The 57,489-nt window shown below is 57.1% G+C and carries 49 protein-coding genes, 3 tRNA genes and 2 pseudogenes (1 of these 54 only partly in view); 33 read left to right on the top strand and 21 right to left on the bottom strand.

All coding sequences use genetic code 11. From position 1 onward, the window contains the following. From KDX30_RS19125 to KDX30_RS19105, 5 genes are all read left to right on the top strand, one after another. Nucleotides 1-675: the 3' portion of an ABC transporter ATP-binding protein gene (locus tag KDX30_RS19125; RefSeq protein WP_027898460.1), read on the top strand. It extends 426 nt beyond the left edge of the window; the window shows 675 of its 1,101 coding nt (coding positions 427-1,101); its start codon lies off the left edge, out of view; the stop codon is at nt 673-675. Then, nucleotides 668-1,537: a carbohydrate ABC transporter permease gene (locus KDX30_RS19120; protein WP_027898461.1), complete on the top strand. Its 870-nt coding sequence runs from the start codon at nt 668-670 to the stop codon at nt 1,535-1,537. Before KDX30_RS19125 ends, KDX30_RS19120 begins: the two co-directional genes overlap by 8 nt. A gap of 10 nt (nt 1,538-1,547) precedes the next feature. Beyond that, nucleotides 1,548-2,348, top strand: a complete 801-nt coding sequence (locus KDX30_RS19115; protein ID WP_027898462.1) for a carbohydrate ABC transporter permease — start codon at nt 1,548-1,550, stop codon at nt 2,346-2,348. Nucleotides 2,349-2,360: 12 nt separating this feature from the next. Next, entirely contained in the window at nt 2,361-2,633 is a 273-nt protein-coding gene (locus KDX30_RS19110) for a DUF2160 domain-containing protein (RefSeq protein ID WP_027898463.1), read from the top strand. A gap of 84 nt (nt 2,634-2,717) precedes the next feature. After that, nucleotides 2,718-4,490: an ABC transporter substrate-binding protein gene (locus tag KDX30_RS19105; RefSeq protein ID WP_027898464.1), complete on the top strand. Its 1,773-nt coding sequence runs from the start codon at nt 2,718-2,720 to the stop codon at nt 4,488-4,490. 61 nt (nt 4,491-4,551) lie between these two features. Here KDX30_RS19105 and folD read toward each other — a convergent pair whose 3' ends face one another. Next, a complete protein-coding gene (folD, locus tag KDX30_RS19100; protein ID WP_027898465.1) occupies nt 4,552-5,406 on the bottom strand; it encodes a bifunctional methylenetetrahydrofolate dehydrogenase/methenyltetrahydrofolate cyclohydrolase FolD in 855 nt (284 codons plus the stop codon). A gap of 326 nt (nt 5,407-5,732) precedes the next feature. On the opposite strand from folD, the gene KDX30_RS19095 reads away from it, so the two are divergent. From KDX30_RS19095 to KDX30_RS19035, 13 genes and pseudogenes are all read left to right on the top strand, one after another. After that, nucleotides 5,733-5,809: transfer RNA gene (locus tag KDX30_RS19095), tRNA-Arg, on the top strand. Between the two features lie 52 nt (nt 5,810-5,861). After that, nucleotides 5,862-5,937 (top strand) — tRNA-His (locus KDX30_RS19090). A gap of 55 nt (nt 5,938-5,992) precedes the next feature. Continuing rightward, nucleotides 5,993-6,077: transfer RNA gene (locus KDX30_RS19085), tRNA-Leu, on the top strand. Between the two features lie 375 nt (nt 6,078-6,452). Beyond that, nucleotides 6,453-7,763, top strand: coding sequence for a trigger factor (gene tig, locus KDX30_RS19080; protein WP_231677207.1), 1,311 nt, complete (start codon nt 6,453-6,455; stop codon nt 7,761-7,763). 91 nt (nt 7,764-7,854) lie between these two features. After that, nucleotides 7,855-8,490, top strand: coding sequence for an ATP-dependent Clp endopeptidase proteolytic subunit ClpP (gene clpP / locus KDX30_RS19075; RefSeq protein WP_027897813.1), 636 nt, complete (start codon nt 7,855-7,857; stop codon nt 8,488-8,490). A 110-nt stretch (nt 8,491-8,600) separates the two neighbouring features. Then, nucleotides 8,601-9,884, top strand: coding sequence for an ATP-dependent Clp protease ATP-binding subunit ClpX (clpX, locus tag KDX30_RS19070; RefSeq protein WP_027897814.1), 1,284 nt, complete (start codon nt 8,601-8,603; stop codon nt 9,882-9,884). A gap of 162 nt (nt 9,885-10,046) precedes the next feature. Beyond that, nucleotides 10,047-12,443, top strand: a complete 2,397-nt coding sequence (gene lon / locus KDX30_RS19065; protein WP_231677206.1) for an endopeptidase La — start codon at nt 10,047-10,049, stop codon at nt 12,441-12,443. A gap of 142 nt (nt 12,444-12,585) precedes the next feature. After that, nucleotides 12,586-12,858, top strand: coding sequence for an HU family DNA-binding protein (locus KDX30_RS19060; protein WP_002552737.1), 273 nt, complete (start codon nt 12,586-12,588; stop codon nt 12,856-12,858). Between the two features lie 222 nt (nt 12,859-13,080). After that, nucleotides 13,081-14,952 (top strand): SurA N-terminal domain-containing protein, encoded by a 1,872-nt coding sequence (locus tag KDX30_RS19055; RefSeq protein ID WP_027897816.1) that lies wholly within the window; start codon nt 13,081-13,083, stop codon nt 14,950-14,952. A gap of 350 nt (nt 14,953-15,302) precedes the next feature. Beyond that, nucleotides 15,303-16,322: a Gfo/Idh/MocA family protein gene (locus KDX30_RS19050; RefSeq protein ID WP_231677205.1), complete on the top strand. Its 1,020-nt coding sequence runs from the start codon at nt 15,303-15,305 to the stop codon at nt 16,320-16,322. A 389-nt stretch (nt 16,323-16,711) separates the two neighbouring features. Further along, on the top strand, nt 16,712-17,116 hold the full coding sequence (locus tag KDX30_RS19045) for a TraR/DksA family transcriptional regulator (RefSeq protein ID WP_027897818.1): 405 nt from the start codon (nt 16,712-16,714) through the stop codon (nt 17,114-17,116). Nucleotides 17,117-17,984: 868 nt separating this feature from the next. Then, nucleotides 17,985-19,004: pseudogene (locus tag KDX30_RS29860) on the top strand (methyl-accepting chemotaxis protein); the annotation flags it as partial. 247 nt (nt 19,005-19,251) lie between these two features. After that, the gene (locus KDX30_RS19035) at nt 19,252-20,724 is read left to right on the top strand and encodes a T6SS phospholipase effector Tle1-like catalytic domain-containing protein (protein WP_231677203.1); all 1,473 of its coding nucleotides are present in this window, start codon (nt 19,252-19,254) and stop codon (nt 20,722-20,724) included. Between the two features lie 68 nt (nt 20,725-20,792). Here the strand turns inward: KDX30_RS19035 and KDX30_RS19030 are convergent, their stop codons facing one another. Continuing rightward, the gene (locus KDX30_RS19030) at nt 20,793-21,032 is read right to left on the bottom strand and encodes a DUF2789 family protein (RefSeq protein ID WP_231677202.1); all 240 of its coding nucleotides are present in this window, start codon (nt 21,030-21,032) and stop codon (nt 20,793-20,795) included. A gap of 102 nt (nt 21,033-21,134) precedes the next feature. Then, nucleotides 21,135-21,365: a hypothetical protein gene (locus tag KDX30_RS19025; RefSeq protein ID WP_027899362.1), complete on the bottom strand. Its 231-nt coding sequence runs from the start codon at nt 21,363-21,365 to the stop codon at nt 21,135-21,137. 279 nt (nt 21,366-21,644) lie between these two features. On the opposite strand from KDX30_RS19025, the gene KDX30_RS29520 reads away from it, so the two are divergent. Continuing rightward, complete coding sequence (locus KDX30_RS29520) at nt 21,645-21,767, top strand: hypothetical protein (protein ID WP_255879230.1); 123 nt, start codon at nt 21,645-21,647, stop codon at nt 21,765-21,767. Nucleotides 21,768-21,851: 84 nt separating this feature from the next. After that, nucleotides 21,852-22,319, top strand: coding sequence for a hypothetical protein (locus tag KDX30_RS19020; RefSeq protein WP_027899363.1), 468 nt, complete (start codon nt 21,852-21,854; stop codon nt 22,317-22,319). A gap of 17 nt (nt 22,320-22,336) precedes the next feature. Here the strand turns inward: KDX30_RS19020 and KDX30_RS19015 are convergent, their stop codons facing one another. From KDX30_RS19015 to KDX30_RS18985, 7 genes are all read right to left on the bottom strand, one after another. Then, the gene (locus KDX30_RS19015) at nt 22,337-22,714 is read right to left on the bottom strand and encodes a Na+/H+ antiporter subunit G (RefSeq protein ID WP_027899364.1); all 378 of its coding nucleotides are present in this window, start codon (nt 22,712-22,714) and stop codon (nt 22,337-22,339) included. Further along, the gene (locus KDX30_RS19010) at nt 22,711-22,989 is read right to left on the bottom strand and encodes a K+/H+ antiporter subunit F (RefSeq protein ID WP_027899365.1); all 279 of its coding nucleotides are present in this window, start codon (nt 22,987-22,989) and stop codon (nt 22,711-22,713) included. Before KDX30_RS19010 ends, KDX30_RS19015 begins: the two co-directional genes overlap by 4 nt. Next, nucleotides 22,986-23,474: a Na+/H+ antiporter subunit E gene (locus KDX30_RS19005; protein ID WP_027899366.1), complete on the bottom strand. Its 489-nt coding sequence runs from the start codon at nt 23,472-23,474 to the stop codon at nt 22,986-22,988. Before KDX30_RS19005 ends, KDX30_RS19010 begins: the two co-directional genes overlap by 4 nt. Next, the gene (locus KDX30_RS19000; RefSeq protein WP_027899367.1) at nt 23,471-25,156 is read right to left on the bottom strand and encodes a monovalent cation/H+ antiporter subunit D; all 1,686 of its coding nucleotides are present in this window, start codon (nt 25,154-25,156) and stop codon (nt 23,471-23,473) included. Before KDX30_RS19000 ends, KDX30_RS19005 begins: the two co-directional genes overlap by 4 nt. After that, nucleotides 25,153-25,497 carry a Na+/H+ antiporter subunit C gene (locus tag KDX30_RS18995; protein WP_027899368.1) on the bottom strand — a complete coding sequence of 115 codons (345 nt, stop codon included), beginning with the start codon at nt 25,495-25,497 and terminating at the stop codon, nt 25,153-25,155. Before KDX30_RS18995 ends, KDX30_RS19000 begins: the two co-directional genes overlap by 4 nt. Continuing rightward, on the bottom strand, nt 25,497-28,442 hold the full coding sequence (locus tag KDX30_RS18990) for a monovalent cation/H+ antiporter subunit A (RefSeq protein WP_027899369.1): 2,946 nt from the start codon (nt 28,440-28,442) through the stop codon (nt 25,497-25,499). The genes KDX30_RS18995 and KDX30_RS18990 overlap by 1 nt, the downstream gene beginning before the upstream one ends. 139 nt (nt 28,443-28,581) lie before the next feature. Beyond that, nucleotides 28,582-29,517: a DMT family transporter gene (locus KDX30_RS18985; protein ID WP_027899370.1), complete on the bottom strand. Its 936-nt coding sequence runs from the start codon at nt 29,515-29,517 to the stop codon at nt 28,582-28,584. Between the two features lie 94 nt (nt 29,518-29,611). Here KDX30_RS18985 and KDX30_RS18980 point away from each other — a divergent pair, with 94 nt between their 5' ends. Further along, on the top strand, nt 29,612-30,175 hold the full coding sequence (locus tag KDX30_RS18980; protein ID WP_231677201.1) for a helix-turn-helix domain-containing protein: 564 nt from the start codon (nt 29,612-29,614) through the stop codon (nt 30,173-30,175). A 174-nt stretch (nt 30,176-30,349) separates the two neighbouring features. Continuing rightward, nucleotides 30,350-31,747 (top strand): annotated as a pseudogene (locus KDX30_RS18975) (FAD/NAD(P)-binding protein); the annotation flags it as partial. Nucleotides 31,748-31,877: 130 nt separating this feature from the next. On the opposite strand, the gene soxR reads toward KDX30_RS18975, so the two are convergent. Then, a complete protein-coding gene (gene soxR, locus KDX30_RS18970; RefSeq protein WP_231677200.1) occupies nt 31,878-32,342 on the bottom strand; it encodes a redox-sensitive transcriptional activator SoxR in 465 nt (154 codons plus the stop codon). A gap of 246 nt (nt 32,343-32,588) precedes the next feature. On the opposite strand from soxR, the gene KDX30_RS18965 reads away from it, so the two are divergent. Then, nucleotides 32,589-32,924, top strand: coding sequence for an antibiotic biosynthesis monooxygenase (locus KDX30_RS18965; protein WP_231677199.1), 336 nt, complete (start codon nt 32,589-32,591; stop codon nt 32,922-32,924). Between the two features lie 15 nt (nt 32,925-32,939). On the opposite strand, the gene KDX30_RS18960 is transcribed toward KDX30_RS18965, so the two are convergent. Both KDX30_RS18960 and ssuD read right to left on the bottom strand, forming a co-directional pair. After that, nucleotides 32,940-34,040, bottom strand: coding sequence for a sigma-54 interaction domain-containing protein (locus tag KDX30_RS18960; RefSeq protein WP_231677198.1), 1,101 nt, complete (start codon nt 34,038-34,040; stop codon nt 32,940-32,942). A 167-nt stretch (nt 34,041-34,207) separates the two neighbouring features. Continuing rightward, complete coding sequence (gene ssuD, locus KDX30_RS18955; protein WP_231667530.1) at nt 34,208-35,344, bottom strand: FMNH2-dependent alkanesulfonate monooxygenase; 1,137 nt, start codon at nt 35,342-35,344, stop codon at nt 34,208-34,210. A gap of 248 nt (nt 35,345-35,592) precedes the next feature. On the opposite strand from ssuD, the gene KDX30_RS18950 reads away from it, so the two are divergent. The 4 genes from KDX30_RS18950 (at nt 35,593) to ligD (ending at nt 40,067) form a co-directional block, all read left to right on the top strand. Further along, complete coding sequence (locus KDX30_RS18950) at nt 35,593-35,916, top strand: type II toxin-antitoxin system HigB family toxin (protein WP_231677197.1); 324 nt, start codon at nt 35,593-35,595, stop codon at nt 35,914-35,916. Then, a complete protein-coding gene (locus KDX30_RS18945; protein ID WP_122705020.1) occupies nt 35,913-36,395 on the top strand; it encodes a helix-turn-helix domain-containing protein in 483 nt (160 codons plus the stop codon). The genes KDX30_RS18950 and KDX30_RS18945 overlap by 4 nt, the downstream gene beginning before the upstream one ends. A 133-nt stretch (nt 36,396-36,528) precedes the next feature. Continuing rightward, nucleotides 36,529-37,431, top strand: coding sequence for a non-homologous end joining protein Ku (ku, locus tag KDX30_RS18940; protein WP_027899379.1), 903 nt, complete (start codon nt 36,529-36,531; stop codon nt 37,429-37,431). A 32-nt stretch (nt 37,432-37,463) separates the two neighbouring features. Continuing rightward, complete coding sequence (gene ligD / locus KDX30_RS18935) at nt 37,464-40,067, top strand: DNA ligase D (protein ID WP_231677196.1); 2,604 nt, start codon at nt 37,464-37,466, stop codon at nt 40,065-40,067. Nucleotides 40,068-40,292: 225 nt separating this feature from the next. Here the strand turns inward: ligD and KDX30_RS18930 are convergent, their stop codons facing one another. Both KDX30_RS18930 and KDX30_RS18925 read right to left on the bottom strand, forming a co-directional pair. Next, nucleotides 40,293-40,589: a hypothetical protein gene (locus KDX30_RS18930; protein WP_231677195.1), complete on the bottom strand. Its 297-nt coding sequence runs from the start codon at nt 40,587-40,589 to the stop codon at nt 40,293-40,295. Nucleotides 40,590-40,697: 108 nt separating this feature from the next. Continuing rightward, complete coding sequence (locus KDX30_RS18925; protein WP_231677194.1) at nt 40,698-40,937, bottom strand: hypothetical protein; 240 nt, start codon at nt 40,935-40,937, stop codon at nt 40,698-40,700. Here KDX30_RS18925 and KDX30_RS18920 point away from each other — a divergent pair. Further along, entirely contained in the window at nt 40,936-41,754 is an 819-nt protein-coding gene (locus KDX30_RS18920; RefSeq protein WP_231677193.1) for an aldo/keto reductase, read from the top strand. The genes KDX30_RS18925 and KDX30_RS18920 overlap by 2 nt on opposite strands. Before the next feature lie 127 nt (nt 41,755-41,881). Here the strand turns inward: KDX30_RS18920 and KDX30_RS18915 are convergent, their stop codons facing one another. The 4 genes from KDX30_RS18915 to KDX30_RS18900 form a co-directional block, all read right to left on the bottom strand. Continuing rightward, entirely contained in the window at nt 41,882-43,195 is a 1,314-nt protein-coding gene (locus KDX30_RS18915; RefSeq protein WP_027900727.1) for an MFS transporter, read from the bottom strand. A 224-nt stretch (nt 43,196-43,419) separates the two neighbouring features. Continuing rightward, on the bottom strand, nt 43,420-44,079 hold the full coding sequence (locus tag KDX30_RS18910; RefSeq protein WP_231677192.1) for an N-carbamoylsarcosine amidohydrolase: 660 nt from the start codon (nt 44,077-44,079) through the stop codon (nt 43,420-43,422). 40 nt (nt 44,080-44,119) lie between these two features. After that, nucleotides 44,120-44,938, bottom strand: coding sequence for an alpha/beta fold hydrolase (locus KDX30_RS18905; RefSeq protein ID WP_027900729.1), 819 nt, complete (start codon nt 44,936-44,938; stop codon nt 44,120-44,122). Beyond that, the gene (locus KDX30_RS18900) at nt 44,935-46,083 is read right to left on the bottom strand and encodes an FAD-dependent monooxygenase (protein ID WP_231667536.1); all 1,149 of its coding nucleotides are present in this window, start codon (nt 46,081-46,083) and stop codon (nt 44,935-44,937) included. Before KDX30_RS18900 ends, KDX30_RS18905 begins: the two co-directional genes overlap by 4 nt. A gap of 357 nt (nt 46,084-46,440) precedes the next feature. On the opposite strand from KDX30_RS18900, the gene KDX30_RS18895 reads away from it, so the two are divergent. The 4 genes from KDX30_RS18895 to KDX30_RS18880 all read left to right on the top strand — a co-directional run bounded on the left by KDX30_RS18895 (nt 46,441) and on the right by KDX30_RS18880 (nt 52,478). Then, nucleotides 46,441-47,493, top strand: coding sequence for a 2,5-dihydroxypyridine 5,6-dioxygenase (locus KDX30_RS18895; protein ID WP_122397946.1), 1,053 nt, complete (start codon nt 46,441-46,443; stop codon nt 47,491-47,493). Between the two features lie 191 nt (nt 47,494-47,684). Beyond that, nucleotides 47,685-48,140 carry a MarR family winged helix-turn-helix transcriptional regulator gene (locus KDX30_RS18890; protein ID WP_231667537.1) on the top strand — a complete coding sequence of 152 codons (456 nt, stop codon included), beginning with the start codon at nt 47,685-47,687 and terminating at the stop codon, nt 48,138-48,140. A gap of 274 nt (nt 48,141-48,414) precedes the next feature. After that, the gene (locus KDX30_RS18885) at nt 48,415-48,918 is read left to right on the top strand and encodes a (2Fe-2S)-binding protein (RefSeq protein ID WP_231677191.1); all 504 of its coding nucleotides are present in this window, start codon (nt 48,415-48,417) and stop codon (nt 48,916-48,918) included. Next, entirely contained in the window at nt 48,915-52,478 is a 3,564-nt protein-coding gene (locus KDX30_RS18880) for a molybdopterin cofactor-binding domain-containing protein (protein WP_231677190.1), read from the top strand. Before KDX30_RS18885 ends, KDX30_RS18880 begins: the two co-directional genes overlap by 4 nt. Before the next feature lie 334 nt (nt 52,479-52,812). Here the strand turns inward: KDX30_RS18880 and KDX30_RS18875 are convergent, their stop codons facing one another. Next, nucleotides 52,813-53,448 carry a TetR family transcriptional regulator gene (locus KDX30_RS18875; protein WP_231677189.1) on the bottom strand — a complete coding sequence of 212 codons (636 nt, stop codon included), beginning with the start codon at nt 53,446-53,448 and terminating at the stop codon, nt 52,813-52,815. Nucleotides 53,449-53,466: 18 nt separating this feature from the next. Continuing rightward, a complete protein-coding gene (gene pssA / locus KDX30_RS18870) occupies nt 53,467-54,810 on the bottom strand; it encodes a CDP-diacylglycerol--serine O-phosphatidyltransferase (protein WP_231677188.1) in 1,344 nt (447 codons plus the stop codon). 257 nt (nt 54,811-55,067) lie between these two features. On the opposite strand from pssA, the gene KDX30_RS18865 reads away from it, so the two are divergent. Then, nucleotides 55,068-57,320: a TonB-dependent receptor gene (locus KDX30_RS18865; RefSeq protein WP_231677187.1), complete on the top strand. Its 2,253-nt coding sequence runs from the start codon at nt 55,068-55,070 to the stop codon at nt 57,318-57,320. The last annotated feature ends 169 nt before the right edge of the window (nt 57,321-57,489 follow it).

Genomic DNA, 57,489 nt, shown 5'->3' with positions numbered 1-57,489 from the left:
GACGAAAAGCAGAAAGTCTCCATGGGTCGTGGTCTGGTGCGTGATGACGTGTCGGCGATTCTGTTCGACGAACCACTTACGGTGATCGACCCGCATTTGAAGTGGAAGCTGCGGCGCAAGCTCAAGCAGATCCACGAGCAATTCAACATCACCATGGTTTACGTCACCCATGATCAGCTCGAAGCTTCGACCTTCGCTGACAAGATCGCAGTCATGTATGGCGGTGCGATTGTCCAGTTCGGTACGCCACGAGAACTGTTCGAAAAACCACGCCACACATTCGTTGGTTATTTCATCGGTAGCCCGGGGATGAATCTCATTGAAGTCACCCCGCAAGCCGGCGGTGTGGGCTTTGGTGATGCTCATCTGCCGCTGTCCGAATCCATGCAGCAGCTCATCGCCGAGAAAAAATGGACCAGCCTGAAAGTCGGCATCCGGCCCGAGTTTGTGCATGTCTGGGACGGACCGGTGGACGATGCGTTATGCGCTGAGGTCAGTCATGTTGAAGACCTTGGCACTTACAAGATTTTGACCCTGCGCCTCGCCGGGCAAGCCTTGAAAGTGCGGCTGCAGGAAGACAAACCGGTACCCGTGGGCCAGGCCTGGATCAGCTTCCCAAGCCAGTGGCTGATGGTCTATGCGGACGATTACTTGCTGGAGTCAGGCCATGAATAATAAGGTTCAGAACAACAAGGCATGGTGGTTGGTATTGCCGGTTTTCCTGTTGGTGGCGTTCAGCGCCATTATCCCGATGATGACCGTAGTCAATTATTCGGTGCAGGACATCTTCGATCAGTCCAGCCGTTACTTTGTCGGCACCGACTGGTTCAGGCAGGTCCTGCAGGACCCGCGTCTGCATGACTCCCTACTGCGTCAGTTCATCTATTCCGCGTGTGTGCTGCTGATCGAGATTCCGTTGGGGATAGCTATTGCGCTGTGCATGCCGAGTAAGGGGCGCTGGTCCACGGTCTGCCTGATCGTCATGACCATTCCGCTGCTGATTCCATTTAACGTCGTCGGCACCATCTGGCAGATTTTTGGGCGTGGCGATATTGGTTTGCTGGGCTATACGCTCAACAACGTTCTGGGCATCAATTACAACTATGCGGCCAACGCATCGGACGCCTGGGTGACGGTGTTGATCATTGATGTCTGGCACTGGACATCGCTGGTTGCGCTGCTTTGCTATTCCGGCTTGCGGGCGATCCCGGATGTTTACTACCAGGCAGCACGCATTGATCGGGCCTCCAGTTGGGCGGTGTTCCGACATATCCAGTTGCCGAAGATGAAAAGTGTGTTGCTGATCGCCGTGATGCTGCGCTTCATGGACAGCTTCATGATCTATACCGAGCCCTTCGTGCTGACCGGCGGCGGGCCGGGCAACTCCACCACCTTCCTCAGTCAGACCCTGACGACCATGGCGCTGGGCCAATTCGACCTGGGCCCTGCAGCGGCATTCTCGCTGGTGTATTTCCTGATCATCCTGCTGGTGTCGTGGGTGTTCTACACCGCCATGACCCATAGCGAAAAGAACTGAGGAGGCGGACATGAATCTGCGCAAAATCATACCGCTGTGGATTTACCTGCTGTTTCTGCTGGTGCCGATCTACTGGCTGGTGAACATGTCGTTCAAGACCAACACTGAAATCCTCGGCGGCCTGACCCTGTGGCCGCAGGATTTCACCCTGGCCAACTACAAAGTGATTTTCACCGACGAAAGCTGGTACAGCGGCTACATTAATTCTCTGTACTACGTTTGCCTCAATACCGTGATCTCGCTAAGTGTCGCCTTGCCCGCCGCTTATGCGTTTTCCCGCTATCGTTTTCTGGGCGACAAGCACCTGTTCTTCTGGCTGCTGACCAATCGCATGGCACCGCCTGCGGTTTTCCTGCTGCCATTCTTCCAGTTGTATTCGTCCATCGGCCTGTTCGATACCCACATTGCCGTCGCGCTGGCTCATTGCCTGTTCAACGTGCCATTGGCGGTGTGGATTCTGGAGGGCTTCATGTCCGGTGTGCCCAAGGAGATCGACGAAACCGCCTACATCGACGGGTATAGCTTTCCCAAGTTTTTCGCCAAGATATTTGTGCCGCTGATTGGCTCGGGTATCGGTGTGACGGCGTTCTTCTGCTTCATGTTCTCCTGGGTTGAGCTGCTGCTGGCTCGCACCCTGACGTCGGTCAACGCCAAGCCGATTGCGGCGGTGATGACGCGTACGGTATCGGCTTCGGGGATTGATTGGGGTGTCCTTGCGGCGGCGGGGGTGTTGACCATCCTGCCGGGCATGCTGGTGATCTGGTTCGTTCGTAACCACGTGGTCAAGGGCTTTGCTCTTGGTCGGGTCTGAGGAGTCGAAAAAATGGAGTGGATGTCCTGGACACTGCCCACCGCGATCTTCTTTGGCAGCATTGCGTTGCTGCTGGCAGGGATGACGGTGTGGGAATTGCGCTCGGCAAGTCTTGAGCGTCGTGGTTTTCTGCCGATTGCCACTACCCGTGGCGACCGACTGTTCATCGGGCTGTTGGGTAGCGCTTATCTGCATCTGCTGGTGATCGGCGCGACTGACTGGAGTATCTGGGTTGCTTCAGGGATTTCTCTGGTGTGGCTCCTGGTAGTAATGCGGTGGGGTTAGAGAGCGGATGGGCGCAAATGCCTGGCTGATCCGCCAAGTGGTATTCGAAGCGGGACTACATAAGAAACAACACTGGAGGTGTCTATGTTCAATAAGAAAAACAAGCTGCGACATAGCGTGACGCTGGCGACAATGGTGATGCTCAGCGGATTGAGCGTTTCGGCATGGGCCGATCAGTATGAAGATGCGGCCAAGAAGTGGGCGGCCAGCGAGTTCAAGCCGAGCACGCTGTCCGATGCCGAACAATTGAAAGAACTGGAGTGGTTCATCAAGGCTGCCGAGCCGTTTCGCGGCATGGACATCAAGGTGGTTTCCGAAACCTTGACCACCCACGAGTACGAATCTAAAACCCTGGCCAAGGCGTTCACCGAAATCACCGGCATTAAGGTCACCCATGACTTGCTGCAGGAAGGTGATGTGATTGAAAAGCTGCAGACCGCCATGCAATCGGACAAGAGCATTTACGACGGCTGGGTGAATGACTCCGACCTGATCGGTACCCATTTCCGTTACGGCAAGGCGATGTCCCTGACCGATCTGATGGCCAGTCCGGAAGGCAGCAAGGTCACGTCTCCAACGCTGGATCTGAAGGATTTCATCGGTACTTCGTTCACTACAGCACCGGACGGCAAGCTCTATCAATTGCCCGATCAGCAATTCGCCAACCTTTACTGGTTCCGCGCTGACTGGTTTGACCGCGCAGACCTGAAAGCGAAATTCAAGGCCAAGTACGGCTACGAGCTGGGCGTGCCGGTCAACTGGTCGGCGTATGAAGACATTGCCAAGTTCTTTAGCGAAGACGTCAAGGAAATCGACGGCAAGAAAGTCTACGGCCACATGGACTACGGCAAGAAAGACCCATCGCTGGGCTGGCGCTTCACCGATGCCTGGTTCTCCATGGCGGGCAGTGGCGACAAGGGGCTGCCTAATGGTTTGCCGGTGGACGAGTGGGGTATTCGAGTAGAGGACTGCCATCCGGTGGGTTCCAGCATTACCCGTGGCGGCGACACCAACGGGCCAGCAGCTGTGTTTGCGACCCAGAAATACATCGACTGGCTGAAAGCCTACGCACCGCCTGAAGCCGCAGGCATGACGTTCTCCGAATCCGGGCCGGTACCTTCCCAGGGCAACGTTGCTCAGCAGATCTTCTGGTACACCGCTTTCACGGCTGACATGACCAAGGCGGGTCTGCCAGTCATGAACGCCGATGGCACGCCGAAATGGCGTATGGCGCCTTCACCGAAAGGCCCGTACTGGAAAGAAGGCATGAAGCTGGGTTATCAGGACGTGGGTTCCTGGACCTTCCTCAAATCGTCTGACGAGAAAAAACGTCTGGCCGCCTGGCTCTACGCGCAGTTCGTGACGTCGAAAAGCGTTTCCCTGAAGAAAACTATCGTGGGCCTGACGCCGATTCGTGAGTCGGACATCAATTCCAAGGAAATGACCGCACTGGCACCCAAACTCGGTGGTCTCGTAGAGTTCTACCGCAGCCCGGCCCGCGTGCAATGGTCGCCTACCGGGACCAACGTGCCGGATTATCCGAAACTTGCTCAGTTGTGGTGGAGCCACGTTGCAGAGGCTGTGACCGGTGAGAAAACCGCACAGCAGGCACTGGACGGTCTGGCCAAGGATCAGGATGCGATCATGACGCGTATCGAGCGCTCCAAGGTTCAGGAGGCCAGCAAGTGCGCGCCTAAAATGAATCCGGAAACCTCTGCAGAAGAGTGGTACACCAAAGCGGAGCAGAGTGGTGGCAAGTTCCTGGCCCCACAACGCAAGCTGGCCAATGAGAAACCGAAGGGCGAAACCATTGCCTATTCAGACTTGTTGAAAAGCTGGGAAGCGGCCAAGAAGTAAGGCTGTCGAGGAATGAAAAACGGCACCCTTGGGTGCCGTTTTTATTGCATGACGCGGCGCATCAACCGTGCAGGGTTTCCGCTGCGTACAGGGTGTTTTCAAGCAGGCAGGCGCGAGTCATCGGGCCTACGCCGCCCGGTACCGGGGTGATCCAGCCAGCGCGGGGCAGGGCGGTTTCATAAACCACATCGCCAACCAGCTTGCCGTCGTCCTGACGATTGATGCCAACGTCGATCACGATAGCGCCTTCCTTGATCCACTCGCCTTTGACCAGCCCTGGCTTGCCAGCAGCGACCACCACCAGATCGGCCCGGCCAACGTGGCCAGCCAGATCCTTTGTGAAGCGGTGGGTCACGGTCACGGTGCAGCCGGCCAGCAACAGCTCCATGGCCATCGGGCGACCGACGATGTTGGATGCGCCCACAACCACGGCGTCCAGACCATACAAATCAACACCGGTGCTTTCCAGCAGGGTCATGATGCCTTTAGGTGTGCAGGGGCGCAGTAGCGGAATGCGCTGTGCCAGACGACCGACGTTATAAGGATGGAAGCCATCCACGTCTTTGTCCGGGCGAATGCGCTCCAGCAGCAGGGAGGCATCCAGATGTTCGGGCAGTGGCAATTGCAGCAGTACGCCGTCGATGTTCGCGTCGTCATTGAGGCGATCGATCAGGCCGGTCAGTTCTGCTTGTGAAGTCTGGGCGGGCAGGTCGTAGGCCTGAGAGACAAAGCCGACTTCTTCGCAGTCTTTACGCTTGTGCGAGACATAGACCTGGGAAGCGGGGTCGCTGCCCACCAGAATCACTGCGAGGCCGGGTGTACGCAGGCCTTGCTCGCGACGTTCGGCGACCCGTTTGGCGATCTGCTGACGCAGGCTGGCTGCGATCGCTTTGCCGTCGATTAGTTTTGCAGTCATTACGCGTGATTAACCATCGAGAGGGATCGGAAAAGAGCGCGCATTCTCGCATGTCATCGCGCGTGGGCAAAGGCGCTTGGTCTGCATATTCTCCTAACTCCTTTATCTAACTGAATTTTTTTCTAAAAAAGAGTTGACGACCTTTAGGGTCGTCTATAAAATTCGTCGCACTTGCCGGGTACAACCCAGCACTGGTTAAGCTGGCACTCATAACCAAGTCGATGTTTAGATGAGGTTCGGTGTTGAGTCAGGCGGAGCGGTTACTTAGCTCAGTGTGATTAAAAAGCCTTTTAATTTGTAATCGTTAAAGAGTACAGATTATATAAGTGCCCGTAGCTCAGCTGGATAGAGCATCCGCCTTCTAAGCGGATGGTCGCAGGTTCGAGTCCTGCCGGGTGCGCCATTAAGGCAGCTTTGGCAAGTGCAAGTAAGATGTCACGGTTACATGCAATATGGTGGGCGTAGCTCAGTTGGTAGAGCACGGGATTGTGACTCCCGTTGTCGAGGGTTCGATCCCCTTCGTCCACCCCATATTTAGAAAGGCGCCAGACTTATAATCTGGCGCCTTTGCTTTAAAAGCTTGTACGCGGATGTGGTGGAATTGGTAGACACACTGGATTTAGGTTCCAGCGCCGCAAGGTGTGAGAGTTCGAGTCTCTCCGTCCGCACCAGGATTAAACGCGTCACAGCTGCTATGCGGTCGTGACGTTTGAAAAAAAGCCGCCTAGTGCGGCTTTTTTTGTTTCAGGATTATTGTTTTTCGTCTCGCTGATCGGCCAGCCTGGCTGCCGTCGGTCGTGCGGGGTGTGCTTCGCGGAATGGAATCGACGCTGAGGCCGGGTGCGTGACGCCTTGTGCAAGGCCGTGCCAGACGCGTTTCGGTCGGTCGAGAGTGGCTGCGGTTACCTGTCGCTGATCGTCTGATTCCTTCCTTTATATGCGCCCTTTTTCAGTAGGGTGACTTCTTGAGTTTGACCCACTAGAATGCATGCCCTTGATTCTGGGGTCGGAAACGCCGGCTAACGTCTGTGCAACGAGGAATATCCATGCAAGTTTCTGTTGAAAATACTTCCGCTCTTGAGCGCCGCATGACCATTGGCGTGCCTGCCGAACGCATCGAGACTGAAGTCAACAAGCGTCTGCAGCAGACCGCACGTAAAGCCAAGATCCCTGGCTTCCGTCCAGGCAAAGTGCCTATGAGCGTGATCCGTCAGCGTTATGAAGACGGCGCGCGTCAGGAAGCACTGGGTGATTTGATCCAGGCTACTTTCTATGAAGCTGTGGTTGAGCAAAAGCTGAACCCGGCTGGCGCACCTGCTGTAGAGCCAAAGACCTTTGAAAAAGGCAAAGACCTGGAATACATCGCTACTTTCGAAGTGTTCCCGGAATTCACCGTTGCCGGTTTCGATTCCATCGCCGTTGAGCGTCTGTCTGCAGACGTGGCTGATGCCGATCTGGACAACATGCTGGAAATCCTGCGCAAGCAGAACGTTCGTTTTGAAGTGGCTGATCGTGCTGCCCAGAACGAAGACCAGCTGAACATCGATTTTGTTGGCAAGGTTGACGGCGAAGTATTCGCTGGCGGCTCCGCCACTGGCACCCAGTTGGTACTGGGTTCCGGCCGCATGATCCCTGGCTTCGAAGACGGCCTGGTTGGCGCCAAGGCTGGCGAAGAGCGTGTTCTGAACCTTACCTTCCCGGAAGACTATCAGAACCTTGAACTGGCAGGTAAAGCTGCCGAGTTCGCCGTGACTGTCAACACTGTTTCCGGGCCTAAGCTGCCTGAGCTGAACGAAGAGTTCTTCAAGCAGTTCGGTATCAAGGAAACCGGCATCGACGGCTTCCGCACCGAAGTTCGCAAGAACATGGAGCGCGAGCTGCGTCAGGCCATCAAGTCCAAGGTCAAAAATCAGGTAATGGACGGCTTGCTGGCCGCCAACCCGATCGAAGTGCCAAAAGCCTTGCTGGAAAACGAAGTGAACCGTCTGCGCGTTCAGGCTGTTCAGCAGTTCGGTGGCAACATCAAGCCTGATCAACTGCCGGCCGAGCTGTTCGAAGAGCAAGCCAAGCGTCGCGTTGAGCTGGGTCTGATCGTTGCTGAAGTGGTCAAGCAGTTCGACCTCAAGCCTGATGACACCCGCGTTCGCGAGATGATTCAGGAAATGGCTTCTGCTTACCAGGAGCCTGAGCAGGTCGTGGCCTGGTACTACAAGAACGAGCAGCAAATGAACGAAGTACGTTCGGTTGTGCTTGAAGAGCAAGTTGTGGATACTGTTTTGCAGAAAGCTAGCGTGACCGAGAAGTCGGTCTCCTACGAAGAAGCAGTCAAGCCGGTGGAAGCACCACAAGCTGACTGATCTGTTTTTTCGTTAGAAAACACCTACAAGCCAGCCTTCGCGCTGGCTTGTGCGTATTCAAGAAATGACTATTTGGGAGTGAATGCGAGACATGTCCCGCAATTCTTATATTCAGCAGCACTCTGACATCCAGGCCGCCGGCGGCCTGGTCCCGATGGTTATCGAGCAGTCCGCCCGTGGCGAACGCGCCTATGACATCTATTCGCGCCTTCTCAAGGAGCGAGTGATCTTTCTGGTAGGCCCGGTAGAAGACTACATGGCCAACCTGATCTGCGCGCAACTGCTGTTCCTTGAAGCGGAAAACCCGGACAAGGATATCCATCTTTACATCAACTCACCGGGCGGTTCGGTGACGGCTGGCATGTCGATCTACGACACCATGCAGTTCATCAAGCCGAACGTATCGACTACCTGTATCGGTCAGGCGTGCAGCATGGGCGCATTCCTGTTGACCGCAGGTGCTCCGGGCAAGCGTTTCTGCCTGCCGAACTCCCGCGTGATGATTCACCAGCCATTGGGCGGTTTCCAGGGCCAGGCTTCGGATATCGAAATCCACGCCAAGGAAATCCTTTTCATTCGTGAGCGTCTCAACACGCTGATGGCCAAGCACAGCGGGCACACTCTGGAAGAGATCGAGCGTGACACCAACCGCGATAACTTCATGAGTGCAGAGGCTGCTCGTGAGTACGGCTTGATCGACGAAGTCATCAGTCAGCGTCCCGCTTAATTAAGCACCTCAAATAAGGCTGGTCGGCTGTTCTGATCACTTGCGGGCTTGAAAAAGCCCGCAATAGCCTTCATCTTGTGTTGCAAGCCTATCGGATTTGGATCGAACGAATGACTGACACCCGCAACGGCGAGGACAACGGCAAGCTGCTCTATTGCTCCTTCTGTGGCAAAAGCCAGCATGAAGTACGTAAGTTGATTGCCGGCCCCTCGGTCTTTATCTGCGACGAGTGCGTCGACCTGTGCAATGACATCATCCGCGAGGAGGTGCAGGAAGCCCAGGCCGAGAGCAGCGCGCATAAATTGCCTTCGCCTAAAGAAATCAGCGGCATCCTTGATCAGTATGTGATCGGTCAAGAGCGTGCGAAAAAGGTTCTGGCCGTAGCGGTGTACAACCACTACAAGCGCCTGAATCAGCGTGACAAAAAGAATGACGACGTCGAGCTCGGCAAAAGCAACATTCTGCTGATCGGCCCGACAGGCTCGGGTAAGACCCTGCTTGCCGAAACACTGGCCCGCTTGCTGAACGTTCCATTCACCATCGCCGACGCAACCACCCTCACCGAGGCGGGTTATGTAGGTGAGGATGTGGAGAACATCATTCAGAAGCTGCTGCAGAAGTGCGACTACGACGTAGAAAAGGCCCAGATGGGTATTGTCTACATCGACGAAATCGACAAGATCTCGCGCAAGTCTGATAACCCGTCGATCACCCGGGACGTTTCCGGTGAAGGCGTGCAGCAGGCCCTGCTCAAGCTGATCGAAGGTACGGTCGCTTCCGTTCCGCCTCAAGGTGGTCGCAAGCATCCGCAGCAGGAATTCCTTCAGGTTGACACCCGTAACATCCTGTTCATCTGTGGTGGTGCGTTCTCTGGTCTGGAAAAGGTTATTCAAAACCGTTCCACCAAAGGCGGCATCGGTTTCAACGCAGAAGTACGCAGCAAGGAAGAAGGCAAGAAGGTTGGCGAATCCCTGCGTGAAGTTGAACCTGACGATCTGGTCAAGTTCGGTTTGATTCCGGAATTCGTGGGTCGTCTGCCGGTTCTGGCAACGCTGGACGAGCTGGACGAAGCTGCGCTGATGCAGATTCTGACCGAGCCGAAGAACGCGCTGACCAAGCAGTACGCCAAGCTGTTCGAGATGGAAGGTGTGGACCTCGAGTTCCGTACCGACGCTCTGAAGTCCGTCGCTCGTCGTGCGCTTGAGCGCAAGACAGGCGCACGTGGCCTGCGCTCCATCCTCGAAGGCGTTCTGCTCGACACCATGTACGAGATTCCATCGCAGACTGATGTGAGCAAAGTGGTGATCGACGAAAGCGTAATTGAAGGCACGTCCAAGCCGCTGTTGATCTACGAAAACAGCGAGCCACCTGCCAAGGTTGCGCCCGACGCGTGAGTGATACTGCTGCATGAATAAAATGCTGCACAAATAGAGAGGGGCCTTCGGGCCCCTTTTTGCATTTCCTGCTTAAAGGCTTGTTTTTTCAGGTGTCTACCCCCATCTTGGACTCAAGCTCATTCCAGTCCACGGCCACATGGCCGCCGTAGAGGCGAAATCATGAAAACGACCATCGAATTGCCTCTCTTGCCATTGCGCGATGTTGTGGTGTATCCGCACATGGTTATCCCGCTGTTCGTGGGGCGCGAGAAGTCTATCGAAGCCCTGGAGGCGGCGATGACAGGCGACAAGCAGATACTGCTGCTCGCACAAAGAAATCCTGCTGACGATGATCCTGGTGAAGACGCTCTTTATAACGTCGGCACCATTGCAACCGTATTGCAACTGCTCAAGCTGCCTGACGGCACGGTCAAAGTGCTGGTCGAGGGCGAGCAGCGCGGATCCGTTGATCGCTTTATCGAAGTTGATGGCCACTGCCGGGCCGAAGTTACCCTGATCGATGAGGTCGATGCGCCTGATCGTGAATCTGAAGTGTTCGTGCGTAGCCTTCTGGCGCAGTTCGAACAGTATGTCCAGTTGGGCAAGAAAGTCCCTGCTGAAGTCCTGTCTTCACTCAACAGCATTGATGAGCCTGGTCGTCTGGTCGACACCATGGCGGCGCACATGGCGCTGAAAATCGAGCAGAAGCAGGAAATCCTCGAAATCATTGATCTGCCAGCCCGCGTCGAGCACGTGCTCGCGTTGCTGGATGCGGAAATCGACCTGTTGCAGGTTGAGAAACGTATTCGTGGCCGCGTCAAAAAGCAGATGGAGCGCAGTCAGCGCGAGTACTACCTGAATGAGCAGATGAAGGCCATTCAGAAAGAGCTCGGCGACAGCGAGGAAGGCCACAACGAAATCGAAGAGCTGAAAAAGCGCATCGATGCTGCCGGTCTGCCCAAAGACGCTCTGACCAAGGCCACTGCCGAGCTGAACAAGCTGAAGCAGATGTCGCCGATGTCTGCAGAAGCAACGGTGGTTCGTTCCTACATCGACTGGCTGGTTCAGGTGCCGTGGAAGGCGCAGAGCAAGGTTCGTCTGGACCTGGCTCGCGCTGAAGACATCCTTGATGCCGACCATTACGGTCTGGAAGAGGTCAAGGAACGCATCCTCGAATACCTCGCCGTGCAAAAGCGCGTGAAGAAAATTCGCGGTCCTGTTCTTTGCCTGGTAGGGCCGCCAGGTGTGGGTAAAACCTCCCTTGCCGAGTCCATTGCCAGCGCAACTAACCGCAAATTTGTCCGCATGGCCTTGGGTGGCGTGCGTGATGAAGCTGAAATTCGTGGTCATCGCCGGACTTATATCGGTTCGATGCCAGGAAGATTGATTCAAAAGATGACAAAGGTTGGGGTGCGCAACCCGCTGTTCCTGCTCGATGAAATCGACAAGATGGGCAGCGACATGCGTGGCGATCCGGCTTCTGCGCTGTTGGAAGTGCTGGACCCGGAGCAGAACCACAACTTCAATGACCATTATCTGGAAGTCGATTACGACCTTTCCGACGTGATGTTCCTGTGCACCGCGAACTCGATGAACATCCCGGCGGCGTTGCTCGACCGGATGGAAGTCATCCGTTTGCCAGGCTACACCGAAGACGAAAAGATCAATATCGCCGTCAAATACCTCTCGCCAAAACAGCTGCAGGCCAACGGCTTGAAGAAAGGCGAAGTGGAGTTCGACGAAGAAGCGATCCGCGACATCGTGCGTTATTACACCCGTGAAGCGGGCGTGCGTAGCCTCGAGCGTCAGATTGCGAAGGTGTGCCGCAAGGCGGTCAAAGAGCATGCTCAGGAAAAACGCTTCGCAGTTCGTGTGACGGCCGACATGCTTGAGCACTTCCTCGGTGTTCGTAAATTCCGTTACGGTCTGGCTGAACAGCAGGATCAGATCGGGCAGGTGACTGGTCTTGCGTGGACGCAGGTGGGTGGCGAATTGCTGACCATCGAAGCCGCTGTAGTCCCAGGTAAAGGGCAACTCATCAAAACCGGTTCGCTGGGTGATGTGATGGTTGAGTCGATCACCGCTGCGCTGACAGTCGTGCGCAGCCGCGCCAAGAGCCTGGGAATCCCTCTGGACTTCCATGAGAAGCGTGACACTCACATCCACATGCCGGAAGGGGCCACCCCTAAAGATGGTCCTAGCGCAGGCGTAGGCATGTGCACGGCCCTTGTTTCAGCGCTGACACAGATTCCGGTCCGTGCTGACGTGGCAATGACCGGTGAAATCACCCTTCGCGGACAGGTTCTGGCGATCGGTGGCCTCAAGGAAAAACTGCTGGCTGCACACCGTGGTGGTATCAAAACGGTGATCATTCCAGAGGAAAACGTGCGCGATCTGAAAGAGATTCCGGACAACATCAAGCAGGACTTGCAGATCAAGCCGGTTAAATGGATTGACGAAGTCCTGCAAATTGCGCTGCAATACGCGCCGGAGCCCTTGCCGGATGTCGCTCCCGAGATGGTTGCGAAGGATGAAAAGCGCGAGGCTGACTCTAAGGAAAGAATTAGCACGCATTAGTCTGGACGGCCTTTCTTGACAGCTTTTTGGAGCCCTTGTTATAAAGCGGCTCTTCTAAGCGCCTGTAGGCCATTCAGCGCTCGTTTTTGCTACACCAAAAAAACTTAGAAACATACTCAAAATAGAGATAAGGGGACTTAGAGTGAACAAGTCGGAACTGATTGATGCTATCGCCGCATCCGCTGATATCCCGAAAGCTGCTGCTGGCCGTGCGCTGGACGCAGTAATCGAATCCGTCACTGGCGCTCTCAAGGCTGGCGACTCCGTTGTACTGGTTGGTTTCGGTACCTTCTCCGTTACTGATCGTCCAGCACGTATCGGTCGCAACCCTCAAACGGGTAAGACGCTGGAAATCGCTGCTGCCAAAAAGCCAGGTTTCAAAGCCGGTAAAGCACTGAAAGAAGCTGTCAACTAAGTTCTCAAAGCCTTTGCCCAACCGATCAGGATTCACTCTGTATCGGCAGCGAAGCGGTAGTGCGGCTGGTCTGAATCCGGCCTGACACACCCGGGTCGTGGGTTTCAGCCCCGTCCGCTTCGCCAGTTACGAGAAGGCGCATCCTCGGATGCGCCTTTCTTCTATCCGCTTTCTACCCACGCTCCGCGGTTGGTTAGTCAGTACAACCGTTTTGGGGGACGCATGCTGCAGAACATCAGGGACAATTCACAAGGCTGGATTGCCAAGACCATTATCGGAATCATCATCGCATTGATGGCGTTGACCGGATTCGATGCGATTTTTACCGCAACCAGTACCGCTCAGGATGCTGCCAAGGTCAACGGTGACGAGATCACCAAGACCGAGCTGAGCCAGGCGATCGATATGCAACGGCGTCAGCTGGTGCAACAGTTGGGCAAGGATTTCGATCCTGCTCTGCTCGATGAAAAAATGCTTCACGACTCGGCCCTGAAAGGTCTGGTTGATCGCAAGCTGTTGCTTCAAGGCGCCGACAACGCGAAGTTCTCCTTCTCGGAAGCTGCGCTGGATCAGCAGATTTTGCAGACGCCTGAGTTTCAGGTAGACGGCAAATTCAACGCTGACCGTTTCGATCAGGTAATCCGTCAACTCGGCTTCACCCGGATGCAGTTCCGCCAGATGCTGGCTCAGGAAATGCTGATCGGTCAGGTCCGTGCAGGTGTTGCCGGTAGCGCATTTGTCACGGATGCTCAGGTAGATGCATTTGCCCGTCTGGAAAAACAGACGCGCGATTTTGCTTCGCTGACGCTGACTGCCGATGCCTCCGCTGTCAAAGTGACCGACGACGAAGTCAAGGCTCACTACGACGAGCACGCCAAAGAGTTCATGAGCCCCGAGCAAGTGGTGCTTGATTACGTCGAGCTGAAGAAGTCTGACTTCTTCGACAAGGTGAAGGTCAAGGACGAAGACTTGCAGGCGGCTTATCAGAAAGAAATTGCCAATCTCGCTGAGCAGCGTCGTGGCGCTCACATCCTCATCGATGTGAACGACAAGATGACTGACGAGCAGGCCAAGGCGAAGATTGAAGAAATTCAACAGCGCCTGGCCAAGGGTGAAGATTTTGCCGCGCTGGCCAAAGAGTTCTCTCAGGATCCGGGTTCGGCATCCAAGGGTGGCGATCTGGGCTACGCAGGCAAGGGTGTCTACGATCCGGCCTTTGAAGAGGCGCTGTATGCGCTGAACAAGGACCAAGTGTCGGCACCGGTGCGCAGTGATTTCGGTTGGCACTTGATCAAGCTGTTGGGCGTTGAAGCACCTTCAGTGCCGAGCTTTGCCAGTTTGAAAGAGAAACTGACCAATGATCTGAAGTCGCAGCAAGTCGAACAGCGTTTCGTCGAGGCTGCCAAGCAACTCGAAGACTCCGCGTTCGAAGCATCCGATCTGGCTCAGCCGGCTCAGGATCTGGGTCTGAAAGTGCAGACGACTGCGCCGTTCGGTCGTGAAGGTGGTGAGGGCCTGACGGCTAACCGTGCGGTCATTCAGGCAGCTTTCAGTCCCGAAGTGCTGGAGGAGGGCTCCAACAGCACCGCGCTGGAGCTGGATCCTGAAACCATTCTGGTGGTCCGCTCCAAGGAACACCGCATGCCGGAACAGCTGCCTCTGGAAGCTGTAGCCGCTGCGATTCGTACCAAGCTGGTCAAAGACCACGCTGCTGAAGCCGTCAAGGCCAAAGGCGAAGCGCTGTTGGCTGGTCTGCGTGACGGCAAGACGCCGCTCGCTGCCAAGCAGGATGGTCACAGCTGGAAAGTGATGGAAGCGGTTACTCGCGGTCAGGAAGGTGTAGATCCTGCCGTACTGCAAGCGTTGTTCCGTATGCCCAAGCCTGAAGGCAAGGACAAACCGGAATTCACCAGCCTTTCGCTGGCCGATGGCAGTTTCGTGATCGTACGCCTCAATGGCGTCAACGAGGCTGCACCGGCAACGGATGCAGAGAAATCCCAGTACCGTCGCTTCCTGGCGTCGCGTGCCGGTCAGCAGGATTTCGCTGCTTACCGTGCACAGCTGGAAAGCAAGGCCAAGATCGAACGCTTCTGATGGTTTGATTTTTGCGCTAGTAAAGAAGGCCGCTCATTGAGCGGCCTTTTTTTTGTTCGCTTTCGAAGGTGTATTGCCACAGGAAAACGCCCCTCGTGCGCCTACAGATCCAATGTTTGCTGCGCGACAGCGCGGTGTCAGTGACACCGGGGCGGCACCTGCAGGGCTGGGTTCAATCCAGGATTTGCATTTTTTGACAGGTGCTCCCATTCAATCCAGGAGGTGCGATTTCAACATTTCGAATCTGCAAAAACTCTCGCCGCGCCCACAGCTGTACTGCTGCCTTCAATCAGGTTGACCCACTGACGCATTCGTTTAAGGTGCTTTTACTGGATTAAAAGGAGAATCTCATGCGTATTGGCTTGGTCGGCTACGGCAAAGGCGGGCGCTATTTTCACGCGCCATTGATCGCCAGTCTGCGAGAGGCGACTTTTGTCGGCGTTGTCACTCGATCGGCAGAGCGGCGGGCTGAGCTCGCCCAGGATCATCCTGGCGCCCAGGCTTTTGACAGCCTGGCCGATCTGGTCGCTGCAGGTGTTGATGCTGTAGCGATCTCTACGCCCATGGCTTCCAGGCCAGACTTGATCCGGGAGGCTATTGAGTCAGGCGTTGCTGTGGTCAGCGACAAGCCCTTTGCTGCCGATGCGGCGCAGGCTCAGGCGCTGGTGGAACTGGCCGAGCGCAAAGGAGTGATGCTCAGCGTTTACCAGAACCGTCGCTGGGACTCAGACTTTCTGACCGTGCGTAAACTGATCGACGAGGGGAGGCTGGGTGAGATCACACGCTTTGAATCCCGGGTCGAACGCTATTCGCCTAAATCGGTAGGTAAGGCGGCGGGTGGAGGCATGTTGCGCGATCTGGGCAGCCATCTGGTGGATCAAGCGCTGTTGCTGTTCGGACCGGTGGCGAGGGTTTACGCAGAGCTGGAGTTCTCAGCCCCCGATCAACCTTTCGATCATCAGTTTTTCGTCTCCCTGACCCATGCAAATGGCGTGGTCTCGCATTTGTGGGGCAGTTGTCTGCAAAACGCTCCAGGGCCGCGATTCCGGGTCAGCGGGTCCGGCGGCTGTTACACCGTCGAGGGCCTGGACTGTCAGGAAGAGGCCGCGTTGGCGGGGCTGACGCCAGAGTCGGAAGGCAAGCGCTGGGGCGTTGAAGATCAGCAGCGTTGGGGCTGGTTTTTACAAGGTGAACACCGTGAGCGTGTCCCTACGGAGCGAGGCTGTTGGCCGGAGTTTTACCAGCAACTTCAGGCTGCTCTTGCAGGTGAGGGGGTTAATCCGGTCAATCCACACGACGCGGTCGCGTCGGCAAATGTGCTCGATGCCGCGCGGTTGAGTGCGCTGGAAGGGCGAGTCGTAGGCTTATAGGCCTCAGGCATCCCCCTACCTAATGGCGAATGGCTTTACCTTGATGGCCATTGGCGCTTATATTCGGGAAATCATCAAGGAAGTGGGCATCATTCAGGGCAACTTCGTTCGCACGAGCTGACCAGGACGCTGTCGAATCGCTGCTAAAGGGCCAATCCGGGCCCTTTTTGCTTTGCCGGATTTAATGGAGTGCGGTGATGGCTGGCGTTTATTTGTCGGCTAATTGGCGCTTGTTTAGCAAATGAGTTGCCGACTGCCCAAGGCGGCCTTAGACTGCCGCCCCTCGTAAATTGAGTGCCAGGTGGCGCTTGGAGACTATGGCGCTTTTACGGCATCGCAGAGCCGCTCCTTAATTCGCCTTAATGCACGTTTTTTTTATAGAGAAATCAATGACAAAGGAAAAGTTGCTGGCCATGCCGGCCGATGACTACATGAATGCCGAACAGCATGCTTTCTTCGTCGAGCTGTTGCAGGGTATGAAGGTTGAGATCCACGAGCGCATCGAGCAGAGCCGCATTGCTATCGAGAGCCTGGATACGCCTGCCGATCCTGCCGATGCTGCTTCAGTTGAAGAAGAGCGTCACTGGCTGGTCAATGTGATCGATCGCGATCAGCGCATGCTTCCCCAGTTGGAAATGGCGTTGTCACGCATTGCCGATGACAGCTTTGGCTGGTGTGACGACAGCGGTGAGCCGATTGGTCTCAAGCGCCTGTTGATCAGCCCGACCACCAAGTACTGCATCGAGGCGCAAGAGCGTCACGAGCAGATCGACAAGCATCAGCGTCAAGCCTGATCATGCAGGGCGGTGGGGCCTTATGGTCCCGCCGCCTGTTTGTTCTGCGACGTAAAGCAACTCATACCGCTATGTCCCGGTTTCATCCTCTTCTGTGTTATCCCTCGCCTTCCCGATTGCCAACGCGTAATCATCCTGTTTTCAGCAACCATACTTTATGGCCTGTTGATCGCCCATCCGTTCAGATCCGAAAGCAATATTGAGTCATGGCGAAAAGCCTTTATCTGGCGTCTAATGCAGACACAATAAAGATAAGCATGACGGAGTCGCGCAAATGGTCGCAAACGGAACTGTGGTCAATTCAACGCCTGAGCATCAGCCCGGGAAGGTATCCGGCAATACGCTGCGCGCTTGGTTGATACCTGCATTACAAAGTCTCGCGCTGGGATGTCTCTTCATCGCCATGGGACTTGTTGAGGTGTCGACTTATCTTGCGGTGCCATTGGCGCTTTTGTTCATCTGGCTACCGCGCTTATTTTCAAACGGACCCCAGCCTGTGAATGCGCAGGACGGACGCGCCGAGATCAATCGTCTGACCCGAGACTTGTCGCGTTCTACCAGCCATAACGCGTTATCGGCTGCAGGCGTGGCGTTTTCCGTGAAGCAACTGGCCAGCCGGCTGAAGTCGCAGCTCAGTGCTGCGGAAAAGATTGTCTCCAGCGCCGATGTAATGATCGCGACCGAGCAACAGGCTGCTCAACTCAGTCAGTTGGCGCTCGACGCTTCCGTGGAGATGCGGCAGAGCAGCGAGGCAGGTAGAGGCGTGCTGGGCGAGTCAATCACCCGTATGCACTCACTCAGCAAGCGTGCGGTCAGCAGTCGCCAGTTCATTGAAGAGCTAAGCCAGCGAAGTGAAGAAATCCAGCGCGTGACGCTGGTGATTCAATCCATCGCCAGTCAAACCAATCTGCTGGCCCTTAACGCGGCCATCGAGGCGGCGAGGGCGGGTGAGCATGGCCGCGGCTTCGCCGTAGTCGCCGACGAGGTCCGCGGGCTGGCAGGACGTACCGCCAGCGCAACCGAGGAAGTCGGGCAGATGGTCGCCGATATTCAGAACCGTACTGTGCAGGTGGTTGAACAGATCCGTCAGTTGTCGTCCGATCTGGACAGTGGGGTCGGTCAGGTCGAGCTTACCGGCCAGCACCTTGAGAACATCGCCCGGCTGGCGGCCGGGGTTGAATCGCAAATAGGCGAAATTGCGCAGGGTGCCGAGACCAATCAGGAGCAACTGTCCAGCTTGTTTGTTGCGGTACAGCAGATGCGCAGCGATCTGGCGATCAGCGACGAGCAGACGCGCAAACTGGCTGATGCTGCGGTACAGATGGAAGGTCAGGCTGAAACGATCAGTGAACGCCTGGCGGAGGTTGGGCTGGACGGCTATCACCAGCGTGTCTACGACCTGGCCCGGGAGGGGGCCAGTCAGATTGCGGCAAAATTCGAAGCGGATGTCGACGCAAACCGGATCACGATGAATGACTTGTTCGACCGTAGCTATCAGCCGGTCGCCAATACCCGGCCCGCCAAATTCCAGACCCGCTTTGATCGTTACACCGATGAGGTCTTGCCTGCGATTCAGGAGCCTGTTCTGTCACGTCATGACGGTCTGGTTTTTGTAATTGCCTGCACCCCTGAGGGGTATGTGCCCACCCATAACAAAGCCTTCAGTCAACCGCTGACAGGCGATGTCGCTGTCGATACGGTGAAAAGTCGCAGCAAGCGCAAATTCGATGATCGCACCGGTATTCGCTGCGGCAGTCACCAGCAGGCGGTACTGCTGCAAACCTATACCCGTGACACGGGTGAGCTCATGCATGATTTGTCCGTACCTATTATGGTCAAAGGGCGTCATTGGGGTGGTCTGCGGATGGGCTATAGGCCACAAACGTAACTATTTCTGATTCGCGAACTGTCCAGGCAGGCGATTGAGAAATCAGGCTTTTGTAAAGCACGTCTCATGTTCGGGTTGCCTATTATTGTAAGACTTTGTTGTTTTAATCTTTCAGGGCTGTAGGAGGTTTCTGAAAGTGTTGTGCCCACGTTGACGAAAGTTTATTGCTGCGCAAGATGCTTATATCAAGGTTTTTTAATTGATTTAACGCAGCTTGATGACCTGCTGCGCAATAGGCGGATATGTGATGAAAAATACAAGGAATGTATTGATTGCACAGGGCGCTTCGGGAACTGCAACACTGGGGGTGACCGTACGCGTCGGCGTGTTCTTCGATGGTACAGGGAATAATCGCAGCAACAGCCAGATCGGAGCTGATTGCCGGGCCATGGCCGAGATCAGCGCAAATAAACATATTGCTGAATGTGGTGGGAGGCACAGTGACCCAAACAGCAGTTACAGTAATGATCTAAGTAACATTGCCAGATTGGCGGATCTCTACTGCAATCGACCCGTCGCCAGTAACCTGGGTGACGGTCTTAAAGTGTATTGGCCCATTTATGTGAGCGGGATTGGCACCTTATCCGGGGGGCGTGATTCAGTCTGGCCTGGACAAAGCTTTGGCCGCGGTAGAACCGGCGTTATTTCCAAAGTCTCACGGGCGGTCGAGAAGCTTGGGGCTCTCCTGACGACATTTTCCCAGCACAACCCTGGCTGTTTTATCAGCACTCTGGAACTGGACGTATTTGGTTTCAGTCGGGGGGCTGCTGCTGCCAGGCATTTTGCCAATGAGGTGCTCAAGGAAGATAAAGGCGAGCTGGAGCCCATGCTCAATCGGCGTCGAGTGCCACTGAGTCCTGGCTTTTCCTGGCAGAACGGCAGCGTCAGAATGAAAGTGATCGGCCTGTTTGATACCGTTGCAGCAGTTGGCGGTATCCGGGATATGGGGAATCTTGGAGACGCCCACAATGACAAAGTTAATCTCTACTTGCCCCCCGGGTGCGCCGAGCAGGTTTTGCATCTGGTCGCCCGCGACGAGGAGCGCCGCAACTTTGCGCTCAACAGTGTCCTGCCACATTGGCCAATGGAAATTGTGCTGCCGGGAGTGCATTCGGATATCGGCGGTGGCTACCATCCGCAGATGATCGAGAAGGTACTGTTGACCCGACCGATCTGGAGTTTTGTAGAGGGTGCGACTCCCAACGAATCAACCCAGGCCTGGCAGCAGGCGTTTGCAGAAATGAAGGGCATGGATCAGGCTGCGTTGATTGATCCAAAAGACGCTGAAGCTTCACTGTCTATAGCCTGCAAGGAACGCCCGACCAAAGGACCTTACAACAGGGGCGTCGGCAAGGCGGTGATGGCTGCTGTTTGCTTGCAGCGTCAGGTGTTCGGACACCTGTCCAGAGTCCATCTGCGTGTCATGCATGCGCTTGCGTGTGATGAGGGCGTTCCCTTTAATCCCATTCCTGGCTCACAGGATTTCCTGATCCTGCCTGAACTGCAAGGTGTCGCCCGCAAGCTGATTGCCTATGCCCGAGGGGCGGCTTACTCACTTGATGCAGAAGAGGAACAAATGCTGCGTCGTCGTTACATCCATCGATCTGCGCACTGGGATGCATTGATCGACAGCCGTCACAAATTCAACGACGCTCTGTTTGTGCATGCGCCGCAAAGTGGGGGGCGTGTTCGTTGGCCGAATCAGGAGGGGCGAGGTTAGCTTCACTGGAGATCTTATAGCTGCAAAAGCAATGGCCCCGGTTAACCGGGGCCATTTTTTGCGAGAGTTTACTTGGCTTCGTGGAGCAGCGCGTTCAACTCGTCAACTACCGGGGCCCAATCGTCATCCAGCAACAATTTCTCCTTGAGGCAGTCGCGTTGCGGCTGCGTCCAGAACTCTGCCTCGGATACCTTGACGTCACCATGCAGCGGACCATGCTCATCAACAAACGCATCGATGCTCTCCTGGTCTGAATTCAGGCCCAGTTGTTCAAACAAGGTGGCCAGGGTCGGTGTTTCCAAATCCATATCATCTCCTAGGCGGGCTTGACCCGATCTGTCGGTTGCACGCTTGAAGCTGCGTAAAGCATCTGAGCGTATCCATGACCCAAGAGTTCGACGCAAATAGCGTCAGGTGTTCAATGCGCCGGCATCAACGGCATCTTTCAGTTCCCTGGCTGACTCCTGGGCCGCTTTGGCCGCCAGGTCTGCGGTTTTGAACCAACGGTCTTTTTCTACCTGATGACAGGAAATGGTATTTACAGATTGCTTGGCGCGCATGACGATGACGGCCTGAAACTCACCTTCTACTTCTCTGGATTCACCCCAGATAAAAAACTCGCCGATATCAAATTCAGTCACTGCTTATCTTCCCCTGGATGACGAGTTGCTTTCGACCTGAGCTTGCGTGCGCAGGACAGCATTCTTGATGCAGGCGAGTATGGCAGTTGTTGACCGTCGCTGGCCGCCTTTAGTCGCAGCAATTAGAAATGCTCTGTCGTCTCGCATGAAGATTGGAGTAGGAATGTGCCCTGAAGGGCGATGCATAATGCTCTTCATGTTGTCTGAATGGACTACATCTGTCGATATGCACAAAACGGATATAGGCGGCAGGCATCTCCAACCGGTAGAATCCCCCGAATGCCAGCGCTCATCGCGCTTTCGGTATCGTCGACGTTCTCTGCACAAGCACCCCTGGCCTGGGTTGGCGGTGCCATGTGGCTGCAATTGCTGCAAGAGCACGCAAGGGAACTGCCCGTCTGATGCGCTACAACAAGGTAGCGATAGCTTTTTCTGACCGTCCGGTTGTCTCCGGACGGGATCATTTTCAAGTTGGGGGTTTTAACTTTGGCAGTAAGTAATCTGGAGACACACGCGCTGTTCGTGCTTGGTGATCTGCGGGCGAAGTTGGTAAAACAGTTCCAGTCCCGTTTTGTTTATGTCTGCGAGCAGTCTGCTGAGGGCATTTACATCGCTGAAATCGATACTGAAACAGCGCTGGTTGTCGACGACAAGCCGCGGCTTGAGCTGAAGGTCGGCGATCATTTTCGCGCAGCCGTATTGCCCAGCCGAGAAGGCGGAAAATTCGAAATCAAGTTTCGTGAAATCAAACTGACCGTCTATGGCCTTGGCGAATATGCCTATGTCGATATTCCTGAAGGGCACGGTATCGTGTTCAAGGAAGGTCAGAGCATCATGATGGTCTTTGCAGCCCACGAGCAATTGCAGGGCGGATTGACCAAGACCCTGAAGACTGCGACCACCAAAGCTGCAAAGTGGCGCAAGGGCGAGCTGACCTTCAAGGCCAGCGAGTAAACCCGGCAGGCAGCGACTCAGCTGCCGCTGGAGTCACCTTGCTGACCACCACTGCTGACTTCCGGTGGCACATCGTCGCCCGCCATGCGCTTACGAAACAGCCCGGTGCGGGCGAGCAGCAGAGTGGTCACCGGGACGGTGATAGCAAGCAGCACCGGAATCAGCCACGCGTGGATCACCGGTTCTGACTTGAGCGCCGAGAAGTACACAATCGAGGCGAGCGCAACACACCAGGCACCCAGTGTCGAGGCCAGCGCAGGCGGATGCATGCGTTGAAAAAAGTCCTTCAGGCTCAGCAAGCCCAGTGCGCCGGTCAGGGCGAACAGACTGCTGGCGATCAGCAGTATGGCGGTGAGGATTTCGACCCAGAAGGGCAGCACCACTGTCGAGTTCATTCGATCACTTCTCCACGCAGCAGGAATTTGGCCAGGGCAAAAGAGCCGACAAAGCCAAACAGTGCAATCAACAAAGCAGCCTCGAAATAGGTATCACTGGCATAACGAATGCCCAGTACCAGCATCATCAGCATGGCGATGATGTAGAGGTAATCCAGAGCCAGTACCCGATCCTGAGCCGAGGGGCCCTTGAACAGGCGAATCAGGGTGAAGACCATGGCCAGAGCGAAGATGAACAAGCTGGCCAGAATGGCATTGCCGAGCAAGGCACTCATTGGAAAATCTCCATCAGCGGGCGCTCATAGGTAGTTTTGAAATGCTCGATAAACTGCGCCTCATCTTCCAGATCGAAAACATGCATGAGCAGTACGCTGCGGTCCAGCGCAAGTTCTGACCAGACGGTCCCTGGAACCACCGTGGTGATAATGGCCAGGGCTGCCAGACCATTGGCGTTGTGCAGGTCCAGCGGGACTTTTACAAAGGCCGAGCGCGGTGGGCGTCGTTTTACATTCCAGACTCTCCAGCCCACCTCCAGATTCGAGCCAATGACATCGCGACCCACAAGAAAGAACAGTTTGAAGATCACGCCCGGTCGTTTGATGCTCACAGGCAACGGGCGAAGTGGAGACATCAGCAGAGGGGCGAGGAAACCCAGCACGGCTGCCAGAATCAGATTGCCGGGACTGATCGAGAGATTCAGTACCAGCCACAGCACCGCCAGTGCAAGGGAGAACCACGGAGCAGGGAAATAACGCTTCATGGTTGCACCGCCGAGACTGCAGTGTCACTGACCGGCCCGGGCAACGGCCGGGTGGCCATTACCGATTGAATGTACTGTTTGGGTTCGTGCAGCGCGGCGGCCGTGTCGCGGGTATAACGCAGCAGCGGTTCGGCCTGGAATGTCAGGGTGATACACAAGCCCAGCAGGATCACGATGGGCACGCACTCATAGTGCCGCAGCAGCGGCGAAGGGCGTTCCTGTGGGGTCCAGAAGCGCTGGATGCCGATCCTGGAGAAGGCCATCAGCGAAGCAAGGCCGGAGAAAATCAGCAAACCCACCAGCAACCAGCCCTGGCTCGAAATCGTTTCGTCCTGGGCCACATCCAGTCCAAGCGGGTTAAGCAGCGCGCTGAGCAACGTCAATTTGCCGATAAATCCGGAAAGCGGCGGCATGCCGATGATCAGCAAGGCGCAGGCAATGAAGCTCAAGCCAATAAATGCCACGGTCATCGGGATTACCTGACCGACCACGGCTTTCTGCTGGTCATCAAGGTTGGTGCCTGGCGGTGGATTCAATGATTCCACGGTCCGCGGTAACTGGTCGGCATCGTCTTCCAGTGGCAACTCATTGGCTGAGCGCGAGCGTTCGATGAGTTCAGCGATAAGAAACATGGCGCTGAGTGCCAGGGTCGAGCTGACCATGTAAAACAGCGCGCCTGCTGTGAGGCTTGGCTGGGCGAAACCGATGGCGGACAAGAGAATGCCGGCCGAGACGAGAATGCTCAGCGCTGCCATACGCTCCAGGCGTTGTGCCGCGATGATTGCCACTGCTGCGGTAAGAATTGTTGCCATACCGCCATAGATCAGCCAGTCGCCGCCAAAGAACGCAGAAGGGCCAGCCTGAACTGAAAACAGCAAGGTCCAGAGCCGCAGCAAGGTGTAAATGCCGACCTTGGTCATGATCGCGAAAATAGCTGCCACGGGCGCACTGGCGGCGGAGTAGGCGGGCACCAGCCAGAAGTTCAGCGGCCACATGCCAGCCTTGGTCAGGAATGCCACCGCAAGAATCGCGGCGCCGGCGTGCAGCAGGCCCAGATCGGCCTCCGGTACCTGCGGAATCTTGATGGCCAGGTCAGCCATGTTCAGTGTGCCGGTCACGCCATAGATTAGGGCGGCGCCAATCAGGAACAGCGAGGACGCCAGCAGGTTGATCGCAATGTAATGCAAGCCTGCGGAGACGCGGGCACGGCCCGAGCCGTGCAGCATCAGGCCGTAGGAGGCCGCGAGCATGACTTCAAAAAACACGAACAGGTTGAACAGATCGGCGGTGAGGAATGCCCCATACAGGCCCATCAGTTGAATCTGGAACAAGGCGTGGAAGCTGGAACCGGCGCGGTCCCAGCGAGCCAGGGCGAAGAGCAGGGCGCACACACCGACGATGCCAGTCAGCACCAGCATCATTGCCGACAGGTGATCCACCACCAGCACAATGCCAAACGGCACTTCCCAGTTACCGGGCAAGTAAACGCCTATTGAGCCCGTGGTACCGGTTTTCTGTACCCACATGAACAAGGTGACAGAAATGGCCAGGCCGAGGATGCTCGAAAGCAGATTGATCCGCGCTTTGAGCGGGCGGTGTTTCTCACCGAGCCAGAGCATGATCGCAGCCGTCAACAACGGCAGCAGAATCGGTGCCACGATCAGTTGATTCATCAACGTCATTCTTTGGGCTCCCGGCCGTCAACGTGGTCGGTGCCGGTCAACCCTCTGGACGCCAGCAGCAGCACCAGAAACAGCGCGGTCATGGCAAAGCTGATTACGATGGCGGTCAGCACCAGTGCCTGGGGCAGCGGGTCGGTGTAATTCAGCAGGTCCTGAGGAACGCCGTCCTTGATGATCGGCTCCCGGCCGATGAACAGGCTGCCCATGCTGAAGATGAACAGGTTGACGCCGTAGGACAGCAGGCAAAGGCCCATGACCACCTGGAAGGTCCGCGGACGCAGGATCAACCAGACGCCCGAGGCCGCCAGTACGCCGATGGCAATCGCGATAACTTCTTCCATCAGGAGGCTCCTTGTTGTGCGGCGACAATGTCGGCGATTGGGTTCGGCACCGGTTTGGGCAGCGAAGTAGGTCGGTGGCTACGCACCGACTGGTGCGCCAGTGCCGTGAGAATCAGCAGTGTCGATCCCACGACAACCGCGTAGACCCCTACATCAAAAAACAACGCGCTCGCGACATGGATATCGCCCAGCAACGGCAGGTCCAGATGCGCGGTGTGGGTGGTCATGAACGGATAACCCAGGAACATCGAGCCCAGACCGGTGCCAATCGCAAACAACAAGCCGGTGCCCATCCAGCGCAGTGGCCGCAGGCTCATCTGAGCCTCCACCCACTGCGTACCCGCGACCATGTATTGCAGAATAAAGGCCACGGACATCACCAGACCGGCGACAAAACCGCCCCCCGGCTGGTTGTGCCCACGCATGAACAGGTACATCGAAATCACCACAGCAATCGGCAGCAGCAGGCGCACCAGTACTGCCGGAACCATCATGAAGCCCAGCGCGGTATCACTGGCGCTGCGCGGATTGACCAGGTCAGTTACCACATCCGGAGCCAGCAAACGCTGCTGGGCGGGTAACGGAATACTTTCCTTGGGCGGACGGAAGCGGCGCAGCAGGGCAAACACAGTCAAGGCCACAGCCGCCAGCACGGTGATTTCGCCGAAGGTGTCGAAACCCCGGAAATCCACCAGCATCACGTTCACCACATTGCTGCCACCGCCTTCGGGAATGGCGCGGCTGAGATAGAACGAGGAAATGGTGTTGGGCGTCGCACGCGTCAGCATCGCGTAGGACAGCAGCGCCATGCCACCGCCGACCAGTGCCGACAGAATGAAGTCGCGAACCCGACGATTTCGTGCGCGGACCCGGCTGCTGAGCGAAGGCGCCACGTTCTCGTTACGTCGTGGCAGCCAACGCAGCCCCAGCAGGATCAAGACTGAGGTGACTACTTCCACCACCAGTTGTGTAAGGGCCAGATCGGGTGCGGAGAACCAGACGAATGTCACGCAGGTCATCAGCCCGCAAACACTGACCATCACGACGGCCGCCAGGCGGTGGTACTTGCCTTGCCAGGCCGCGCCCAGTGCACAGGCGATTGCGATCAGCCACAACGTGACGAAGACGCCCGAACCCGGAATCTTCGGCCGGTCGCCCCACGTCAGGCCACTGAAATACATCGGGATAAAACCGCCAATCAGTGCTGCCAACACCACCAGAAATAACTGAGGTTGCAGGCGACGGGTACTGATGAGACTTTCGAAACGCCGTGCCCAGCGGGTCATGATCACCAGCGAACGCTCGAAGAAGCGCTTGCCGTTCATGCGCTGCACCAGCGGCGGGCCGGTGAAGCGGTTCTGTTTGAACGAGTTGCGCAGCAACAGATAGAGCAGCACGCCGCCAGCCATGGCAATCAGGCTCATGATCATGGGGGCGTTCCAGCCGTGCCAGATGGCCAGGCTGTACTCAGGCAGCGTGCCGCCTACGACAGGTTGCGCCGCGGCAGCCAGCAACGGTGCCACGGATTGCGAAGGGAAGATCCCGACGATCACACAGGCGATCACCAGAAACTCCACTGGCGCACGCATCCAGCGCGGAGGCTCATGAGGTGTGTGGGGCAGATTGGTCGCTTTCGGACCGAAGAAGACATCGACGGTGAAGCGCAATGAATAAGCAACACTGAACGCCCCGGCGATGGTGGCGATCACCGGCAAAGCCATCTCTACCCAGGCCGAGGAGCTGACGAATACTGTTTCAGCGAAAAACATTTCCTTGGACAGGAAACCGTTCAACAGGGGTACGCCCGCCATCGACGCGCTGGCGACCATGGCCAGCGTCGCGGTATAGGGAATCAGGGTGACAAGTCCACTCAGTTTGCGGATGTCCCGCGTGCCGCTTTCGTGGTCGATAATCCCTGCGGCCATGAACAGCGAGGCTTTGAAGGTCGCGTGGTTGAGAATGTGGAAGACTGCCGCGACCGCTGCCAGTGGGCTGTTCAAGCCCAGCAGCAGGGTAATCAACCCCAGGTGGCTAATAGTTGAATAGGCCAGCAGGCCCTTGAGGTCATTCTGGAAAATCGCTGCGTAGGCACCGATGATCAGGGTGCAGGCACCTGCACCGCTGACGATCCAGAACCATTGCTCGCTGCCGGAAAGGGCAGGCCAGAAACGCGCCAGTAGAAACACGCCTGCCTTGACCATGGTCGCCGAGTGCAGATACGCCGACACCGGCGTCGGGGCCGCCATCGCGTGGGGTAGCCAGAAGTGGAACGGGAACTGCGCACTTTTGCTTAATGCGCCTATCAGGATCAGGGTCAGCAAGACCGGGTACAAGGCGTGGGCGCGGATCGCTTCGCCTGAGGCCAGCACGCGGTCCAGATCATAGCTGCCCACGACATGACCGAGCAGCATGACGCCTACCAACAGCGCGAGACCGCCTGCACCGGTGACCATCAATGCCATATAAGCACCGCGTCGAGCGTCTGCCCGATGGTGCCAGTAGCCAATCAGCAGGAATGAGAAAAGACTGGTCAGCTCCCAGAAGAACACGATCTGAATCAGATTGCCGGAAATCACCAGACCCAGCATGGCGCCCATAAACGCCAGGAAGAACGCAAAAAACCGCGGCACCGGATCATCCGGAGACATGTAGTAGCGGGCGTATAACGAAACCAGCGTGCCGATGCCCAGCACCAGCATCGAGAACATCCAGGCGAAGCCGTCCATGCGCAGGACGAAATTCAACCCCAGACTGGGTAGCCAGAAATATTCTTCGCGGATCACACCGCCGTCGACGATTTGCGGGTACCACAAGGCAACCTGAATCGCCCCGGTAACGGCCACAAGGCCGGCGAGAATGGATTCAGCGTTACGCGCGTTGTGCGGCAAAAATGCCGCCAGACAGCTGCCGATGAAAGGCAGAAGCAGTAGAACTATCAGAGACATAGGCTTCTAATCTGCAGGGAAATGTCAAGGATCATACGTGCTGGACTGTGTAACACCAAACGCCAAGGTGTCGCAGAATCCTACAGACCTTGTAGGCAGAAGCTGAGTTCTGTTTATTTATAGCCGGATTTTTCGCGTGTTAATCCGTTTCTTTAAACACCGGGTCGGTTCCGGTCTGTTCTTCAGTGGATGCCGTGGTGGATGCGGTGCGGCGTTTCATTTCACTGACGATCACCGCCGCGACGATGAGCGCTGCGCCAATTAACGCGACGCCGGGTAGGCGCTCACCGGCAAGGCGACCAAAGATTCCGGCCCACACCGGCTCACCGGCATAGATTACAGTGGCGCGGGTTGGGGAAACGGTCTTCTGTGCCCAGTTCATGGCCACTTGAATCACTGCGCTCATGGCCCCGAGCCCCACCGCGCTGATGACCAGCATCCAGGAAAAATCCGGCAAGGCCTCGCCCGTCGGTACGATCATCAGGAATGACAGCAATGAAGCGGTAGCCAGTTGCACCACGGTGACCCGGCGCACGTCGACCTTGCCACCGTAAGCACTGATCATGATGATCTCGGCGGCCACTGCAATCGCGCAGATGATCGTCGCTATTTCCCCCGCGCTGAATTGCAGACTTGCTCCGGATGGCCCCGACAGCAAGATCAGCCCGGTAAAGGCCAGACAGATCCCCACGCTGGGCATCAACCCCGGCCGACGTCCCAGTACCAGCCATTGCAGCAGCGGTACGAAAGGGACATAAAGCGCCGTAATAAAAGCTGACTGGCTGCTGGGAATAGTTTGCAAACCGATGGTCTGTAATCCGTAGCCAAGCATGATGGCCGCACCGATCGCGACCCCGGCTTTTATTTCAAGCAGGGTCATGCCGCGCAACACGCTTAACGAACACAGCGCGACGATGATTGCCGCCGCTGCAAAGCGCAGGCCTACGAAAAACATCGGGCCGCTGACGGTCATGGCGTGTTGTACGATCAGAAATGTGCCGCCCCACAGCAGGGTGATCAGGATCAGTACAACTTCAGCTTTGCTGATACGGGGCTTGATAGAGGTAGACTTCATGCTTCTCACTGGCGTTTACAGGCTTGCGTGATACATCGACCTGAGTTTTAAAGCTGGGCAGTATACTGCGCAATGATTTCGAGAGAATAAAATATTGAGCAACGATAATTCGCAACGCGCCCCGGTTTTGCAGCACGTCAGTCAAAACGTGCGACGGTTGCGCAACGGGCAGGACATGAGCCAGACCGCGCTGGCGGAAAAATCCGGGGTCAGTCGGCGCATGCTGGTGGCCATTGAGGCGGGGGAGAAAAACGTCAGCCTTGCGACCCTTGATCGCGTCGCCGAAGCGCTGGATGTAGCGTTCAGCGATCTGATTCAGGCTCCTGAGCATCGTGACCCCAGTCGCATCAACGAGGTGGCCTGGGCCGGATCGATACCGGGCAGCCGTGCAGTCCTTTTGGCCAAAGCCACAGCCAGACGTGAAGTCGAACTCTGGGAGTTCTGTCTGGAGCCGGGAGAGGCGTATCAGTCCGAGGCCGATCCTGACGGCTGGAGTGATCAGGTTTATGTGGTCGAAGGGCACCTGACCGTCATTCTGGTGGAGCGCACACAGGCAGTCGGTCCGGGGGAGTTTTTCATGTTTGCCAGCAACCAGGCCCACTGTTATCGCAACGACGGGCAGGTCCGGGTGCGATTCGTCCGTAACGTCGTACTGTGAGCTGTTGCCTGATAAACAGGTAATCAACAGTTGTGTTGGCTCAGCATCTTATTCAATAACGGCGCGCGGCTGATCTGTCGTGAACAGCGGGTTGAGCCGCGGGCACGGGCTGTGCATTGAACGCACTGTTGATATCGACCCCGGCTTGAGATTTTAGAAGAGCGAACCTGATCTATGAGTTCCAGCGACAAACACCCGGCTGACGTTTTGATTATTGGCGGCGGCCTGAGCGGCAGCATGCTGGCGGTTCAGTTGCTGCGCCTGCCGGGCAACCGGCGCATCTCTATCATTGAAACGCGTAGCGAACTGGGCCGGGGCGAGGCCTACAGCGCCACGGAGTTGGGGCATACGCTCAATGGCAACGCGGCGCGCATGAGTGTCGATCCGGACAACGCCGACGACTTGACCCAATGGCTGACGCAATTCATCGCGGAAGGTGGCTGGCCCGAATCCTTTGAGCAGGATGTGCCAGTGGCTGAGCTGTTTCCGCCACGGGGTATTTTTGGCCTGTATGTGCAGCAGCGTCTGGCCGAGGCTCGATCAATTGGCTCGCGTTACGGTTCAAGTGTCGAGCATGTGCGCGGTGAGGTGGTCGACCTGGAAACCCAGGCGCAGGGGGTGACGCTGAGTCTGGCGGACGGTCAGTCCCTGCACGGGCGTTTTGCGGTTTTGGCTACGGGAATGTACGCCGCGTCCCGCACCCCGCAACGGCAGTCCGACGGACTGAATGCTGCTGCGGTAGATCCGTGGGATGTCAGCGCGATGCGGCAACTCGATCCGCAGGCGCGGGTGCTGATCATTGGTTCCGGGCTAACTATGGTCGATGCGGTGGTGTCGTTGCAGCAGTCCGGGCATCGCGGCCCTGTCGATATATTTTCCCGGCATGGGTTGCTGCCTCATGTGCGTCGGCAGCCGCCAGCCTGGGTGGATTTTCTCGGCGAAGATCACACCCTTCGCAGCCCTCGGCAGTTGCTGCGCAAAGTGCGCGAGCAATGTGCGCAGGCGATTGAAAGGGGAGTCGACTGGCAAGCGCCACTGGATACCGTGCGGGCTAACATCGGCCGGTTATGGCATCAGGCCCCGGATGTGCAGCGCCGCCAGTTCGTGCGCCACGTGCGGCCATGGTGGGAAAGCCATCACCATCGCTCACCGCCGCTGAGCGCTGCACTGCTTGCGCAACTGATTGATCAAGGACGAGTGACGATTCAGGCCGCTTCGTTGCAAGGGTTTGAGGTCCTGCCTTCGGGGCAGTTGCAGATTCGTATTCGACACCGTGGTCAGGCTGAAACTTCAACGATCGTGGGGGATGCGCTGATCAATTCCACGGGCATCGAATACGACTGGCGACGCGTGGATCGGCCTTTGCCTCGACAACTGCTGGCGCGAGGCATGATTCAACCTGGCCCGCTGGCGCTGGGCATCGCCGCCGACCAGGGCGGAGCGGTGCTGGATGCGCAAGGGCGGGTGTCTGACCGGTTGTTCGCCATGGGCCCGCCATTGCGGGGGCTGTGGTGGGAAAGTACGGCCGTGACTGATGTAGCGCTGCAAGCCAAGGCGTTGGCGGGGCGGTTGGTCGGAACTCATTTGGCTAAAGGCCTTACGCCTATATCGTCCGGATGCGGCCCAGACCAAGCCCTGCTCCAACGAAGTAACGCCTGTTGGAACGGCCTCAGGTCCGGCACGATACAGGCGCTGAAACTCTTCAATCCTGATCCAGCAAAACCGGGCCATTTCCCTGTTCGCCCAGTTTGTCCCCCCAGTTGCGCAGCGGGCAGGCTTGCATCGACAGGCAGCCACAGCCGATGCAACCGGTGAGCTGATCGCGCAGGTCTGTCAGGCGCGCGATGCGGTCGTCGAGTTCTTCCTTCCACTGGGCCGACAATTTGTTCCAGTCAGCCGCAGTCGGCGTGCGTTTTTCCGGCAGTGTTTGCAGGGCGGCATGGATGCTGGCCAACGGGATACCCAGTCGCTGGGCGACCTTGATCAGAGCCACTCGCCGCAGCATTTCTCTGGGGTAGCGGCGTTGATTGCCCGCATTGCGCTGGCTGCTGATCAACCCCTTGGTTTCATAAAAGTGCAGGGCGGTGACCGCAACCCCACTGCGGGCCGCCAATTGGCCGACGGTCAACTGCTTACTCGCAGGGCCAGATTTTTTGCTGGTTATCATAAGTGACTGCTTGACCTCTAGTTAAGTAGAGGTTTTACCCTTCGAGGCCTCGGTTGGCAATACTCCGTTATCACGGCAAACACGACCTGTGAAACACGCATTGGACCTGTAGGAGCTCACCGAGGTTACGAGGCCAGCGATGACGGAGTGTCAGGTAAACCGTTATCGCTGGCCTCGTAACCTCGGTGAGCTCCTACAGGTCGGGGGGCAGCCTGGGAATTTGCATTTGTTTGACAGGAGGCAGTCATGGCGTCAGCAGAAGAGAACCTTCGCTTCAACCAGCTCATTGAATTCACCGTAAGTCCCGCTCAACAATCCGGACTGGTAACGGCCCTGACCGAGCAAGTCGAGCGCTATACCTGCACGTATCCCGGTTTTATCAGTGCCACCGTTCAAGTCAGTGATGATGGCTGCAGAGTGCTTGCGCAGACGCTCTGGCAATCACGGCGAGCCAGTGAAGAGGCGCTGCTCAATGCCGAGGCGAATGAGCAGGATTTCATGACGTTGCTGCGTCGGCATCAGGTCAGTGCAGTGACCTTCAATAGCTGGCAGGTCTCTCGGACTATCCAGGCCAGAAGCTGACAGGCAGAGCACTGTTCAGACTGAAACCTGCATCACCCGGTCACCCTGCAAGTTTTCGCCGGGCCGTCGTTTGTTCACCGCCAGTTCCCCGATCTTGATCAGGCGGGTACGGGTGACATTGCGGGTCAAGCCCAGCAATGCGGCGGTGTGAACCTGGTTGCAGTGACTGAAGCGGTAGGCTGCCCGCAGCAACGCGTCTTCGACTTTTTCGTGCAGCGCCCCAGCCTGTTCCTCGAACAGTTTATGGAAGGCTCGCTCCAGTAGTGCGTCGACAGATTCGTCGTTTGCAGGTTGATCGTCCTGGCGCTCGATACGCAAATTCGACAGACGCAGGTCATCACGTTGAATCAATCCATCACGGCAGATCAGCAGCGTGTGATGAATGACGTTTTCCAGCTCGCGAATGTTCCCGGGCCAGCTATAACTTTGCAGTTTGCGCTCGGCTTCGGCGGTAATCCGGATCGGCCCATATCCCAGCCGAAGGCTGTAGGCGTCGATAAAGTGCCTGACCAGCGGCAGGATATCGCCGGGACGTTCGCGCAACGGTTGCAGTTCGAGGTTGACCACATCCAGTCGGTAATACAGATCCTCGCGGAAATGCCCGGCATTGATCGCTTTCTCCAACTGCACGTTGGTTGCCGCCAGTACCCTGACATTGATGGGAATACTTTTGCGCGAGCCCAGCCTTACGACCTCCCGCTCTTGCAGCACCCGCAGCAGCTTGACCTGAATCGGCATGGGCAGATCGCCGATTTCATCGAGAAACAGCGTGCCGCCATTGGCCTCTTCGAACCATCCCGCCTTGGCGTTCAAGGCGCCAGTGAACGCGCCTTTCTCGTGGCCGAACAGCTCGGCCTCCACCAGTGACTCGGCAAATGCGCCGCAATTAACGGCAACGAACGGCTGGTTACGACGGTCGCTCAGGCTATGGATATGCCGCGCAACCAACTCCTTGCCGGTGCCGGTTTCGCCAATGATCAATACGCTGGCGTCGCTGGGTGCGACCTGCTTGAGGTGAGCCAGCAACGCTTTTGATTTTGGGTCTTCGAACACCTGGGCCGTGGCGCGGATTGAAGTCGCCAGTGCGGGGTTCGGCGGTAGGGTCAGTAGCTGCATGGTGATCACTTCTTGTATGAGGCAAGCCAGAGCGTTGCCAGCCAGGTAAACGCGATCCCGTGGGAGCGAATTCATTCGCGAAGAGGCCGGTACATCCGCTGGAGATTCGTCGACATCCCACAGGCCTTCCGCTATCCGAAAGCGCGATGTCAGTTCTCGTTAACTGCCTATTTCTGCGGCGGCAAATCGTTGGCAATCATTTCCCCGAACGGTCCGGTCAGGTTGGTGATTCCACGTCCGGCCAGGCTGCGATACGGCTCGGGCAGCAACGGGAAAACCAGTTCGGCAAAACGGTAGGCTTCTTCCAGATGCGGGTAGCCGGAGAAGATGAAGCTCTCGATTCCCAGATCGGCGTATTCCTTGATGCGTTCGGCGACTTCCTGCGGATTACCGACCAATGCAGTACCCGCGCCACCCCGAACCAGGCCCACGCCTGCCCACAGGTTTGGCGCGATTTCCAGATTGTCCCGGCGGCCATCGTGCAAGGCTGCCATGCGGCGCTGGCCTTCGGAGTCAAAGCGCGAGAAGGATTTCTGTGCAGCCGCGATCGTTTCGTCGCTGATGTGCTCGATCAGCGTGCTGGCCGCTTTCCATGCTTCTTCACTGGTTTCGCGGACGATAACGTGCAAGCGAATACCAAACTTCACCGTGCGACCTTTACGTGCTGCGCGCTCGCGGACATCGGCGAGTTTTTCGGCTACGGCAGCTGGCGGTTCGCCCCAGGTCAGGTAAACATCCACTTGATCTGCAGCCAGTTCATGGGCGGCTTCGGACGAGCCCCCGAAGTACAACGGCGGATAAGGTTTCTGAATCGGCGGATACAGCGCCTTGGCGTTTTGTACGCGCAGATGTTTGCCTTCGAAATCCACGGCTTCGCCTTGCAAAACACGACGCCAGATCTGCAGGAATTCATCGCTGACTTCGTAGCGTTCGCTGTGATCGAGGAAGCTGCCGTCACCGCGGTTTTCGTCCGGATCACCGCCGGTTACCACGTTGATCAGCAGGCGGCCGCCAGACAAACGATCCAGGGTTGCCGCCATACGCGCCGAGACAGTCGGTGAAATGATCCCGGGACGAATCGCCACCAGATACTTCAGCTTTTCAGTCAGCGGCACCAGCGCAGAAGCGATCACCCAAGAGTCTTCACAGGAGCGCCCGGTCGGGATCAGCACGCCATAGTAGCCCAGATCGTCCGCTGCCTGAGCCACCTGCTTGAGGTAGTTCAAGGTCACCGGACGAGCACCTTTGGTGGTACCCAGAAAATGGCCGTCGCCGTGAGTCGGAAGAAACCAGAAAACATCCATGACAAAACCCTTGAGCCGCACGCGGCGCTGATGTGTTGGATGGCTGTTGCTCAGCCAGCAGTAGGTGGCTAGTTATAAAGGCAAGGATTTATTCCTCAAAAGAACGGATATCCATATTTTTATATCTTTATCGAATATGAGCTTTCTTGGCACGCAGCGTCCATTTTTTAAGGGGGCAAACCAAACGAGCAGGTTGACAGTTTGGCAACGAATATCTAAGGTTGCCAAAAATTCAACCGGGATGATGGATGAGGGTTTTCAAGAAGATTGCGTTTGATGACGCTTCAAGGCGGTATCCCAATGATGCTGCGAACCTTGATGCCACCTATCGCTTGCTGTGCAGGTCAATAGCCGAGACTTCCAGCGAACTCAAAAGCACATTCAATACGCTGGATCGCTTCACCCACAGAAACGGCTGGTACGTGATCGATATCGGCGGCAACAATTTGCGTTTGATTGCCGCTATTGAATTCAGCAAGCAACTTGTTTTCGTGAAGCACATCTACACCCATGCCGAATACACCAAGGCCAACAAGTGGTACCAAAAGCAGAAGACGGGGATCCGACTATGAGTCCTGCATCAGCTGAACGAACCGTAGATAAAACAGCCATTCGCGAATTGGCACAGCGTATGGAAACACTTCGCCTGGACATGGATCGTCTGGGCGCGCACTTCATGCATCACATTGATTCGCCCGAGGACTATCAACAGGCGTTGAAGGTTATCGATGAACTCACCGATGGTCAGGAACTGACATCTGTCGAAAGCAATTTACTCGAGATTCTTTGTGACACCGTTGAGCGTTATGAAAGCAAAGCGCCGCAGTTTTCAGCGTTTAATGCGCGTATAGCCGGGTTGACGGAAGTGGACCTGCTCAAGGCATTGATGCTGCAAAACCAGTTAACCGGTGCAGATCTTCCGGAAATTGGTGATAAAAGCGTGGTGTCGCGCATTCTCAGCGGCCAGCGTCGTTTGACCATCGAGATGGTCGCCCGGCTTGCAGCGCGGTTCCACGTCGATCCCGGAGCATTCGTGCCCCGCGTCGGGTAAGGTCATAGCTGAATGCGTTGAAGAAACCCGCTGAGGCGGGTTTTTTCATGCTCCACAACACCCCGTCACTCCCCTCGAAACTTTTGTCCCATCGCCCCGGTCACTCTAAACACCTCATAAAGGGAATCAGGCGATGGCAAGGGCAATCTGGAAGGGCGCGATCAGTTTCGGGCTGGTGCATATCCCCGTCGCGCTGGTTTCGGCGACGTCTTCACAGGGGGTTGATTTTGACTGGCTGGACAAACGCAGCATGGATCCGGTGGGCTACAAGCGCATCAACAAGGTCACTGGCAAAGAGATGACCAAGGAAAACATCGTCAAGGGCGTGCAATACGAGAAGGGCCGCTACGTGGTCCTCAGCGAAGAGGAGATTCGCGCCGCCCACCCCAAGTCGACCCAGACCATTGAAATTTTTGGTTTCGTCGCGGGTGATCAGATTCCGCTGCAAAACATCGAGACGCCTTACTACCTGGCCCCCGACAAACGGGGTGAAAAGGTTTACGCATTGCTGCGCGAAACCCTCGTGCAAACCAAAAAAGTCGCCTTGGCCAATGTGGTCCTGCATACCCGCCAGCATCTGGCCGCGGTGATGCCGCTGGAATCGGCCATGGTCCTGGTTTTACTGCGCTGGCCGTCGGAAGTGCGTGGTCTGGACACTCTGGAACTGACCGATGCGGTGACCGACGTGAAGCTCAATAAAAGCGAGCTGGCCATGGCCAAGCGGCTGGTGGAAGACATGAGCGCCGACTGGACGCCGGAGGACTACCGCGACACGTTCCAGGATCAAATCATGGGGCTGGTGGAAACCAAGGCTCGGGAAGGCAAGCTCGAAAGTGTCGAAACCGAGCCTGAAGACACTGATCGCAAAAGCGCTGATGTCATCGACCTTACCGAACTGCTTAAACGTAGCCTTGCGGGTAAAGGGTCGGTCAGCAAAAAACCGGCAAAACCTGCCGCCAAAAAAGCCGAGCCTGCAGAAAAGGCCCCGGCCAAACGTCGTACACCACCTCGCAAGAAAACCACCAAGGCATCTTGAGGAGTATTGCCTGACGTCGCAGAGGATCTACCATGGCCAAGCCGCCCAGCGAATACGCCCGCAAACGTAATTTTGATATCACCAGTGAACCTGCCGAGGCACCGGTCAAGGCTAAAAAAGGTAAAGCGGCTCATGCCCTGAGTTTCGTGATTCACAAGCACGATGCGCGCAACCTGCACTACGATTTTCGACTGGAGCTGGATGGCACCCTGAAAAGCTGGGCGGTGCCCAAAGGTCCGAGCCTTGATCCGACCCATAAACGTCTGGCGGTCCACGTCGAGGATCACCCGCTGGGTTACGGCAGCTTCGAAGGCAGTATTCCTGAAGGTCAGTACGGTGCCGGTGATGTGATCGTCTGGGATCGCGGGATCTGGCAGCCCCATGGTGATCCGCAGCAAACCTACAAAGACGGCAAGCTCAAGTTCACTCTGGTCGGAGAGAAACTCACCGGTGAGTGGGCGCTGGTCCGCACTCGCTTCAAAGGCAGTAGCGACAAGCAACAGTGGCTGCTGATCAAAGAGAAAGACGAGATCGCCAGGCCCGGCGCCGAATACGACATCGTGGCCGATCAGCCGCAAAGCGTGATCAGCGGCAAGCTGGTGGGCAAACCGGCGGCAGATAAAAAAGCGGTTTCGGCTGAAGCGAAGACGTCTAAAGCCAAATCTGCCGATGCCAAAACTGCAAAGACAAAAGCTGCAAAGACCAACCAGACCGCAAGCGTGGTCCCTGAAACGCTCGCCCCGCAACTTGCCACGCTGGTGGACGCGCCCCCCAACGGTGAATGGCTTTACGAAATCAAATTCGATGGCTACCGGATCATGACCCGGATTCTTGACGGTGAGGTGAGGTTGTTCAGCCGCAACGGCAATGACTGGACCGACCGTCTGCCGTTGCAGGCCAAAGCGCTGCAATCGTTGGGGCCCAAAGACAGTTGGCTTGACGGCGAAATGGTCATGCTCAACGACGAAGGCCTTCCTGATTTTCAGGCTCTGCAAAACGCTTTTGAAGTCGGCCGCAGCAAAGACGTGGTGTATTTCCTTTTCGATGCACCGTTCATTGAAGGGCAGGACCTGCGGGAAACTCCGGTAGAGGAGCGTCGCGCTGCATTGAAAAAGCTGCTCGGCAAAAGCCGCAGCAAGCTTTTGCGCTTCTCGGATGCATTCATGTCCCGTCCCAAGGACATTGTCGAGAGCGCCAGCGCCATGGGCCTGGAAGGCGTGATTGGTAAACGGGCTGGCAGTCTTTACCTCAGCAAACGCAACCCGGACTGGATCAAGCTCAAGTGTCGCTTGCGCCAGGAGTTCGTCATCGTCGGCTTTACCCAGCCACAAGGTTCCCGCAGCGGCTTTGGTGCATTGCTGCTGGCAGTGAACGGGGACGATGAGGACTCGGGACTGGTGTATGCCGGTCGGGTCGGCACCGGCTTCTCCGAGCGGACGCTCAAACAAATCAGCGAACGCCTGAAAAAACTGGAGCGTGACTCGTCGCCGCTGGCCAAAAAACTCACCAGTGCTCAAGGGCGTGGCGTTCACTGGATTGAGCCTGAGCTGGTCTGCGAAGCGGAGTTCGCTGAATGGACGCGCGAAGGTATTGTTCGGCAGGCGGCTTTTATCGCACTGCGCAGTGACAAGCCTGCCAGTCAGGTCGTTCATGAGTATCCGCAGGCGGCAAAAAAACTCAAAAAGCCATCTCGATCCAAACCCGCAGAGGCTGAGAAACCCTCGGTTGTGAGCAAAGGCCGGGTAGTGATTGCCGATGTGAATATCAGCCACCCGGAGCGAGTGATCGATACCGAGAGCGGCGCTCAGAAAGCCGAGCTCGCGCATTACTACGCAGAGGTTTCCGACTGGATCCTGCCGTATCTGAAAAGTCGCCCGGTGTCCCTGTTGCGCTGCCCGGAAGGTGTCGCAGGCGAGCAGTTCTTTCAGAAACATTCTGAAAAGCTGGCGATTCCCAACATCAAGCAACTTGAGCCTGAACTGGACCCGGGACATGCACGTCTGATGGAAATCGATACCGTACAAGCCCTGGTGGGCGCTGCGCAAATGGGCACTATCGAATTGCACACCTGGGGCGCGACCAGTGATCGCATCGAGACACCTGACCACTTCGTGCTCGACCTTGACCCGGATGACGCGCTGCCATGGCGCAGCATGATCGAAGCCACGCAAATGACCCTGGCAGTGCTGGATGAGTTAGGCCTGCAGGCGTTCATCAAAACCAGTGGCGGCAAGGGCATGCACATTATCGTGCCATTACAGCGCCAGGCAGACTGGGAAACAGTGAAGGCCTTTGCAAAGGCCATCGCCGAATTCATTGCCCGGCAATTGCCGGAGCGCTTCACCGCGACCATGGGGCCGAAAAACAGGGTCGGAAAAATCTTCATCGATTACCTGCGCAACAGCCGGGGCGCCAGTACCGTGACCGCCTATTCGGCACGCGCCAGGCCTGGATTGCCGGTTTCGGTCCCCGTGGCCCGCGAGGAGCTGGAAGGCTTGAAGTCAGCGCAGCAATGGAACATCGGCAACCTGCAACAGCGCTTGCGCAAGCTCAAGGCCGATCCGTGGAAGGGCTATGCCAATCGTCAGCGGATTACCAAAAAAATGTGGAAGCAGTTGGGGGTTGAAGGGCGGTGAGCAGTTCGATTTGATCTGCGGGAGCCGGGCCCAGACCAAGCCCGGCTCCCACAGATTTCCGCAATTCTGTAGGACCGGCTTTAGCCGGGAGGGCGTCCGGATAGTCGCTAAATTTCCTTGGCAGAACACCACTCTCCCGGCTAAAGCCGGTCCTACGGGATTGTGGGCGACCATAGAATCTCCCACAGGGAAGGGCGCGCCTCTCGTTTGATCTACGCGATTCTGTTACCCACGCGTATTTGCCTGCTCCGCCGGAAAAAAATGGCCCTCCATGCCCATGTTTTTCAGCAATTCCCTGACTGTGGCTTCGATGTCGGACACGGTTGGGTGATCCTCGGTGTCCCCCATTTTTACCACCAGGCGACTGCTGTTCTGGTCGTGAGTGCCTTCGCTGAGCATATCGTGGGTGAACACCTGTTCGGCGCGCCATAAACACAGTTCGGTGGATCCACTCAGCCAGATTTCGTTGATTGTTCTAAGGTCAGTGGTAGCCAGCTGATCCGCAGTGATCATTTTGTCCATTGTCTTGTACCTGTCAGTGAGTCGATAAAGATCTGACGTGCCGCTGTCGCCCGTCGTTCAACCTTTCGAAACAGTTACTGCTGAACCGGTACTCGTCATTAGAGTCGATCACTCAACGGTGCCAGGACAGGCATCAGCAAAAAAGGGGAACTCCATGACGCACCCTGTTGTTTTTACACGAAGAAAAATACTGACTCTGGCCGCTGGTGCTTCGGCGGTGTTCACTTTCGATTCGGCTGCTGCGCAGTCCAGTCCACCGTCGTTATCGTCACCAACGTCGCCAACGTCGCCAACGTCGCCAACGTCGCCAACGTCGCCCTCGACCCTGGATACAGGAGCAAACACCATGCTGACCCGAGCCATCCCGTCGAGCAACGAACCGCTGCCCATGGTCGGGCTGGGTACTTACCGCGGTTTTGATGTCGCTACTTCAAGTCCGGCCTACAAGAGTTTGGCCGCTGTGCTCGATGCGCTGTTTGAAAAAGGCGGGACGCTGATCGACAGCTCACCCATGTATGGTCGTGCCGAGCAGACCACCGGTGAACTGCTGTCGATACACAAACCCCGTTCTCCTGCATTTCTGGCCACCAAGGTCTGGACCCGCGGTCGTCAGGAGGGGATTCAGCAGATGGAGGAGTCTTTCAAACTGCTGCAGACCGACCGTATTGACCTGATGCAGATTCACAACCTGCTGGACTGGAAAACCCACTTGCCGACGTTGCGTAAATGGAAGGAAGAAGGGCGCATCCGGTATGTCGGCATTACCCATTACACGTCGTCGGCGTATGACGATGTGGAAGCGGTGCTCAAGGCTGAGCAGATGGATTTTCTGCAGATCAATTACGCGCTGGATGATCGTGCGGTCGAGAAGCGAATCCTGCCGCTGTGCAGGGAGAAGGGCGTTGCGGTGATCTGCAACCGGCCGTTTGGCGGTGGTGGCTTGCTAGGCCGGTTAAAGGGCAAGCCTTTGCCCGGCTGGGCTGCGCAAGTGGGTGTGACCAGTTGGGCGCAGCTGGCTCTGAAATTCCTGCTGGCAAACCCGGCGGTTACCTGCGTCATCCCCGGCACGGGTAACCCGAAATACATGCTGGAAAATGCGGGCGCCGGTTTCGGCCCGATGCTGACCGGCGCGCAGCGTGAGCAATTGATTGATTTGGTGGGGTAGCGCAGTCGTTCAGCAAACGAATGACCGGTAGGAGCCAACTTGTTGGCGAGGCTTTATCTCTGTGTTCGCAGGTCTGGCGTCTCGCGAACAAGTTCGCTCCTACCGATATTTGGTGTGGCTCATGACGTCAGCGATTCACTAGCTTGGCTGGCAGCGCAATTACCAGAAAGCTGCTCAAAATCAGGCACCCGGCGAAGAACCACATGGCGCCAGCGCTGCTGCCGGTGATGTCGATGGCCATGCCCATCAGCGAGTTGCTGACCAGCCCGGCGATGTTCGCCAGTGAGCACGCCAGCGCAAAGCCTGTAGCGGCGGCGCGGCCTTTGAGGAAGGTAGCAGGCAAGCTGAAGAACACTGGCACCGCACCGATAATCGCTGCCGAAGCGATAGCAAACAGCGCCACCGTTGCCACCAGGTTGTGAGTGAAGAATGTGCTGCTTGCCATGGCCACCGAGCCGATCAGGAACGGCACGATGATGTGCCAGCGACGCTCGCGATGGCGGTCCGAACTGGCCCCGATCAGCAGCATGCCCAGCAATGCCGCGATACTTGGCAAAGCGGTCAGGACGCCAATGTGAAAAGTATCGACGACGCCCGCGTTGCGAATGAACGTCGGCATCCAGAAACCCATAGCGTAGGCGCTGAGCAGGATCGAGAAGTCGATACCACCGAGCATCCACACTTTCAGATTGAAGAAGCCATCGCGGAAACTGTGCTTGCTGTCTTTGGCTTCGGCCTCATCCAGACGCAGCTCGCTTTCCAGCAAGGTCTTTTCTTCGGCGTTCATCCACTTGGCTTCATTGTGGTTATTTGGCAATGCCCAGAACGTCAGGATGCCCAGCGCCACACTCGGGATTGCTTCAAGGATGAACAGCCACTGCCAGCCGCGCAGTCCAGCCGTCTGATCGAAGTGGCCCATGATCCAGCCGGACAAAGGGCCGCCGATCACACTCGACAACGGCAGGCCAATCATGAAAAGGGCAATGATGCGTCCGCGTCGATACGTGGGGAACCACGTGGTCAGGTAAAACAGCACACCAGGCAGAAAACCGGCTTCAGCGGCACCCAGCAGAAAACGCAGAATGTAGAACTGCATGGGCGTAGTGACCAGCATGGTGCAGGCCGAGAGCAGACCCCATGTGATCATGATCCGGGCGATCCAGATCTTCGCCCCGACTTTTTCCAGCACCAGGTTGCTGGGCACTTCGAAGAGGATATAGCCGACGAAGAACAGCCCGGCACCCAGGCCAAACGCGGTTTCGCTGAAGTGCAGTTGATCAAGCATCTGCAGCTTGGCGAAGCCAATGTTGATCCGGTCCAGATAGGCAGCCAGATAGCAGAAGCACAGGAACGGAATCAGCTTCCAGGTGATCTTGCGGTACATCGCTTTGATGGGGTCAGCGATGTCAGTCGCCGTGGTATTCACATTCGCAGAGGGCATGGTGGTCTCCTGGCGGAACCTATCGTTTTTGTTTAGCCGCATGTATCAGGCACTTCGGCAGCGCTGGCATGCGGCTTCCAAAGGCAGTGTCAGAAGACTGGAAAGCGCTCTTGCGAAACGTCTGCCCAGTGGGTTTGGCCAGTGTCGGCCTGACCAGCGCTCTATGGCCTGGTTCTTAACGGCAGTTGCGAGCTTCAAGCTATAAGCTGCAAGAGGCGGTGAGTTCAGCTTTTTTCTTGTAGCTTGGCGCTTGAAGCTTGCAGCTGCTTCATCGCCTCCACCTTGTTAACCACATCCCCATACTTGCTGTCGATATCGAACAGGTTCGCTTCATGCGGCGCAGGGTGGCGGTCGCCAACACATTCGCGGACCACGATGGTTCGGAAACCGTGTTGAACCGCATCCACTGCCGTCGCCCGAATGCAGCCGCTGGTCGAGCAACCGGCCAGCACCACGGTGTCGATCCCTTGTGCGTGCAGCATCGATGCCAGACTGGTGCCGAAAAACGAACTGGCGTACTGCTTGCTGATCACCACCTCGTCGGCATTGGGCAAAACCTCTTCACAGAACGCTGCCAGCGGGTTGCCTTCCACCATGTCTTTCATCACCGGGGCCTTCTTGACCCAGATGCCGCCGTCAGCAAAATGCCCGGCATGGTAGCGGATATTGGTGTGCACCACCGGTATCCCGTTCTGTCTGGCACAGGCCAGCAATTCGACGCTCTCGGCCACGGCACTGACCACTCCCGGTGCATACAACGGCGCGCCTGGTTGGGTGTAGCCCTGCATGAAGTCGATCATCAACAAGGCTGGCTTGTTGCCAAAGCCAATACGCTGACCCCAGACGCCCTGATAGTTGGCATCGGCAGATTGTTGCTCGCTCATATCGTGCACTCCGTTTTCGGTTCCGCTCAAGGCTGCAGATTCAGGCGATGGTTTCACCGAGGAAGTCACCGAAGGCTGCAAAGAACCCTTCCAGATCATCCCAGGGGATCATGTGCCCGGCGTTCGCCACGTGAGCGATGCGCATGTCCGGTTGCAGTTCAAGGATTTCCGCTTCGTCTTCGGCCAGTATCACACCGCCACGGCCTGCGACGATCAGCAGTGCAGGCACCGGCAGCTTTGGCAGGTCCTGATGAAAATCGACCTCATGAAAGTCATTGAAGGCGCGGACGATCGCCGGTTCGTAACAGGTGTGCAGCCATTCGGCGCGCAGTTGCAGTTGCTCATCGGTCCAGGTCGCGCAAAACGCACGCATGGCCTCTGCGTCCATTCCCAGTTGCGCCTGACGAATCGAGTCCACGTACCACGGCAGTTTTGACGGATATTCGCGACGGCCCGGGCCTGAGACGGGTGGGTCAATCAACACCAGCTTTTGCAGGCCTTTAGGTTGGCGCACAGCGCTGCGGGCGATAAAACGTGCGCCCATGGAATGACCGACCAAATGATAGGCATCAAGATTCATGGCAGCAGCAAACGCCGAGATGTCATCGGCGCAGGTGTCGACGCTGTAATCAAGTTCCGGGCCCGTGGAGGAGAGCCCACGCCCTCGGGCGTCCAGCACGTAAGTGTCGAAATGCTGACCCAGCCGTTCAGCAACGAAGCCCCAGGTGATCGCCGGGCTGGTGATGCCTGGTATCAGAATCAGCGCGGGCTTGTTGCTGTGCGCCTGGCCGCCGTAGCGCAAGTAATGTTGACGGATACCGTTGGCCTGGACGTTGCCGCCGTGGATAAAAGTACTCACGCTGGCACCGCCGATTTCAGTTCGTGGCCATACAGGTCGTAACCAAACACCCAGGCCGGATCTTCCTGAGTGCGCAGCCAGGTATTGGCGTTGGAGACGGCTTGAACACGTGAAGCACGGTCCTTGCGGGCGGTTTCGTAGAGGTCGAACGCGGTGCTGTAATCGCTCAGGCCGGTGGCTTGCAGGCAGCGTGTCAGCATCGCGGCGTCTTCAATGGCCATGCCTGCGCCCTGGGCCATGTGCGGTTTCATTGGGTGGCAGGCGTCGCCCAGCAGCACCATGCGCCCGCGACTCCAGATAGGCAGCGGATTGCGATTGAGCAGCGGCCATTTGGTGACTGTTTCGCTGGACTCGATCAACGCCTGCACGGTGGGGTGGTAACCGGCAAACGCTTCGTACATTTCCTCGCGGCTGCTGTCGATCCAGTTACCCTCGAACTCCCAGGCAGGATGCGGCACGCCGGTGACGTAGTAGTACTCATCGCGTTTGCCTGTGGTGTGGTAGACCATCATGTGCCGATCGGCACTCCACCACTTCACGCAGTTCTCGAAATCCAGGTTGTACTTGCTCAGCACGTGGTTGGGAATCAGCGCCCGGTGGGCTACCCAGCCGCTGTACAGCGGTGCTTCCTGACCGAGCAACTCTTCGCGAATTTTCGAGTTGATGCCGTCGGCACCGATCACGATATCCGCCTCGGCGGTGGTGCCGTCGGTGAAGCTCAGGCGCACACCATTGGCGGTTTCCTCCAGGGTGCTCAGGCATTTGCTGAAATGCACGCTGCCGGGCGCAATGCTCGACATCTGCAAGGCATGCAGGTCGCCGCGATGCACGGTGATGTAGGCCGCGCCGTATTCCTTGCGCGCGAATTCACCCAGCGGGATGCGTGACATGTAATCGCCGCTGGCACCGTCACGGCTGAACCAGAAGTCAGGGTGCGAGCCCATGTCGCTGAGCTGTTGTTCGATGCCCATGCGGCGAAAGATTTTCATGATGTTCGGGCCCATATGGATCCCGGCACCGATGCGCGAGAACTCGGGCGCCTGCTCGTAGATGTCGACTTTGAAGCCCGCTTGCTGCAACAGCGTGGCGGCTGCCGCCCCACCCAGGCCTGCACCGACGATGGCTATCTTTTGCGTATCTGGCATGGGCTGTTTCCTTCGTAGCAGAGTCTTTGGCGGTCGGGGTTGTTGTTCGTCCCGATGTGTTTTTAAAGTGTATACGCTCTTTTTTTCTCATTGGAATAGCTTTGTCGAAAAAAATAATTCGAGGGTTATTTATCGATGTCACCCAATGTAACCCTTGTTCTATTGGTTTGTGTGAGTGGGTAACAATATGGCGTGGCTATTGCAGACCGCTTCTGATTGATGTCTTATCGTAAATATAGGGTGTACACACTATAAAAACGCACTGACTTGTAGCGCTGCGCCTTTCTTTGGTGCGTGAAGGCGGCGAAAGCAGATACGAAACATCACAGCGTCGAGGCACGACGAAGGAGAAATGAAATGGCGGTAAGCGATTGCGAATTGACCCAGATGTTCGAGCACGTGCTGGCCTTGTCGAAGGTCGATGCGACCCAGAGCGTGGCGGTGCTCAAGAGCCATTATTCAAACCCCAGAACCGTGCGCGCTGCGATGGAGGCTGCTCAGCGTCTGGGCGCGAAGGTGTACGCCGTTGAACTGCCGTCGTTCAACCACCCCAAGGCCATGGGCAACGACATGACCGCTTACTGCGGAGACACCGCGCTGACCGGCAACCTCGCAGCGCAACGGGCGCTTGAGGCGGCGGATCTGGTGATCGACACCATGATGTTGCTGCACTCACCGGAACAGGAGCAGATCCTCAAGACCGGCACCCGGATTTTGCTCGCGGTAGAACCCCCGGAAGTATTGGCGCGCATGCTGCCGACCCTGGCCGACAAGGAGCGGGTCATGGCCGCTGAGCAGGTGCTCAAGGAGGCCCGCTCCATTCATGTTAAGTCCAAGGCAGGCAGCGACTTCCGGGCGCAGCTTGGGCAATATCCGTCCGTCACCGAGTATGGGTTTGCCGATGAGCCGGGGCGTTGGGATCACTGGCCCAGCGGCTTTCTGTTCTCATGGCCGAATGAAGAAACCGCCGAAGGCGTACTGGTTATTGACGTCGGCGACATTCTGCTGCCGTTCAAGAATTACTCCCGGGAACAGATCATTCTGGAAATCGACAAGGGGTTTATTACCGAGATCAAGGGTGGTTTCGAGGCCGAATACTTGCGCGATTACATGAAGTATTTCAATGATCCCGAGGTGTACGGCATCTCCCACATTGGCTGGGGCCTGCAGCCCCGTGCGCAGTGGACCGCCATGGGCCTGCACGATAAGAACGACGGCATGTGCATGGATGCCCGGGCGTTCTACGGCAACTTCCTGTTTTCCACCGGCCCCAATACCGAAGTTGGCGGCACCCGCAAGACGCCGTGCCACATGGACATCCCGCTACGCCGTTGCGATATTTATCTGGATGACAAGGCCGTGGTGTTGGGCGGGGAAGTGGTTGCGCCAGAGGCTTCTTTGGCGCGGTAAGTTCATGAGAAGCAGTTCCTCCTGTGGGAGCTGGGCTTGCCCGCGATAAGGACACTGAGGTTTGTCATGAGACCGTGTGGCCCTCATCGCGGGCAAGCCTCGCTCCCACATGCGCCTGCACTCTCTAAGATTTTCTAATTCCGCGCCCACAGGTTAACGTAAGCCTCTTTCCTCCTGCCCCGAGCCACGCCGTGCCCGATCCAACACCAGACACCCAGAACAATTACACCTTCTCCGAACAGGTCGGCCATTTGCTGCGCAAGGCCTATCAGCGGCATATGGCTATTTTTCAGCAGAACGTCGGCGACTCGCAGCTGACCGCTGTGCAGTTTGTCACCCTGTGCGCCGTGCGTGATCGCGGTCCCAGTTCCCTGACTGAACTGGTCAAGGCGACGGCGGTGGATCAGGCCACGATTCGCGGGATCGTCGAGCGCCTGAAAGCGCGTGATCTGATTACCCTGCAGCCCGATCCCGAGGACCGTCGCAAAGTCATCGTTGGCCTGTCCGACAGCGGCCGGCAACTGGTCCAGGAAACCGTGCCTCACGCCGCGCAAATCACCGAGCTGACCATGAGCAACCTCAACCCAGCCGAGCGTGTGGCGGTGTTGTTTTTGCTGCGCAAGATGATTGGGGATGGGGAGGAATAACCGTCTATTGAATTGAAACGGGATCCCTGTGGGACCGAATTTATTCGGGAAGACGGTATTTCAAGCGATGCATAGGCTGTGGATGTACTGGTCTCATTCGCGAATGAATTCGCTCCCACAGGAATTGTGTTTGCAGGCCAGAATAGAATCCACGCAGAGGAACTCACTCCGGCTTTTATCTTCGATTAATGCCACTGGCACGCTTCCTGCTCTCATTTCATGAAGTAAACACTTCATCAAATACCTTGAGTGGTCTCGGGGTAACGGAGCAGGCATGAGTGAGCAAGCGCTGGCGCTGGAAAAGACCATGACGCTCAAGGTCAATGGGCAGACCGCTGAGGTCACGGCCATGGCCGATACGCCGTTGTTACTGGTGTTACGCAATGACCTGCACCTCAACGGCCCCAAATATGGCTGCGGCCTGGGCGAGTGCGGTGCTTGTACGGTGATCATCGATGGCCTCGCAGCGCGCTCGTGCGTATTTCCGGTGAGTGGCGCTCAAGGTCGGGAGATCACCACGCTGGAAGGCATCGGCAGTCGCGAGTGTCCGCATCCGGTGCAACAGGCGTTCATCGATGAGCAGGCCGCGCAATGCGGCTATTGCATGAACGGCATGATCATGACCGCCAAAGCCCTGCTTGATCGCATCCCTAATCCCTGCGAAGCGCAGATTCGTAACGAGCTGTCGGCCAACCTCTGCCGTTGCGGCACCCACATTGAAATCCTCCGTGCGGTGCTGCGTGCCGCCCGCCAGAAGTCTGAACGGACGTTGCCATGACCCAGACCTTGCTGACTCGCGATCAACTCATGAGCAAGACCGGCGTTCTGCTGATCATCGATAACATCCAGCCGCCGTCCGGTCCTGTCGCCAAAGGTGGCGTGCCAGTCGTCAAGCCCATGGAGCTGGCGCTGTTCATCGCCGTCACTGATGAAAGTCAGGTCTACGCGTTCAACGGGCATGTAGATTTGGGCACCGGGATTCGCACCTCGCTGGCACAGATCGTTGCCGAGGAGCTGGACGTCGAACCGGGTCAGGTCAGCATGATCCTCGGCGACACCGCCAGCGCGCCCAATCAGGGGGCGACCATTGCCAGCGCTACGTTGCAGATATCCGCGATTCCACTGCGCAACGCCGCTGCCGAAGCCCGGCGTTATCTGCTACAGCGCGCCGCTGAGCGCATGGAGGTGGCGCTTGAGACGCTGGTCATCAATGCGGGAGTCATCATCGCGGCTGATGGCCGCCAGCTGAGCTTTGCCGAGCTGGTGGCGGGTGAGCATGTCGAACTGAGCATCACCGGTACTGCGCCGCTCAAGCCGGTCGAGGACTACCGAATCGTCGGCAAAGACGCCGCCCGGGTGGACATTCCTGCTAAAGCCACTGGCGAACTGACCTACGTGCATGACATGCGATTGCCTGACATGCTCCACGGCCGGGTCGTGCGTCCGCCTTACGCCGGGCTCGACAGCGGCGACTTCGTCGGCAACAGCCTGCTGGAAGTCGATGAGTCTTCCATTGCGCACATTCCGGGCATTGTTCGCGTGGTAGTGATCCGCGATTTCGTCGGCGTCGTGGCCATGCGCGAAGAGCAAGCAGCCAAGGCCGCGCAAGCACTGAAAGTCACCTGGAAAGCCTGGCACCACAAGCTGCCGGACATGAGCGACGTTGCCCAGGCGATTCGTGATAACCCCAGCGTGCAGCGCGTGGTGCTGGACAAGGGCGACATTGAAACTGCTCTCGATCAGGCCAGTCAGCGTATGCCGCGCACTTACCTGTGGCCTTATCAGATTCATGGCTCCATTGGCCCGTCCTGTGGTCTGGCGGATTATCACGAAGAGGGTATTCGGGTCTGGTCCGGTACCCAGAACCCGCATTTGCTGCGCGCTGATCTGGCCTGGCTGCTGGAGTGTCCGGAAGAACGTATCGAAATCATCCGCATGGAAGCAGCCGGTTGCTACGGGCGTAACTGCGCCGATGATGTCTGCGCCGATGCGGTGTTGCTTTCTCGGGCGGTGGGCTTGCCAGTGCGGGTGCAACTGACCCGCGAGCAGGAGCATGTCTGGGAGCCCAAAGGTACTGCGCAGCTGATGGAAGTCGATGGCGGCGTCAACGCTGATGGCAGCGTCGCCGGTTACGACTTTGCCAGCAGTTACCCGTCCAACGGTGCGCCCACACTCGCGCTACTGCTCACGGGGCGGGTTGAACCGGTGGCAGCGATGTTCGAAATGGGCGACCGCACGTCGATCCCTCCGTATGATTTCGAGCACATGCGCGTCACCATTAATGACATGTCGCCCATCGTCCGGGCGTCATGGATGCGCGGCGTGTCGGCGCTGCCCAATACCTTCGCTCATGAGTCCTATATCGACGAGTTGGCGTTCGCTGCCGGGGTCGATCCGGTGGAATATCGCCTGCGTTACCTGCATGACGAACGCGCCGCCGAACTGGTCCGGGCCACGGCTGCGCGCGCCGAATGGACGCCGCGTACCGAGCCCATGCAGACCCCGGAGCAGGACAACGTGCTGCGCGGCCGTGGCTTCGCTTATGCGCGTTACATTCACAGCAAGTTCCCCGGCTTTGGCGCGGCATGGGCCGCCTGGGTCGCGGATGTGGCGGTGGACAAGCTGACCGGCGATGTTTCGGTAACCCGCGTGGTCATCGGCCATGACGCGGGCATGATGATCAACCCGGCAGGCGTCCAGCACCAGATTCACGGCAACGTGATTCAGTCCACCAGCCGGGTGCTCAAGGAGCAGGTGACCTTCGAAGAGTCCACCGTGAGCAGCAAGGAGTGGGGCGGCTATCCGATCCTGACGTTCCCGCAGGTGCCGAAAGTCGATGTGCTGATGATGCCGCGCCAGAGCGAGCCTCCGCTGGGTGCCGGGGAGTCGGCTGCTGTACCCAGTGCGGCGGCGATTGCCAATGCGATCTACGACGCCACCGGGATTCGCTTTCGTGAGTTGCCGATCACCGCCGAGCGGGTCCTGGCAGCGCTCAAGGGCGCGGGGGAGGAGGCCAACAGCAATCCGCCGCAATCGCCAAAAGCCAAACGCTCGAAATGGTTATTCGGTTCATTGTTCGCGGCGTTCGGCGCGATTCTCGGTGTCGCGGCAACTGCTTTGCCCTGGCGCGCGGAAATCGCCCCGATCACGCCGCCTGCAGCAGGCACCTGGTCAGCGGCAACCCTGGAGCGTGGGCGTTTGCTTGCAGCCGTGGGCGACTGCGCCGTTTGTCACACCGCACCGGGTGGCGCGACCAATGCCGGTGGTCTGGCGATGGATACGCCGTTCGGCACGCTGTACAGCAGCAACATCACTCCAGACCCGAAGACCGGCATTGGCAACTGGTCGTATCCGGCGTTCGAGCGCGCCATGCGCGAGGGCATCAGTCGTGATGGCAAGCATCTGTATCCAGCATTTCCCTACACCGCTTTTCGTAATATCAACGACGCCGACATGCAGGCGCTGTATGCCTACCTGATGGCTCAGGAGCCGGTCAGCCAACCGGCCAGGGCCAACGACATGCAGTTCCCGTTCAACCTGCGCCCGTTGATGGCGGGCTGGAATGCATTGTTCTTGCGCAAGGGCGAAATCCAGGTGCAACCGCAGCAAAGCGCGCAATGGAATCGCGGCGCGTATCTGGTCAACGGCCTGGGACATTGCGCGGCCTGTCATTCGCCGCGCAATGCGTTAGGGGCAGAGAAGGGCGGGGCTTCGTTCCTGGCGGGCGGCATGGTCGATGGCTGGGAAGCACCAGCGCTGAATGGCCTGTCGAAAGCGCCGACGCCATGGACTGAAGAACAGTTGTTCAATTATTTGAGCAGTGGCTATTCCGATGCTCACGGGGTGGCTACAGGACCAATGGGGCCGGTGGTCAGCGAGCTGTCGAAACTGCCCAAGGCTGACATCCGCGCCATGGCGGTGTATCTCACGTCGCTGGACGGTGTGGCGCAAGCGGCTCCTACTCCGGAAGCGGTTGCGCAGCCGAGCGTTTCGCAACTGGCGTTAGGCAATGGCAGACGGATCTTCGAGGGCTCTTGTCAGGGGTGTCATGCGGACGGAAGCGGCCCGAAACTGTTCGGCGTCAGCCCTTCACTGGGCAGCAACACCAACGTGCACAGTGCGCTGCCGGATAACCTGATCAAGGTCATCCTGCAAGGCATCCCCACGCCAGCGACGCCGGATCTGGGTTATATGCCGGGGTTCAAGGACAGCTTGTCCGACACACAGATCAGCGACCTGGCCGCTTATCTACGCAACCGTTTTGCGCCGAACGAAGCGCAGTGGCAGGGCCTGCCGGAGAAAGTCGCGCACTTGAGGGCGAATCCGGGGACGCATTGAGTTTTTTGCGCAAGCACTCATTCCTGTGGGAGCGAGGCTTGCCCGCGAAGAACGATGACGCGGTATGCCTGTTGTCACTCGGCGCTTCGTTCGCGGGCAAGCCTCGCTCCAGCAGGTCGTTAAGCTTGCACGCCACGCACTACCAGATCACTGATGAACCGCAGCGAAAGACCTGCCGGACAACGTAGGCACTTTTACGGGCGAATCCAGGTTTTCAGATCAAACGCGAAGTTCTTTCCTGTGGGAGCGAGGCTTGCCCGCGAAGAACGATGACGCGGTATGCCTGTTGTCACTCGGCGCTTCGTTCGCGGGCAAGCCTCGCTCCAACAGGTCGTTAAGCTTGCACGCCACGCACTACCAGATCACTGATGAAACGCAGCCAGTCAGCTTGCTCACTCGGCTGCGCCAGGTCATGACCGAGGAATGAGGTCAGGGTGTGCTGGTTGGAGTTATAGAAATAACAAAGCGAGGCGATCATCAGGTACACATGCTTGATGTCCAGATCCTGGCGAAACACGCCTTGCTGCTGACCCGCTTCGATGATCGGCCGCAGTACATCGACCGCTTCACCGGACAGCCTGCGTAACTCGCTGGACTGTTTGGCGTGCTTGCCCTTGTGCAGGTTTTCAATGCTCAGGATGGCGACGAATTCCGGGTGCTCGACGTAGTAACCCCAGACAAACGCCACCAGTTCGCGCAAGGTCTGCTCGGGTGTAGACGGATCCAGTTTCAGCAGGCTTTCAGCATGGTTGAACTGCTCGTAGGTGTGTTCCAGCACCCGCACGAAGAGCTTTTCCTTGCTGCCGAAGTAGTAATAAAGCATCCGGTCATTGGACTCGGCCTCACTGGAAATCTGCTCGATCCTCCCACCGGAATAACCATCACGCGTGAACACCTTGATCGCCGCCTTGAGGATGCGGGCGCGAGTCTGGTCGGCCTGTTGCGCCCTGACGCCGGTTTTCTTGTTCACGCGCTGGTCCCTTGTCCGTCAGAGGATGCGATAGAGCAAACGCTCGGCACGAACCCTGCTCACCCGCCGCAGAAAGGTGCGCACGGCATCCGGATAATCGTTAAGGGTATCCAGCTCATCGTACTTGCCGACGCGCTGGGTATTACGCATCAAATGCTCGACTTCAGCTTCCCGCGGGGCGATCCACTGACCTTTGGGATCGTCGATCAGCAGACCGTTTTCCAGGTCCAGATTGAACGCACGCGGGTTTAAGTTATTGCCGGTCAGCAAGGTATAACGATCATCGATCCACATGCCTTTGAGGTGGAACGTGTTGTCGCCATCCTTCCACAGATGCAGATTCAGCTTGTGACGAGCGATAGCGTTCTGGTGCTTCTGGGCAAACCGTCGCAGGCTGATCTCGTAGAGATAGGGCAGGGCGGAAATGACCTTGAACGGCTCGTCGGCGGGGATGAAAAAGTCGTTGGCAGTCTTGTCGCCGATAATGATGTCCACCGTCACGCCACGCTTGAGGGCACGATTGATTTCGCGCTTGATGGACAGCGGCACGTTGAAATAAGGCGTGCAAATAGTCAGACGGGTTTTGGCAGCGGCAATCAACTCGACAATCGTGCGGTTCAGCGCATTGCGCGGACCAACACCCAGCAGCGGAATCACTCGCAACTCGCCGTTCTCACGCTCGCCCTGATGGGTGTCGTAAGTGGCGCGTTTGAGGTGATTACGGAAGGTGCGAATCTCACTGCGCAAGCTGCGGGAAGTCGGCGGCGACGGCAGGTCCAGACGATGCACCGCGTGTGACGGCAGAATCTCGCGCTGCACCATGTCGTGGAACGAGTCCGCCAGCTCTTTGCAGCTCAGAACGTGATAACGATCCAGACGATACTTGTCGAGCTTGTGCAGGTAGACATTGTTGATGCTGGCGCCGCTGTAGATCACGCAGTCATCGATCACGCTGCCTTTCAAATGCAGGACGCCGAACAGCTCGCGGGTCTGCACCGGAACGCCATACACCGGCACTTCCTGGTCGTACTCCAGATGTTGCGCCTGATACCAGGCCGCGTTACCCAACTGCCGTCCGGCACCGATCAAGCCGCGCTGGGCCCTGAACCAGTCCACCAGCACCACCACGTCCAGTTCCGGCCTCGCAGCTTTGGCGGCATACAGCGCATCGAGGATTTCCTGACCGGCCTCATCCTGCTGCAAATACAAGGCGATCACGTAGATCCGCCGGGTCGCCGTAGCGATCTTTTCCAGCAGGCAACGACGGTAATCGGCAGCAGAAGGCAGAATCGTGATTGCATCGCCAGGCAGGGTAAACCCGCGTAACGCGGCAAGGGTAGAACGACGGAAGTTGGACCGCATAAGCCTCTCGTGGGGTTAAACCAACAGCCCACGAGCTTACACCGTAGAAGCCGCTTTAGCCGCGAAAGATGTTTCGGCGCTTGACTGAATCCGTTGGTTTTTGAGGCAAAACCCTTCGATTGACATTTTTTTCACAAATAGTCACGAGAGTGATAAACATTCGCAGTCACAACTGGTAGCATTTCGCATCCATACGATGGCGGCCACTTCCAGGTAGGACCCGGATGCCATCCATACCCAAGCCCTCAGGACACATCATGCGCACTTTCGCCCCTCAGCAGGTTCCCTACCGCTTAACCTTGCTTGCTCTCTGCTGTTCGCTCAGCTTCCCTTTACTGGCTGCCGAAGCCACGACGACGCAGTCAGGCACGGTCGTACTGGGGGAAACGGATATCAATGCGCAAAAAACCGACGAACACGCACTGCCTCCTGTTTACGCGGGTGGGCAGGTAGCCCGGGGCGGTCAGCTGGGTGTGCTGGGCAATGCGGACATCATGGACGTGCCTTTCACCATGAGCAGCTACACCGAGCAGTTGATTGAGGATCAGCAGGCTGAGGATATTGGTGATGTGCTGGCTAATGATTCGTCGGTACGGCAGTCGTTTGGTTATGGCAACTCATCGCAGGTGTTCAGCATTCGGGGCTTGCCACTGACGGGGGAAGATATCTCGTATAACGGTTTATACGGCGTGCTGCCGCGTCAGGTGATTGCTACCGACGCGCTGGAGCGGGTGGAGGTTTTCAAAGGTCCCAATGCGTTCATTAACGGGGTGACACCGACCGGTTCCGGTATCGGCGGCGGAGTAAACCTGCAGCCCAAGCGTGCCCAGGACACCCCAACGCGTCGCTTTACAACGGACATCAGCACGGATGGTCGGATTGGCGAGCATCTGGATCTTGGTCAGCGCTTTGGCGAGGACAATCGCTTTGGTGCGCGGCTCAACCTTTCTCAGCGTGAAGGTGAAACCGGTATAGAAGATGAAAAACACCGGAGCAAATTGTTCGCTCTGGGCCTGGATTATCGGGGCGAAGACTTGCGGCTTTCCGGCGACATTGCCTATCAGAAACAACGTATTAATCAAGGTCGGAACACGATTAACGTAACGCTCCCCAACCCAACACTCGGCGTTGTTGGAGTTACGCATATACCTGATGCGCCAGACGCCGACAGCAACTACTCGCCCGATTACTATTCGACAGAGACCGAAGACACCTTCGGCATGATGCGCGGTGAGTATGACCTGAACGAAAGCTGGACCGTATATGCAGCAGCAGGTGCCAAGCACACCCGTGAAGTAGGTACCTACGGCACTCCGACGCTGAGTGATAACCTGGGTAACTTCACTGTTGGCAGCTCATTCATCCCTCATGATGAAGACAACGTGTCGACCATGGCCGGAATCAACGGCAAGCTGCAAACCGGTCCGGTAAGTCACAAGCTCAACCTCGGTATTGCAGGGATCTGGACACAACAACGCAACGCCTATGACTTTAACGTTGGCGGTGCCTATACCAGCAATATCTACAATCCGGTGTCTGCGCCCATGCCTCCGTTGGGGGGCATGACGGGTGGCGATGTGAATGATCCAGGCGTAACGGGTAAAACCCGCAACCGCAGCATCGCGATTTCCGACACGCTGGGTTTCATGGACGACCGTCTGTTGCTGACTTACGGTGTGCGGCGTCAGTCGTTATTGGTTCAAGGCTACAGTTACAAGGGCAGTACGTTTGGAGGAGTGGATAACTCTGCAGCTTCCGGCGCAGATGGTTCGCGTAACGCTTATTACAACGAATCCATCACCACCCCGGTTTACGGAATTGTGTTCAAACCGTGGGAGCACGTAGCGCTCTACGCCAACCGCATCGAAGGGCTGGCTGAAGGTGATACTGCCCCGGGTACAGCAACAAACCGCGGCGACGTCTTCGCTCCAGCACGCTCCAAGCAGCTGGAAGCCGGTGTCAAAGTCGACATGGGTACCTACGGTGCGAGCCTTGGCGTATACCGAATCGAAAAAGTCGCCGACGGTTATCTTCAAGGAAACACGTTTGTCGTCGACGGCAAACAGATCAATCGTGGTGTCGAGACCAATATCTTCGGTGAACCCGTTGCCGGTCTGCGCCTGATTGCGGGTTTGACGCTGATGGACACCGAACTGAAAAATACCGAGAACGGTACCAACGACGGCAATAACGCAGTGGGCGTTCCGACGTTCCAGTTCAATGCCAGCGCTGACTGGGATATCCCGGGCATTGAAGGTGCGGCCGTGAATGCCCGTATGTTGCGTACCGGTGGTCAGTATGTCGATGCGACCAACAACCTGACGATTCCGACCTGGAACCGTTTTGATCTGGGGGCACGTTACAAATTCAACGTGTCAGAGAAGGACATTACTCTGCGCGCCAACGTTGAAAACGTCGCTAACAAGGATTACTGGGCTTCTTCCTATGGTGGCTATCTGGCGCAAGGCGAGCCACGCACCATCAAGTTCTCGGGTACTGTCGATTTCTAAAACGCTGCCTGATAAACGCAGCATAGCCCGGCAACCTCTGTGGGAGCCGAGCTTGCTCGCGATGCAGACGCTGCGTTTTTTCAGTTGAACCCGGTCGCCTTCATCGCGAGCAAGCTCTGCTCCTGGGAGATTTAAACATCTGAAGGAGGCCGCGGGTTGGTTTAATATT

This window comes from Pseudomonas quasicaspiana, assembly GCF_021147825.1.
GTDB lineage: Bacteria > Pseudomonadota > Gammaproteobacteria > Pseudomonadales > Pseudomonadaceae > Aquipseudomonas > Aquipseudomonas quasicaspiana.
Note: the sequence above shows the minus strand (reverse complement) of the source record. Positions and strands in the feature narration are given on the sequence as shown.

Bases quoted from the DNA above. Each gene is read 5' to 3' on its own strand.
- KDX30_RS19015 (WP_027899364.1), bottom strand. From the start codon at position 22,714: ATGAACTCGACAGTGGTGCTGCCCTTCTGGGTCGAAATCCTCACCGCC.
- KDX30_RS19045 (WP_027897818.1), top strand. From the start codon at position 16,712: ATGACAAAGGAAAAGTTGCTGGCCATGCCGGCCGATGACTACATGAAT.
- ssuD (WP_231667530.1), bottom strand. From the start codon at position 35,344: ATGGATGTTTTCTGGTTTCTTCCGACTCACGGCGACGGCCATTTTCTG.
- soxR (WP_231677200.1), bottom strand. From the start codon at position 32,342: ATGATAACCAGCAAAAAATCTGGCCCTGCGAGTAAGCAGTTGACCGTC.
- clpX (WP_027897814.1), top strand. From the start codon at position 8,601: ATGACTGACACCCGCAACGGCGAGGACAACGGCAAGCTGCTCTATTGC.
- KDX30_RS18930 (WP_231677195.1), bottom strand. From the start codon at position 40,589: ATGGACAAAATGATCACTGCGGATCAGCTGGCTACCACTGACCTTAGA.
- KDX30_RS18985 (WP_027899370.1), bottom strand. From the start codon at position 29,517: ATGAAGTCTACCTCTATCAAGCCCCGTATCAGCAAAGCTGAAGTTGTA.
- KDX30_RS19120 (WP_027898461.1), top strand. From the start codon at position 668: ATGAATAATAAGGTTCAGAACAACAAGGCATGGTGGTTGGTATTGCCG.
- KDX30_RS18990 (WP_027899369.1), bottom strand. From the start codon at position 28,442: ATGTCTCTGATAGTTCTACTGCTTCTGCCTTTCATCGGCAGCTGTCTG.
- KDX30_RS18950 (WP_231677197.1), top strand. From the start codon at position 35,593: ATGAGGGTTTTCAAGAAGATTGCGTTTGATGACGCTTCAAGGCGGTAT.
- KDX30_RS19035 (WP_231677203.1), top strand. From the start codon at position 19,252: ATGAAAAATACAAGGAATGTATTGATTGCACAGGGCGCTTCGGGAACT.
- KDX30_RS18895 (WP_122397946.1), top strand. From the start codon at position 46,441: ATGGCGGTAAGCGATTGCGAATTGACCCAGATGTTCGAGCACGTGCTG.
- KDX30_RS19000 (WP_027899367.1), bottom strand. From the start codon at position 25,156: ATGACGTTGATGAATCAACTGATCGTGGCACCGATTCTGCTGCCGTTG.
- KDX30_RS19110 (WP_027898463.1), top strand. From the start codon at position 2,361: ATGGAGTGGATGTCCTGGACACTGCCCACCGCGATCTTCTTTGGCAGC.
- tig (WP_231677207.1), top strand. From the start codon at position 6,453: ATGCAAGTTTCTGTTGAAAATACTTCCGCTCTTGAGCGCCGCATGACC.
- lon (WP_231677206.1), top strand. From the start codon at position 10,047: ATGAAAACGACCATCGAATTGCCTCTCTTGCCATTGCGCGATGTTGTG.
- KDX30_RS19005 (WP_027899366.1), bottom strand. From the start codon at position 23,474: ATGAAGCGTTATTTCCCTGCTCCGTGGTTCTCCCTTGCACTGGCGGTG.
- KDX30_RS18865 (WP_231677187.1), top strand. From the start codon at position 55,068: ATGCGCACTTTCGCCCCTCAGCAGGTTCCCTACCGCTTAACCTTGCTT.
- KDX30_RS18995 (WP_027899368.1), bottom strand. From the start codon at position 25,497: ATGGAAGAAGTTATCGCGATTGCCATCGGCGTACTGGCGGCCTCGGGC.
- KDX30_RS18920 (WP_231677193.1), top strand. From the start codon at position 40,936: ATGCTGACCCGAGCCATCCCGTCGAGCAACGAACCGCTGCCCATGGTC.
- KDX30_RS18945 (WP_122705020.1), top strand. From the start codon at position 35,913: ATGAGTCCTGCATCAGCTGAACGAACCGTAGATAAAACAGCCATTCGC.
- KDX30_RS29520 (WP_255879230.1), top strand. From the start codon at position 21,645: ATGCCAGCGCTCATCGCGCTTTCGGTATCGTCGACGTTCTCTGCACAA.
- pssA (WP_231677188.1), bottom strand. From the start codon at position 54,810: ATGCGGTCCAACTTCCGTCGTTCTACCCTTGCCGCGTTACGCGGGTTT.
- KDX30_RS18900 (WP_231667536.1), bottom strand. From the start codon at position 46,083: ATGCCAGATACGCAAAAGATAGCCATCGTCGGTGCAGGCCTGGGTGGG.
- KDX30_RS19010 (WP_027899365.1), bottom strand. From the start codon at position 22,989: ATGAGTGCCTTGCTCGGCAATGCCATTCTGGCCAGCTTGTTCATCTTC.
- KDX30_RS19030 (WP_231677202.1), bottom strand. From the start codon at position 21,032: ATGGATTTGGAAACACCGACCCTGGCCACCTTGTTTGAACAACTGGGC.
- folD (WP_027898465.1), bottom strand. From the start codon at position 5,406: ATGACTGCAAAACTAATCGACGGCAAAGCGATCGCAGCCAGCCTGCGT.
- KDX30_RS18910 (WP_231677192.1), bottom strand. From the start codon at position 44,079: ATGAGCGAGCAACAATCTGCCGATGCCAACTATCAGGGCGTCTGGGGT.
- KDX30_RS19105 (WP_027898464.1), top strand. From the start codon at position 2,718: ATGTTCAATAAGAAAAACAAGCTGCGACATAGCGTGACGCTGGCGACA.
- ku (WP_027899379.1), top strand. From the start codon at position 36,529: ATGGCAAGGGCAATCTGGAAGGGCGCGATCAGTTTCGGGCTGGTGCAT.
- clpP (WP_027897813.1), top strand. From the start codon at position 7,855: ATGTCCCGCAATTCTTATATTCAGCAGCACTCTGACATCCAGGCCGCC.
- KDX30_RS18915 (WP_027900727.1), bottom strand. From the start codon at position 43,195: ATGCCCTCTGCGAATGTGAATACCACGGCGACTGACATCGCTGACCCC.
- KDX30_RS18885 (WP_231677191.1), top strand. From the start codon at position 48,415: ATGAGTGAGCAAGCGCTGGCGCTGGAAAAGACCATGACGCTCAAGGTC.
- KDX30_RS18925 (WP_231677194.1), bottom strand. From the start codon at position 40,937: ATGGTGTTTGCTCCTGTATCCAGGGTCGAGGGCGACGTTGGCGACGTT.
- KDX30_RS19050 (WP_231677205.1), top strand. From the start codon at position 15,303: ATGCGTATTGGCTTGGTCGGCTACGGCAAAGGCGGGCGCTATTTTCAC.
- KDX30_RS18960 (WP_231677198.1), bottom strand. From the start codon at position 34,040: ATGCAGCTACTGACCCTACCGCCGAACCCCGCACTGGCGACTTCAATC.
- KDX30_RS18965 (WP_231677199.1), top strand. From the start codon at position 32,589: ATGGCGTCAGCAGAAGAGAACCTTCGCTTCAACCAGCTCATTGAATTC.
- KDX30_RS19055 (WP_027897816.1), top strand. From the start codon at position 13,081: ATGCTGCAGAACATCAGGGACAATTCACAAGGCTGGATTGCCAAGACC.
- ligD (WP_231677196.1), top strand. From the start codon at position 37,464: ATGGCCAAGCCGCCCAGCGAATACGCCCGCAAACGTAATTTTGATATC.
- KDX30_RS18880 (WP_231677190.1), top strand. From the start codon at position 48,915: ATGACCCAGACCTTGCTGACTCGCGATCAACTCATGAGCAAGACCGGC.
- KDX30_RS19115 (WP_027898462.1), top strand. From the start codon at position 1,548: ATGAATCTGCGCAAAATCATACCGCTGTGGATTTACCTGCTGTTTCTG.